General features: G+C 68.6%; 46 protein-coding genes (1 of these 46 running past the window's edge). 24 read left to right on the top strand and 22 right to left on the bottom strand.

Translation table 11 applies throughout. The annotated features are described in order from the left end of the window. Together ACFDS6_RS00990 and ACFDS6_RS00985 are read left to right on the top strand one after the other, a co-directional pair. Positions 1-979: hypothetical protein (locus ACFDS6_RS00990; protein WP_375270236.1), on the top strand; the 979-nt coding region annotated here is incomplete at its 5' end. Between the two features lie 712 nt (positions 980-1,691). Further along, the gene (locus tag ACFDS6_RS00985; protein WP_375270235.1) at positions 1,692-2,120 is read left to right on the top strand and encodes a PA2169 family four-helix-bundle protein; all 429 of its coding nucleotides are present in this window, start codon (positions 1,692-1,694) and stop codon (positions 2,118-2,120) included. A gap of 199 nt (positions 2,121-2,319) precedes the next feature. On the opposite strand, the gene ACFDS6_RS00980 is transcribed toward ACFDS6_RS00985, so the two are convergent. Then, positions 2,320-3,090 carry an enoyl-CoA hydratase/isomerase family protein gene (locus ACFDS6_RS00980; protein ID WP_375270234.1) on the bottom strand — a complete coding sequence of 257 codons (771 nt, stop codon included), beginning with the start codon at positions 3,088-3,090 and terminating at the stop codon, positions 2,320-2,322. A gap of 93 nt (positions 3,091-3,183) precedes the next feature. Then, positions 3,184-4,080 (bottom strand): LysR substrate-binding domain-containing protein, encoded by an 897-nt coding sequence (locus tag ACFDS6_RS00975; RefSeq protein ID WP_375270233.1) that lies wholly within the window; start codon positions 4,078-4,080, stop codon positions 3,184-3,186. A 113-nt stretch (positions 4,081-4,193) separates the two neighbouring features. Here ACFDS6_RS00975 and ACFDS6_RS00970 point away from each other — a divergent pair, with 113 nt between their 5' ends. From ACFDS6_RS00970 to ACFDS6_RS00960, 3 genes are all read left to right on the top strand, one after another. Next, entirely contained in the window at positions 4,194-4,868 is a 675-nt protein-coding gene (locus ACFDS6_RS00970) for a peroxiredoxin-like family protein (protein WP_375270232.1), read from the top strand. Between the two features lie 140 nt (positions 4,869-5,008). After that, on the top strand, positions 5,009-5,641 hold the full coding sequence (locus tag ACFDS6_RS00965) for an SDR family oxidoreductase (protein ID WP_375270231.1): 633 nt from the start codon (positions 5,009-5,011) through the stop codon (positions 5,639-5,641). A 27-nt stretch (positions 5,642-5,668) separates the two neighbouring features. Further along, positions 5,669-6,355, top strand: coding sequence for an SDR family NAD(P)-dependent oxidoreductase (locus ACFDS6_RS00960; protein WP_375270230.1), 687 nt, complete (start codon positions 5,669-5,671; stop codon positions 6,353-6,355). 915 nt (positions 6,356-7,270) lie between these two features. Here ACFDS6_RS00960 and ACFDS6_RS00955 read toward each other — a convergent pair. The 3 genes from ACFDS6_RS00955 to ACFDS6_RS00945 are packed head-to-tail and all read right to left on the bottom strand — an operon-like array spanning position 7,271 to position 8,726. Continuing rightward, positions 7,271-7,702 (bottom strand): DUF1178 family protein, encoded by a 432-nt coding sequence (locus ACFDS6_RS00955; RefSeq protein WP_375270229.1) that lies wholly within the window; start codon positions 7,700-7,702, stop codon positions 7,271-7,273. An 8-nt stretch (positions 7,703-7,710) separates the two neighbouring features. Next, a complete protein-coding gene (grxC, locus tag ACFDS6_RS00950; RefSeq protein ID WP_375270228.1) occupies positions 7,711-7,968 on the bottom strand; it encodes a glutaredoxin 3 in 258 nt (85 codons plus the stop codon). 32 nt (positions 7,969-8,000) lie between these two features. Continuing rightward, positions 8,001-8,726, bottom strand: coding sequence for a ComF family protein (locus ACFDS6_RS00945; protein ID WP_375270227.1), 726 nt, complete (start codon positions 8,724-8,726; stop codon positions 8,001-8,003). A gap of 61 nt (positions 8,727-8,787) precedes the next feature. On the opposite strand from ACFDS6_RS00945, the gene ACFDS6_RS00940 reads away from it, so the two are divergent. Next, on the top strand, positions 8,788-9,636 hold the full coding sequence (locus ACFDS6_RS00940) for a methyltransferase domain-containing protein (RefSeq protein ID WP_375270226.1): 849 nt from the start codon (positions 8,788-8,790) through the stop codon (positions 9,634-9,636). On the opposite strand, the gene ACFDS6_RS00935 is transcribed toward ACFDS6_RS00940, so the two are convergent. The 6 genes from ACFDS6_RS00935 to ACFDS6_RS00910 form a co-directional block, all read right to left on the bottom strand. Next, entirely contained in the window at positions 9,633-10,016 is a 384-nt protein-coding gene (locus tag ACFDS6_RS00935) for a response regulator (protein ID WP_375270225.1), read from the bottom strand. The two genes, ACFDS6_RS00940 and ACFDS6_RS00935, sit on opposite strands and share 4 nt — an antisense overlap. Positions 10,017-10,080: 64 nt before the next feature. Beyond that, positions 10,081-12,480, bottom strand: a complete 2,400-nt coding sequence (locus ACFDS6_RS00930; protein ID WP_375270224.1) for an ATP-binding protein — start codon at positions 12,478-12,480, stop codon at positions 10,081-10,083. After that, a complete protein-coding gene (locus ACFDS6_RS00925; protein WP_375270223.1) occupies positions 12,465-13,748 on the bottom strand; it encodes an EAL domain-containing protein in 1,284 nt (427 codons plus the stop codon). Before ACFDS6_RS00925 ends, ACFDS6_RS00930 begins: the two co-directional genes overlap by 16 nt. A gap of 303 nt (positions 13,749-14,051) precedes the next feature. Beyond that, complete coding sequence (locus tag ACFDS6_RS00920) at positions 14,052-15,524, bottom strand: flavin-containing monooxygenase (protein ID WP_375270222.1); 1,473 nt, start codon at positions 15,522-15,524, stop codon at positions 14,052-14,054. A 62-nt stretch (positions 15,525-15,586) separates the two neighbouring features. Further along, on the bottom strand, positions 15,587-19,807 hold the full coding sequence (locus ACFDS6_RS00915; RefSeq protein ID WP_375270221.1) for a translocation/assembly module TamB domain-containing protein: 4,221 nt from the start codon (positions 19,805-19,807) through the stop codon (positions 15,587-15,589). Beyond that, a complete protein-coding gene (locus ACFDS6_RS00910; RefSeq protein ID WP_375270246.1) occupies positions 19,807-21,933 on the bottom strand; it encodes an autotransporter assembly complex family protein in 2,127 nt (708 codons plus the stop codon). The genes ACFDS6_RS00915 and ACFDS6_RS00910 overlap by 1 nt, the downstream gene beginning before the upstream one ends. A 249-nt stretch (positions 21,934-22,182) precedes the next feature. Here ACFDS6_RS00910 and ACFDS6_RS00905 point away from each other — a divergent pair, with 249 nt between their 5' ends. The 5 genes from ACFDS6_RS00905 (at position 22,183) to ACFDS6_RS00885 (ending at position 30,417) form a co-directional block, all read left to right on the top strand. Continuing rightward, complete coding sequence (locus ACFDS6_RS00905; protein WP_375270220.1) at positions 22,183-23,349, top strand: acyl-CoA dehydrogenase family protein; 1,167 nt, start codon at positions 22,183-22,185, stop codon at positions 23,347-23,349. After that, positions 23,346-24,119 (top strand): enoyl-CoA hydratase/isomerase family protein, encoded by a 774-nt coding sequence (locus ACFDS6_RS00900; protein WP_375270219.1) that lies wholly within the window; start codon positions 23,346-23,348, stop codon positions 24,117-24,119. The genes ACFDS6_RS00905 and ACFDS6_RS00900 overlap by 4 nt, the downstream gene beginning before the upstream one ends. Before the next feature lie 200 nt (positions 24,120-24,319). After that, positions 24,320-25,540 (top strand): efflux RND transporter periplasmic adaptor subunit, encoded by a 1,221-nt coding sequence (locus ACFDS6_RS00895; protein WP_375270245.1) that lies wholly within the window; start codon positions 24,320-24,322, stop codon positions 25,538-25,540. Next, positions 25,541-28,822 (top strand): efflux RND transporter permease subunit, encoded by a 3,282-nt coding sequence (locus ACFDS6_RS00890; protein ID WP_375270218.1) that lies wholly within the window; start codon positions 25,541-25,543, stop codon positions 28,820-28,822. Continuing rightward, a complete protein-coding gene (locus ACFDS6_RS00885) occupies positions 28,822-30,417 on the top strand; it encodes an efflux transporter outer membrane subunit (RefSeq protein WP_375270217.1) in 1,596 nt (531 codons plus the stop codon). Before ACFDS6_RS00890 ends, ACFDS6_RS00885 begins: the two co-directional genes overlap by 1 nt. A gap of 168 nt (positions 30,418-30,585) precedes the next feature. Here the strand turns inward: ACFDS6_RS00885 and ACFDS6_RS00880 are convergent, their stop codons facing one another. Together ACFDS6_RS00880 and ACFDS6_RS00875 are read right to left on the bottom strand one after the other, a co-directional pair. Further along, complete coding sequence (locus tag ACFDS6_RS00880; RefSeq protein WP_375270216.1) at positions 30,586-30,924, bottom strand: phasin family protein; 339 nt, start codon at positions 30,922-30,924, stop codon at positions 30,586-30,588. Between the two features lie 61 nt (positions 30,925-30,985). After that, on the bottom strand, positions 30,986-34,204 hold the full coding sequence (locus ACFDS6_RS00875; RefSeq protein WP_375270215.1) for a cytochrome P450: 3,219 nt from the start codon (positions 34,202-34,204) through the stop codon (positions 30,986-30,988). Positions 34,205-34,316: 112 nt separating this feature from the next. Here ACFDS6_RS00875 and ACFDS6_RS00870 point away from each other — a divergent pair, with 112 nt between their 5' ends. The 10 genes from ACFDS6_RS00870 to ACFDS6_RS00825 all read left to right on the top strand — a co-directional run bounded on the left by ACFDS6_RS00870 (position 34,317) and on the right by ACFDS6_RS00825 (position 45,157). Next, positions 34,317-34,865 carry a homogentisate 1,2-dioxygenase gene (locus tag ACFDS6_RS00870; RefSeq protein WP_375270214.1) on the top strand — a complete coding sequence of 183 codons (549 nt, stop codon included), beginning with the start codon at positions 34,317-34,319 and terminating at the stop codon, positions 34,863-34,865. Position 34,866: 1 nt separating this feature from the next. Further along, on the top strand, positions 34,867-35,484 hold the full coding sequence (locus ACFDS6_RS00865) for a peptidylprolyl isomerase (RefSeq protein WP_375270213.1): 618 nt from the start codon (positions 34,867-34,869) through the stop codon (positions 35,482-35,484). An 86-nt stretch (positions 35,485-35,570) separates the two neighbouring features. After that, on the top strand, positions 35,571-37,466 hold the full coding sequence (dnaG, locus tag ACFDS6_RS00860) for a DNA primase (RefSeq protein ID WP_375270212.1): 1,896 nt from the start codon (positions 35,571-35,573) through the stop codon (positions 37,464-37,466). Beyond that, positions 37,466-39,496 carry an RNA polymerase sigma factor RpoD gene (rpoD, locus tag ACFDS6_RS00855; RefSeq protein ID WP_375270211.1) on the top strand — a complete coding sequence of 677 codons (2,031 nt, stop codon included), beginning with the start codon at positions 37,466-37,468 and terminating at the stop codon, positions 39,494-39,496. Before dnaG ends, rpoD begins: the two co-directional genes overlap by 1 nt. Positions 39,497-39,638: 142 nt before the next feature. Beyond that, entirely contained in the window at positions 39,639-40,529 is an 891-nt protein-coding gene (locus tag ACFDS6_RS00850; RefSeq protein WP_375270210.1) for a hypothetical protein, read from the top strand. Between the two features lie 180 nt (positions 40,530-40,709). Beyond that, entirely contained in the window at positions 40,710-41,339 is a 630-nt protein-coding gene (locus tag ACFDS6_RS00845; RefSeq protein ID WP_375270209.1) for a hypothetical protein, read from the top strand. A 95-nt stretch (positions 41,340-41,434) separates the two neighbouring features. Next, positions 41,435-42,289: an AAA family ATPase gene (locus ACFDS6_RS00840; protein ID WP_375270208.1), complete on the top strand. Its 855-nt coding sequence runs from the start codon at positions 41,435-41,437 to the stop codon at positions 42,287-42,289. A gap of 71 nt (positions 42,290-42,360) precedes the next feature. Then, complete coding sequence (locus ACFDS6_RS00835; RefSeq protein WP_375270207.1) at positions 42,361-43,293, top strand: hypothetical protein; 933 nt, start codon at positions 42,361-42,363, stop codon at positions 43,291-43,293. A gap of 59 nt (positions 43,294-43,352) precedes the next feature. Then, positions 43,353-43,916, top strand: a complete 564-nt coding sequence (locus ACFDS6_RS00830; RefSeq protein ID WP_375270206.1) for a CHAP domain-containing protein — start codon at positions 43,353-43,355, stop codon at positions 43,914-43,916. A 62-nt stretch (positions 43,917-43,978) separates the two neighbouring features. Continuing rightward, the gene (locus ACFDS6_RS00825; protein WP_375270244.1) at positions 43,979-45,157 is read left to right on the top strand and encodes a VWA domain-containing protein; all 1,179 of its coding nucleotides are present in this window, start codon (positions 43,979-43,981) and stop codon (positions 45,155-45,157) included. A gap of 297 nt (positions 45,158-45,454) precedes the next feature. On the opposite strand, the gene ACFDS6_RS00820 is transcribed toward ACFDS6_RS00825, so the two are convergent. The 4 genes from ACFDS6_RS00820 to ACFDS6_RS00805 are packed head-to-tail and all read right to left on the bottom strand — an operon-like array spanning position 45,455 to position 47,835. Further along, complete coding sequence (locus ACFDS6_RS00820) at positions 45,455-46,180, bottom strand: ribonuclease T (protein WP_375270205.1); 726 nt, start codon at positions 46,178-46,180, stop codon at positions 45,455-45,457. Further along, the gene (locus ACFDS6_RS00815; RefSeq protein ID WP_375270204.1) at positions 46,177-46,611 is read right to left on the bottom strand and encodes a hypothetical protein; all 435 of its coding nucleotides are present in this window, start codon (positions 46,609-46,611) and stop codon (positions 46,177-46,179) included. Before ACFDS6_RS00815 ends, ACFDS6_RS00820 begins: the two co-directional genes overlap by 4 nt. 19 nt (positions 46,612-46,630) lie before the next feature. Next, positions 46,631-47,476, bottom strand: coding sequence for a carboxylating nicotinate-nucleotide diphosphorylase (gene nadC / locus ACFDS6_RS00810; RefSeq protein WP_375270203.1), 846 nt, complete (start codon positions 47,474-47,476; stop codon positions 46,631-46,633). Beyond that, on the bottom strand, positions 47,473-47,835 hold the full coding sequence (locus ACFDS6_RS00805; protein ID WP_375270202.1) for an SH3 domain-containing protein: 363 nt from the start codon (positions 47,833-47,835) through the stop codon (positions 47,473-47,475). The genes nadC and ACFDS6_RS00805 overlap by 4 nt, the downstream gene beginning before the upstream one ends. Before the next feature lie 256 nt (positions 47,836-48,091). Between ACFDS6_RS00805 and ACFDS6_RS00800 the strand changes: the two genes are divergently transcribed. Both ACFDS6_RS00800 and ACFDS6_RS00795 read left to right on the top strand, forming a co-directional pair. Further along, positions 48,092-49,108, top strand: a complete 1,017-nt coding sequence (locus ACFDS6_RS00800) for a 2-hydroxyacid dehydrogenase (RefSeq protein ID WP_375270201.1) — start codon at positions 48,092-48,094, stop codon at positions 49,106-49,108. A 104-nt stretch (positions 49,109-49,212) separates the two neighbouring features. Further along, positions 49,213-49,404 carry a hypothetical protein gene (locus ACFDS6_RS00795; RefSeq protein WP_375270200.1) on the top strand — a complete coding sequence of 64 codons (192 nt, stop codon included), beginning with the start codon at positions 49,213-49,215 and terminating at the stop codon, positions 49,402-49,404. Between the two features lie 41 nt (positions 49,405-49,445). On the opposite strand, the gene ACFDS6_RS00790 is transcribed toward ACFDS6_RS00795, so the two are convergent. The 5 genes from ACFDS6_RS00790 to ACFDS6_RS00770 all read right to left on the bottom strand — a co-directional run bounded on the left by ACFDS6_RS00790 (position 49,446) and on the right by ACFDS6_RS00770 (position 54,946). Further along, the gene (locus ACFDS6_RS00790; RefSeq protein WP_375270199.1) at positions 49,446-50,849 is read right to left on the bottom strand and encodes an NAD(P)H-dependent flavin oxidoreductase; all 1,404 of its coding nucleotides are present in this window, start codon (positions 50,847-50,849) and stop codon (positions 49,446-49,448) included. Between the two features lie 73 nt (positions 50,850-50,922). Next, positions 50,923-52,059: a glycosyltransferase gene (locus ACFDS6_RS00785; RefSeq protein ID WP_375270198.1), complete on the bottom strand. Its 1,137-nt coding sequence runs from the start codon at positions 52,057-52,059 to the stop codon at positions 50,923-50,925. Positions 52,060-52,108: 49 nt separating this feature from the next. After that, positions 52,109-53,266, bottom strand: coding sequence for a glycosidase (locus ACFDS6_RS00780; RefSeq protein ID WP_375270197.1), 1,158 nt, complete (start codon positions 53,264-53,266; stop codon positions 52,109-52,111). Continuing rightward, positions 53,263-54,027 carry an SDR family oxidoreductase gene (locus ACFDS6_RS00775; RefSeq protein WP_375270196.1) on the bottom strand — a complete coding sequence of 255 codons (765 nt, stop codon included), beginning with the start codon at positions 54,025-54,027 and terminating at the stop codon, positions 53,263-53,265. The genes ACFDS6_RS00780 and ACFDS6_RS00775 overlap by 4 nt, the downstream gene beginning before the upstream one ends. Positions 54,028-54,067: 40 nt before the next feature. Beyond that, entirely contained in the window at positions 54,068-54,946 is an 879-nt protein-coding gene (locus ACFDS6_RS00770) for an alpha/beta fold hydrolase (protein ID WP_375270195.1), read from the bottom strand. 37 nt (positions 54,947-54,983) lie between these two features. On the opposite strand from ACFDS6_RS00770, the gene ACFDS6_RS00765 reads away from it, so the two are divergent. Beyond that, positions 54,984-55,564 carry the start of a protein adenylyltransferase SelO family protein gene (locus ACFDS6_RS00765; protein ID WP_375270194.1) on the top strand. The gene runs 781 nt beyond the window's last position, so the window shows 581 of its 1,362 coding nt (coding positions 1-581); it begins with the start codon at positions 54,984-54,986; the stop codon falls past the right edge of the window.

Here is a 55,564-nt window from a genome sequence, read left to right as displayed (position 1 = left end):
CATGGCCCCTTCCTCTCAGGAGTTGGGGCCTCCCACAAACCCGGGGCGGTTCATTGCAGGGGTCAACGGGGAAAGATTGCGCGCGGAAACGATGACCTCCGTCGAGGTGGCTAAGGCGATCGGCCGCGGCACCAAGCCAACAGTAGAACTCCGGCGAAAAGGTGCCTTCCAAACGATCGGCGTAGCACGCGGCTCTGTCCTAGTTCCCGTCTTCGAGCGCAATGAGGTCTTGCAGGTAATCGCAAACATTCACAACCGATTAGACCTCAATCAGGTCAGCGCGCCATTCGGCTTGCCCTACTACGCCGTCGAGCAGCTTAGCGCTATCGGACGACTTCCCCTCCTTGGTCACCCATATTTTGCGTTGCGCTATAGTGTGCCTCAGACCACCACGTCCGCGCGCGCAGACCTCGTCTCCAAGATCATTGGCGGGCGGACGATAGATTTGCCGCGCGCCATGATCCTTGTGGACCTCATGCACATGGTCGGCGGTCGGCTCAAACCGTGGGACACCGTCGTTGAGGCGATGCTCGCGGGCGATCTTCCTTATGACGTCGTTGATGGCTGCCAGCCGCTCTTCCACCGAGTCAGAGTCCGTCGCGTCGACCTGCTTTCTTTGATCGGACCCTCACTCGCCCGGGATGGTGCGAAAACTTCCTCTTCCTCCCGAGCGGCTGACTTCCCGTTTTCGACGTTGATGACGAAACGCGACGCGGCCGAGGTGCTAAACCTCTCGGCTCGGCAGGGGACCGAAGTGCTGCGAGGCTACCCAACAGGCAACCTGCCTGTGGTGCCGATCGCCGATGTCGAGGTGCTCGCACGACGCTTCGTCACGAACATCGAACTCGCGGTCAGGATGGGCGTGCCGCACCAGCGGGTCCGGATGGCTGCGCGCATCTTAGGTGCCAAGCGCACCTCCGAGGCTGGCTATGAACGAGACCTCGAAGCCGCGCTGGTCGAAGTTCTAGCCGAAATCTGAAAATCAGCACGCGTCCGATACTAGAGACGCTGGTCCAGTTCCGCGCTTGGGTGAATTGAGCACTGAAGCTAGCTGCGAGGCTTCGTGCTCGGAATGAGATGGTCTGCTGACCGTAGCCCCATTTATCGCCGTTATCCCATCAGACTATAACGAATACACCTGCGAAAAGGTTTTTCACCCGGGGCGCCGGCTCCTCCTCGCGCGCTCGGAAATTCGGCAAGGCTGGGAAACAGCGCGAAACTAAACTGTCGGCACAGCTGGAGCGAACCATCACCTTCATTTTGCCAGATCCGAGCCCCATACCACGCTGCCTTAGGCTCAGAAGCCGGTAAACAGGCGAACAGCCGTGGTCAGCATTAGGTCCGTTGCTGTGTGGACGGACAGAGTTGTTCCAACCTACCCGAGCGACCGTCCGTGGTGGCATTTCACCGACTAATCGCCATGCTCATCGGGATCGGTGCAGGCTTGCGAAAAGGGTACTAATTTGAAAATCGCTGCTCCTCAGGCGGAACGGTGCAGGTTTGCCGCCGAAGGACATTGGTTGTCCCCCGCTTCGACTACGCGGACGACGGCGAGCATGGCGAAGATCAGATGGACACGAGACCGGACGACGGCAGGCTGCCGAAATCCTCGCCCTTCTTGGGGCCATTCCTGACTCGGCTGCGTTGAGCGGCTTTCCACGAGGAGATATCGAGTGAGCAACGACAACGACGTGTCCGTGCTGAACGGGCTGATCAAGACCACCCTGGACAGCATGAAGGGTTATGAGGACGCCGCGAAGGATGCGGAGAGCACGAAGTTCGCGACCATGTTCGCGGACTTCGCTCGTGATCGCGCGCAGGTCGCCACCAAGCTGCAGGAGCAGGTCCGATCGCTCGGCGGCGAACCCGAACTCGACTCCAGCATGCTGGCAGCCGCCCACCGCACCTTCATGGACCTGAAGCAGGCCATGACGGGCAAGGACGACGCGGCGATCATCAACGAAGTCGAGCGCGGCGAGGACCATATCAAGGCGAAGTACGAGGATGCGATGAAGGAAGACGGTCTTCAGCCGGCGACCGTCGCCGCCATCAAGGAAGCCTATGCGTCGGTCCGTGAGGGTCACGACAAGATGAGCGCGCTGAAGCACGCGCAGAGCTGATCGAATAGGAGGCGGTCATCCAGGCCGCCTCTCCAACCTGCCGTCGTCTGCCGCTGCGCCGACGACGTGAAACCAACAGTGAAGTCACAACCGGTCGCTCGTTCATGTAGTGAGAGCGTGATACGTGTTGGCTCCAGCCGCGAAAAAACCGTTTTTATTGAGAGCGCCGCCCTGCGTCGCGACCGGCCGGCGACTCGGTTCAGCCCGGCGCGGCCATGGAGCGCGCCACGTCGGCGGCGCTGATACCTTCGAGCGCGAGACCGTAGCCGGTGCCCTCGTCGATGAGGCGGCGCAGCGGCTGCGTGATCGCCATGCGCGTGTAGCGGCCGGTGAGCGGCGGCAGCGCGGCGATGCCGTCGGCGATTTCGTGCGCGCGGGCGAGCAGGCGGTCGGCAGGCACGATCTCGTTGACGACGCCGTAATCCTTTGCCGTTTCGGCATCGAGCACCTGCCGCGTGAGCAGGAAATAGCGCCCGCGCACCGACCCGATCACGTGCGGCCAGAGCAGGTGCACACCGTCGCCGGGGACGATGCCGAAGTCGAAATGCGGCTTGTCCTGGAACACCGTCTCGGGCGTGGCAAGGATGATGTCGGTCAGCAGCGCGTATTCGCTGTGCAGCAGCACCGGGCCGTTAAGCGCGGCGATCATCGGCACCTCGATGTCGAGGATGTTCGACAGCACCTTGCGGCCCTCGCGCAGGATCTTGTCGTAGCCGCGCGGGGTGAAGAAGTCGAAGCCGTCGGGATCGATCGCGTCCATGAAGGCGTCGCCGGTGCCGGTCAGGATCACGGCGCGATTGTCGCGATCCTCGCCGACCTGATGGAACAGCTCGACGAACTGCTCGTGCGTGTGACCGTTGAAGACGAGCTTGCCGCCGTCGGTGTGGAGCGCAACCTCCAGCACGCCGTTTTCCTTGCGAGTCAGGCGCGCGTTGGGGAAGGCGTCGCGATAGGTGTCGAACGTGGCCATGATGCTGATCTCCTGTGCGGCCCTAATCGGCAGCGGTGAGGATCAGCTAGGCGCTCGAGCGGCGGCGCGGACGACAGCCCGTGGCAATAAGCCTTATGCCGGCGCGGAATAAATGCCGGGCATCGCCGCCTCGACGAAGCTGGCGAACGCGCGCGCCTTGGCGCTGGTCATCTGCCCGGCCGGGAACACCGCCCACAGGTCGATCGGCGGCAGCGACCAGTCCGGCAGCACGCGCATGACTGCGCCGCTGGCGAGCTCGGGACCGAACATCCAGTCCGACCCGATCGTCAGCCCCATGTCGGCGAGCACCGCCGCGCGCAGTCCCTCAGCGGCGTTCACCCGAACGCGGCCGCGCACGGTGACCGAGGCTTCGGTGCCCGCGCGCGTGAACGACCAGCTGTCGGTCAATTGGCTGTATATGATCGTCTCGTGCCCGGCGAGGTCGGCGGGGCTCTGCGGTGCGCCGGCGCGCGCGAGATAGGCGGGCGTCGCGAAGACCGAGCGGCCGCCCGCCGCCAGCTTGCGCGCAACCGCGGATGAGTCCGGCAGCGCCCCCATCCGCAGCGACACGTCGATCTCCTCGGCGATCAGGTCGATCACGCGGTCGTCCAGGATGACGTCGATCTCGAGCCCGGGATGCTCGCCCAGGAACCGCGGTAGAAGCGGGATGATGTAGAGCCGCGCGAAGGTCGTCGCCGCCGACACGCGCAGGCATCCCGACAATCCCGCCCCCGCACCGCGCGCGGCAAGCTCCGCCTCGTCGGCCTCCTGGATGGCCGCTCTCGCGCGTTCGTAGAAGCGCATGCCAGCCTCGGTCGGCGTGAGGCGATGCGTCGAGCGCGTCAGCAGACTGACCTGGAGACGGTCCTCCAGCTGCGCGACCGTCTTGGAAACCGCGGGCTGTCCGACGTTCAGCTGACGCGCGGCCGCGGAGAACGAGCCCGTCTCGACCACGCGCACGAAGGTCGCCATCGCCTGATATCGGTCCACGTCATTCCTCCTGGGAATGAGCGTTATCGCTCCGAGCCGACTGCCCTGTCGAGCGGCAACGTCGCATCTCCTCCTCACCACGCGGCGATCGTCGCCCGGCAAGGAGAAGACCCATGACACTGCAAGCCAAGCTCGACGCGTTCAAGGCCGATTTCGAGGCGGGCAAGCCGCCCTACAACGTGCCGCCCTCCGTCATCGAGACGATGCACCGCGCCACCGCCGAACTGATCGAGAGCGGCGCCGCGGCCCGCGCGCTTAAGGCCGGCGACAAGGCGCCGTCGTTCACGCTGAACAACCCCGATGGCGAGGCCGTCTCGTCCGCCGACCTGCTTGCTAAGGGGCCGCTGGTCGTCAGCTTCTATCGCGGCGTCTGGTGCCCATATTGCAACATGGAGCTGCAGGCGCTCCAGGCCGCGCTGCCCGCGTTCGAGAGGCTGGGCGCGAGCCTGGTCGCGATCTCGCCGCAGACGGCGGTGAACAGCCGCAAGTCGGTGCGGCAGAACGACCTCGGCTTCCCGATCCTGTCGGACACGCACAATGACGTGGCTGCCGCGTTCGGCCTGCGCTTCGCAATGCCCGATTACCTCGTCGACCTCTACAAGGGACTGAAGAACGACCTGCCGGCGTTCAACGGCGATCCGAGCTGGACGCTGCCGATGCCCGGGCGCTTCGTGATCGGTCAGGACGGCACGATTCTCTACGCCGAGGTTAACCCGGACTACACTCGCCGCCCGGAGCCCGAGGACATGCTGCCGGCGCTCCGCCGCGCCGCGGTTGTCGCCGCCTGACGTGCCCGGTCCCCGGCCGCATCGTGCGGCCGGGACACTCCAATCGTGAGGTCTTCCATGCCACGTACATTCCTCATCACCGGCGCCAGCAGGGCATCGGCCTCGCACTCGCCCACCGGCTCACTCGACACGGGCATCGGGTGGTCGGCCTCGCGCGGGGCGATGCTAGCGACTTTCCGGGCACGCTGGTTCCGGTCGACCTCGCCGACGGGCGCGCAACGGACGAGACGCTCACCGACCTGGTCGATCGTTTCAACGTCGACGGCGTCATCAACAATATCGGGCTCGTCCGGCCGCAGCGTCTCGGGGCGGTGGAAATCCCGGCGCTCGAAGAGGTGATGCGTGTCAACCTTCACCCCGCGCTCCAGTCGGTGCAGGCGCTGCTGCCCGGCATGACGGCGCGCGGCTGGGGCCGCATCGTCAACGTCACCAGCCTGACCGTGCTCGGCGCGGTCGAGCGCACCGCCTACGCCGCCGCCAAGGCCGCACTGGTGAGCTTTACCCGCAGTTGGGCGCTCGAGCTCGCGACCACCGGCGTCACCGTCAACGCCGTGTCGCCCGGCCCGACCGAGACCGAGCTGTTCCGCGCCAACAACGCGCCCGGCAGCGACGGCGAGCGCCGCTATCTCGCGGGCGTGCCGATGCAACGCTTCGGCCGACCCGACGAGATCGCCGCCGCGATCGCCTTCCTCATGTCCGACGACGCGGGCTTCATCACCGGGCAGACCGTCCATGTCGATGGCGGCGCCTCGATTGGCAAGGCCGCGTTCTGACCACGTTACTTGAACAAGGAGAACAACATGACCGATCAGACTGCCCTTGTCGTTGGCGCATCGCGCGGACTGGGCTTCGCCCTCGCCGAGGAATGGCTCGGCCGCGGCTGGCACGTCATCGCGACGGTTCGTGACCGATCGGACGACCTGACGGCACTCGCCGAGCGTCATCCCGGCAAGCTCGAGATCGAGACGATCGACATCAACGAGGCCGAGGGCGTGCAGGCCTTGCGTGATCGGCTGGCAGGCCGACGCCTCGATATCCTCTTCATCAACGCCGGCATCGCGCGCGCGATCGAGGCGAGCCCCGCCACCGCGAGCGAGCGCGACTTCCTCGACATGATGCTGACCAACGCCTTCTCGCCGGTGCGCGCAGCCGAGATGCTGCGCGACCTCGTGCCTGCGGGCGGCACGATCGCGATCATGACCTCCGAACTCGGCAGCATCGCGAACGCGAACGGCGGCTGGCAGCTCTACTCGTCGAGCAAGGCCGCGCTCAACATGCTGATGAAGGGCTATGCCGCCAAAAACGCCGGCGACCGGCACATGCTGCTGCTCGTGGCCCCGGGCTGGGTCCGCACCGACATGGGCGGCAGCGGAGCGACGCTGTCGATCGAAGAAAGCATACCCTTGGTTGTGGACATGATCGAGGCGAACCGGGGCAAGTCCGGACTGCGCTACGTCGACCGGTTCGACAAGGACCTCCCGTGGTGATTTACAATCGGCCGCTCACGGCTGCCTCTTGGCTCACCGGTCATAGCCGGTCGGCGAGCGCGCCGGCCCTTTCGCGTTAGCAGCCTCGCTGGCCCTATCGACCAAGGCTCTGGTGGGCTTGCTATCCGTGCCAGAAGCATGACCGAGATCACTCATGGCTCACAACTTATCGATTGATCCAGAAGAGGATGTCTGCGGTGAGAGCGATGGCGGACATGAAGACGTACGCGGATTGTTCGTACCGAGTGTGGATGCGCCCCCACTGCTTGAGGTGGCCGAACATCTTCGAGCGCGTGGTTTCGTCGATAGAGGCTGGGACCGCCTCGCACATGAGGGCAGGTCTCTCAATCGCCGCCCGCTGAGCAGCATGACCCGCGGGCGTCCGATCATCGCAGACGGCGTGCAGCTTGCACTCCAGGAATTCCCCCAAACACGCCCGACATGCCGGGCAAGAACTGTATCGCGAGCGGGCTGGCGTCCGCTGCGTGGCGCCGATCATCGCCCGGTCCGGCGACCTGCCTTCGGCTGACGATCATCCACGCGTGGCGAACCATGCTCCCTCGCGGATACGGCTTCATACGGATCATCTGTCTCTTCAGCGGGCAGAACAGGTGACCTGCCGACGGCTCGACCGCCGCTGATGACCTAGCCGCCACCGCTCCGAAACGCCATACGACAGGTCCTGAGCCTAGACCTGTTCGGCTTCAAAAGCTCGAAGGCGCTCCGTTCCGCTTCTATCGACCGTGAACCGCGCCGAATCCGTGACAGCCGCCTCGTGCCTGTTGGTTCAAGGCCGACGAAAGCAAGCATCGCGCATGTGTGCGGAAGAGAGGAGCAATCTCATGCGTGCTCCGCGGTGCTTACACCCAGCTCCCGTCTCAGCCGCCACGGATGTGAATTCCTCTCTGACGCCGGTCAGTTGAGCGTCTCGGGCGGCACGATCGGCACCAGCAGCGGCGCGATCGGCACGCCCTCCTCGGCGAGCGCGCGCGCCTCCTCGCGCGTCGCCTGCCCGTGAATGAGCGTGTCGGGCTTCTCGCCCTCGTGGATCGCGCGCGCTTCCGCGGCGAAGCCGGCACCGACCCAGCGCGAGTTCTTGAGCGCCGCGGCCTGCGCGCTCGCGACCGCGTGGAACAGCGCCTTGATGTCGGGCTTGGCAGGTGCCGCGGGCAGGCTGTTGCCCTTGGCGCTGACGCGCGGTGCCATCACCGCCTTCTCGACCTGGCTTCCGCCGCAGATCGGGCAGGAGATCAGCCCGCGCTCGCGCTGCGACTCGTACGCGCCGCTTGAACTGAACCACGCCTCGAACACGTGGTCGCCCGCGCATCGCAGGTCGAAGACGATCACGCGCGCGCCTAGACCGCCAGCATCGCGTCCAGCTTGCCCGCACGCTCCAGCGCGGCGAGGTCGTCCGATCCGCCGACGTGCTGCCCGTCGATGAAGATCTGCGGCACGGTGGTGCGCCCGTTGGCGCGCCCGAGCATCTCCTCGCGCTTAGCACGGTCCAGCGTGATGTCGAACTCGGTCGGCTCGACGCCCTTGTCGGCGAGCAGCCGCATCGCGCGCGAGCAGTAAGGGCAGAACGCCTTGGTGTAGATTTCAACCTGTGCCATGCCATCCGAGTTGTGGTCGCGCGCCCGGCTTGTCAATCCGCCGTCTCGTCGCCGATCACGCGCGTCCAAGTCAGGATCGTGACGCTGGCCGCCCCCGCGCGCAGGAGAACCGCGGTGCACGCGTCCGTCGTCGCGCCGCTGGTATAGACGTCGTCGACCAGCACGACATGATGACCCGCGATCGCATCGCTACCAACACGAAACGCCGCGCGCACCGCCAGCCGCCGCGCTCGCGCCGAATGCCCGCGCAGCGGCGCGGTGGCACGGTGCCGCTGCAACGCGTCGCGGATCTCGGGCACGCCGCTCAGCGCCGACAGGTGGTCGGCGATCAACGCGGCTTGGTTGTACCCGCGCCGCCACAACCGCCCGCGATGCAGCGGAACGGGAATCAGCAGCGACGCCTCCGCGGGCAAGTGACGCAGCATCAACCGCGCGGCCGTCTCCGCGTAGGCGGTGCGTCTGGCATATTTCAGCCGCAGGGCGAGCGTCCGCGCGACGTCGCCGTACGCCACCGCCGCGCGTACGCCGGCGTGCCTCGGCGGATCGGCCAGGCACCGCGCGCAGCGCACGTCGGGTCCGCGATCGTGCGAGAACGGCACGTTGCACCCGGCGCACCACGGCGGTCCCAGGAAGTGCAGGCTTGACCAGCAATCGGCGCAGAACCGATGCGCCGCGCCGACGATCTCGCCGCATCCCGGACAGCGCGGCGGCAGCGCGAGATCGCGCACCAGCCCCAGCACCTCGCCCAGCACGCGCATCGCCTCACCCCGCCTCCGCTGCCCCCTTGTCGCGCCACGCCGCCGCCCCCACAAGCACCGCGTGACATCGCCTCCCGAAATCTTCGATCGATCCGCACGCCGCCGCCGCCGCGATCGCGCGGCGCCGAGCTGGCAGGGACACGACTTCCTTCGCGCGGTCATGCTCGACGGCATCGAGGAGCGCTGGTCGTCGGTGCTGCGGACCTTCGAAGACGTGCTCGACCTGGGCTGCTTCGACGCCAGCCTGACGCCGCCGGCCGGTGCCCGCGTCGCCCGTTTCGACCCCGGCTTCGCGTTCGCGCGCGCCGCCGGTGGCGTGCAGGGCGACGAGGACCGCCTGCCGTTCGCCGACGCGAACTTCGACCTGGTGATCGCCGCCGGGACGCTCGACACGGTAAACGATCTGCCCGGCGCGCTCGCGCTGATCCGGCGGGTGCTGCGTCCCGGCGGGCTGTTCCTGGGCGCCTTCATCGGCGCCGGATCGCTCGCGACGCTGCGCGCGGTACTGCGCGAGGCCGAGCAGGAGCGCCCCGCCGTTCGCGTTCATCCGCAGGTCGAGGTCCGCTCGGGCGGCGACCTGCTGCTGCGCGCCGGGTTCAAGCTGCCAGTGGCCGATGCCGAGACGCTGACGGTGCGCTACGCGACGCTCGGCCGCCTGCTCGACGACCTGCGCGGGATGGGCGCGACCAACGTGCTCAAGGACCGTTCGCCGCTCGGGCGCGACGCGCTTGCGCGCGCCGCCGCCGCCTTCGCCGCGCGCGCGGACGCCGACGGGCGCACGCCCGAGCGGTTCGAGATCGTCTTCCTGACTGGCTGGGCGCCCTCGCCGGAACAGGACGCGGGCCGGCGCGCCCCGCCGCGCGAGGCGAGCGAATCGGTCCTACCCCGCCCGGCCGGCCGCTTCGGCTAGATCAGGTCGTCGCCGTCGCTGGCGAGCAGGCGCCCCATCGCCTCGAACAGCGCGTCCATCGCGACAGGCTTGAAGATCACGTCGTCCGCGCCGGCCGCGAGACAGCGCTCGCGCAGGTCGACCGCGCGGTCGGCGGTGACGACGATGATCGGCACCTTACCCTTGGCATCGCCGCGCGCGCGGATGTGGCCGATGGCGGTCAGACCATCCATGCCCGGCATGCGCAGGTCGACCAGGATCATGTCGAAGTCCTCGGCATTAATCCGGGCCAGCCCGATCTCCGCGCTCTCGGCTTCCTCCATCCGGGCGCCGGCCACGTCGAGCATGTCGCGCACCACGCGGCGGTTCATGCGATCGTCTTCGATAAACAGGACGTTCATGACCGGTGACGCTTACGCGGCGGTACCGCGCCTCCTGTGTTATCCATGACCAGCACAGCTTACGCTAAGCCGCGCCACGCACAAGCACGACGTCGAGGTTCAGCACCCGATCGACCAGCGTCTTCTTGCCAATCGGCTTCTCGATCAGCGCGGCGATGCCACTGCTTAGCACGCGCGCGCGCTGCTCGGCGGCGAGCGGCGGCGTCAGCAGCGCCACCGGCGCGGGGCCGGCCGACGCGACCAGTGCGCTCAGCCCGCTCGCACCATCCAGAACGGTCCCGTCCGCGTCGACCATGACACGGTCGATCGGCCGCGCTCGCGCGAGATCGATCGCGGCCGGCAGATCAGCCGCGACGACCACCTCCCGCTCCGCCTCGAACAGCGCCTTCAGCATCGCGCGCGTGATCGGGTTGCCGACCACCAGCATCATCGGCGGCGCCGCATCGAAGTCGATGGGTGCCTCCGCCGCGATCAGCGGCAGGTGGAGCGTGAAGGTGGCGCCCTCCCCCAGCGCGCTCTCGACCCTCACGTCGCCACCCATTGCGCGCGACAGGCTGCGGCAGATCGACAGCCCCAGCCCGGTTCCGCCGAACCGTCGCGAGATGCCCTCTTCGCCCTGCCGGAACGAATCGAAGATGAGCTCGTGCGCGTCGGGCGCGATCCCGATCCCGGTGTCGGTGACGCGGATCGACAGGCGATCGACGCTGCACGTCGTCGCGACGCTGACGTAACCCGCCGAGGTGAACTTCACCGCGTTGGACAACAGGTTGAAGACGATCTGGCGAACCCGCGTCACGTCGCCGACGATCCAATTGGGGCATGAATCGATGTCGAGCAGGAAGCCGAGATGCTTGGCCTCCGCCTGTTCGCGCCACAGCCTGCACGCCTCGTCGACCGTTCGGCGCAGATCGAATGGCGTCGCCTCGATCGTCATCTTGCCCGTCTCGATCTTCGCCACGTCGAGGATATCGTCGACCAGCGCGCGCATCGTCATGCCCGCGCCGTGGACGACCGATAGCCGGTCGCGCATCGTCGGTTCGAGCGTGCGATCCGCGATCATCACCTCGGTCATGCCGAGGATGCCATTCAACGGCGTCCGGATCTCGTGGCTGGTCGCGGCCAGGAACTCGGTCTTGGCGGCGAGCGCGCGCTCCAGCTTGTCGCGCGCGACCTGCAACCGGTCGCGGCTGCGCCTCAGCGTCAGCATCGCGATGCCGAGCAGCAGCAAGATCACCGCGCCGGTCACGCCCGCCCCGACGAAGATCAGCCGCTCCAACCGAGCACGATCGCGCTCGTGTGCCACCGTCGCCTGCAACTCGCCCGCCTTCAACTTGGCGATGCGCAGTTCCTGGTTGGCGTAGTCGAAGCGCGCGGCGGCGAGCGCCGCACTGTTCGAGCGCGCGACCTCGGTCGCCTGATCGTCGAGTCGCTTGAGCGCTTTCAGGTGCGCGAGCGCCGCGGCAGGTTCGTTCAATGCGGTATAGATCGCGTAAGCGGTCTGGTGGTCGTCCCGCTCGGTCAGGATCGTCTGCGACAGATCGACGCCGGCGAAGCGCTCCTCGATCAGCCGACGCGCGCGCGGCAGATTGCCGTGCTGCAACGCCGATTGTGCGGCGAGGCGAACGAACATCGAATGGGCGAATGCGCTGTCCCGCCTCTGCGACAAGGCAAGCCCGCGCGCGATCGTCGCGTCGGCGGCGTTAAGTCGTTGCTGCAATAGATAGACGTTGGCCAGATTGCCCAGAATGATCGGCAGCGAGCCCGCGCCACCCATCTTCAGCGCGGCCCGCTGCGCGCCGGCGAAATCTCGCTCGGCCTGCGGATAGCGGCCGAGCGCGGTCAACGTCATGCCTCGGCCGTTAAGAATCGCGATGGCGAGACCAAGGTCCATGTCGTACGCGTTTATGGCCTGGCTGAAGTAACGAAGCGCGGCCGAGCGATCGCGCGCGCTATCGTACAGAAGTGCCAGCAGGATCAGCGCCTTGGCCCGGCTACGGTCCTCCTTCAGCTCCGCGAACAGCTCGTGCGCTTCCTGCACGGCGCGCAATGCCTGGGTGACTTGGCCAGTCTCGATCAGGAGACCGCCCTCGGAAAGCAGGATATCGCCGTAGAGCTTCGAGCGTGGAGCGATCGGCCGCGCTTTACGCCGAGCGAGATCGAGCAATCGCAACGCGGTGCGCGTGTCGTTCGCGCGTCCGGTAGCTTCACCGCGCAGCCAGAGTGCGGTCGCCTGCGATCGGTCTCGTGTGTCCGCCAGCGGAAACGAAGCCGCGATGGCTTGTGCGCGTCTGGCGGCAGTCTCGGCGGCGGCGGGTGATGTCAGCATCACCGCCTTCGCCTGATCGATTGCTTGGTCGAAGGCCTGCCGCTGCGGGCTAGTTCCAAGCGGTGCGGCAGCCAGCAACGTTGGCGCGGCGAGCACCATTGCCAGGCCGCGCAGGCGACGCGTCAGGCGCGCTTCCACGTCGCCGCCAGCCGGTTGAAGCTGCTGCGCGTGACTTCCGGCGTTCGGCGATGGCGGTCTTCGCGCATGAAGGTAATGAAGGCATCTAGCGCGACCGGCCGGCTGATCAGGAAACCCTGGATCATGTCGCACCCCATGACGGTCAGCAGCGCGAGCGCGGCATGCGTCTCGACACCCTCGGCGACCACCTCCATGTCGAGCGCGTGCGCCAGGTCGATCGTCGAACGCACGATCAACGGATCGCGGTTCGAGCTGGTCAGCTGGGTGACGAACAGCTTGTCGATCTTCAGTTCGCGCGCGGGCAATTGCTTCAGATAGGCCAGACTCGACAGGCCCGCGCCGTAATCGTCGATCGCGACCCGAATGCCGATGTCGGCGAAGCGTTGCAGGTTGGCGATCGCGCTTTCGGGATCGCGGATGACCGATGTCTCGGTGACCTCGAAGCCCAGGTCGACACCGCTCGCGCCGGCCATCCGGCACGCGCCGGCGACGAACGCGTCGTCGGACAACAGCTGGCCTGAGATGTTGACGAACAGACGCAGGTCGTAGCCGTGCGAGCGCATGACCTCGGCATCGCGGATCGCCTGCTCGATCGTCCACAACGTCAGCCGGTGGATCAGCCCCGCCTGTTCGGCGAGCGGGATGAAATCGCCCGGCAGGATCAGCCCGCGCGTCGGGTGCTGCCAGCGGATCAGCGCCTCGGCGCTGGTGATTTCCTGGCGCCGCGCGTGGACCTTGGGCTGGTAGAACAGCACCAGTTCGCCGCGATCGATCGCGACGCTGAGTTCCTCCGCCAGCTTCATCGCGTCGCGCGGCAACGCCCGTATAGCCTGGGTGACCGGCCGGTCCTGTTCGCGCGCGCTGGCGAGCGCCTGCTCGGCCTCTTCGGCCAGCAGCACCTCGTCCGCGTTCCACGCGCCGACCGCGCCGCCGATCACGATCTTGACCAAGTGGCGCTCGCCGTCGAGATCGAGCGGCGCCTTGAACGCGTCGCACGCGGCCAGCATCGTCGCAACCAGCCGATCGGGCGAGTCGTCCTCGACATCCAGCTCGATCAGGTTGCGACCGACCGCGCGAACCCGCGCCTCCGGCAGCGTCTGGCGCAGCCGCTCGGCCATGTCGTCGACCAGCACGTCCGCACGCGCGCAGCCCAGGTATCGACGCAAGTCGGCGAAATTGGCGGCTTCCACGAGTACGTGGAACCGCCAGGCCGACCGCGTCCGCGCGACCGCGCGGACCAGATGTGAACTGTCGAGGAGCGCGTCCATGTCCCCACGCTAGGGGGAAGAGTTGAACAATGACTTAACCACCGGAAAGATGGTTAACGGCGGCTCAGCGATATTGTGCGAAGCGTTAACTTCGCTTAACCAAGTCTCGCTCTCCGACGGGAGAGTTTTTCTGGGAGACTATCATGCTCGCATTCATTTTCGCGCTGATCACCGGGCCGCTCCTGAAGCCCTGGTAATAACAGCAGGTTCGAGCGTGTCCCTGGCTCTTCACCGAGCCACGGTTCGCTCGAACCACTTACTGTGACGCCGCCGATCACCTTGGCGGCGCATCTCTCTGTACAGTTACGCCGCGTCGCGCACCTTCGCGGATGCCGGGTTCGAGAACTCCATCGAGTCGCTGACCGATCCGAACCGAAGCGCCATGACGTCGAGCGCGTAATTCTGATTGAGCCGCCACGGTCTGCGATCACCCTGCTGCGGCAAATGCGCCAGCGCGCGCTGGATATAGCCGGACGAGAAATCGGCGAACGGTTGCGGCGTGATCTCGTCGTCGCCGATGCGCGGGGTCGCCTGCCGGACCTGCTTGCGACGCATCGCATTGAGCAACCGGCAGACGTAGCGCGCGACCAAATCGGCTTTCAACGTCCACGACGCGTTGGTGTAGCCGAACGTGAACGCGAGGTTGGGCACGTCGGAGAACATCATCCCCTTGTACTGCAGCGAATCGGCCAGCCGCACCGGCCGACCATCGATGCTGAACGAGGCGCCGCCCATCAACGCCAACTCGAGCCCCGTCGCGGTCACGACCACGTCGGCGGCGATCTCCTGACCGGAACGCAATCTGATCCCATGCTCGGTGAAGGTGTCGATCGTGTCGGTCACCACCGAGGCGTCGCCCCGCTTAATTGACGCGAATAGATCGGCGTCGGGGACGAGGCATAGCCGCTGATCCCACGGATTGTAGCGCGGCGTGAAATGCGTCGCGACGTCGTAGTCGGGGCCCAGGTGCTCGCGCACCATGCCGAGCAGCCGCTCCTTCGTCTTCTCCGGCCGCTTGCGCGCCAGGTTGAAGAACAGCATGCCGAACAGCACGTTCTTCCACCGCGTAATCCCGTACGCCACCTTCGACGGCAGCAGCGCGCGGATGCGATTGGCGATCGCATCCTCCGCGGGGCGCGACACGACGTAGGTGGGCGAGCGTTGCAGCATGGTCACGTGCGCTGCCTGCTTCGCCATCTCGGGCACCAGCGTCACCGCCGTCGCCCCGCTGCCGATCACAATCACCTTCTTGCCGCGATAGTCGAGGTCCTCGGGCCAGAGCTGCGGATGAACGATCTGTCCCTGGAAGTCTTCGGTGCCCGCGAAGGTCGGACTGTGTCCCTTGGCGTAATCGTAATAGCCCGAGCACATGTAGAGGAAGTTGCAGCGCAGCTGCCGCTGCTCGCCGCCGTGCTCGATCTCGAGCGTCCACGCCGCGTCGTCGGTCGACCAGGCGGCGCTCGTGACACGGTGATCGAACCGGATGTGGCGATCGACGCCGCTCTCCCGCGCGGTGTCCTCGATATACTCGCGGATCGACGGCCCGTCGGCGATCGCCTTCGCTTTGGTCCACGGCCTGAAATCGTAGCCGAGCGTGTGCATGTCGGAGTCGGAGCGGATGCCGGGATAGCGGAACAGGTCCCACGTCCCGCCGATCGCCCCACGCGCCTCAAGTATCGCGAACGTCCGGTCCGAGCAGTTCTTCTGCAGGTGATAGGCGGCGCCGATCCCTGACAGGCCGGCACCTACGATGATCACGTCGAACTGCTCGGTCATTGCCGGCTCCTCTTCCTCCCGCCGGCTTACACCTATGTCAGTAGCAAGGAAAGACCGATCGCTCAAAAGTCGCGCGAATACCGTAGCTGCACGTTCGATCCGCCGAACGACCCGGCCTGCGACAGCACGCTGATCGCCTTGGTCAGCGCGATCGTCAGCTGCGTCGCGGTGAAGCCGCGGGCGTCGGTGACGATCTCGATGTAGATGTCGTCGGTCAGATACTTGCCCGCCGCCAGCGACGTGCCGCGTCCGGTCGCCTCGTCGGCGCCCAGCACGCGCAACCGGTCGAACCCGGTCGCCGAGCGGAGCTTGCCGAGCGGGTTGAGCCCGCCGCCGCCCGATCCGCGCAGCGAGTTGAGCGCCGACGCCAGCTGGATTGCCTCCGTCGCCGACAGGTTCGCCGGGTTCGTGCCGAACAGTAGCCGGCTGAGCACCTCGTCCTGCGGCAGCGCGGGAGTGGAGGTGAAGGCGATCTGCGGTTGCTGGCCGGTGCCGGTGATCGCGATGTTGAACGTGACGCCGTTCTTGGTCGTGGTCGCCAGGATGTCGATGTCGGGATCGGTCAGCGCACCGCCGCGGAAGCGGATGCGTCCGCGCGACACCTCGAACCGGTTGCCCGCGAACGAGTAGGTCCCGCGCACGATGTCGAGTCCGCCCGCGATCGTCGGCGCCGCCGAGGTGCCGCCGATCCGCATGTCGGCCTCCCACTCGCTCTCCAGCCCCATGCCGGAGACGAACAGCTGGTTGTCGGCGTGGACGCGCAGGTCGAGCTTGAACAGCCCCACCGCGGGCGGGGTCGGACGGTCGGTCGGCCGCCCCTCGCGGATGTCGCTCTTGCGCCGCACGCCGGTCAGTTCCGGGACCTCCGCCGCGCCCTGGCGGATGATCTGGTAGCGCGCCTCTGGGATCGCGATGTCGCCGCTGATCAGCCCGCCGTTCGGGCCGTTCTGCACGCGCACCGTGCCCGTCGCGGTCGCGCCCAGCGCGTCCGACTTGGCGAGCCGCGCATTGTCGAGCCGCGCGGTTATGTCGATCGGGAAGCCCTGCGCCGCCGCGAGCCCGACCCGTCCCTGCGCCTGCACCGTCCCGTCGCCCGCGCGCGCGGACAGGTTGGTGAGCTCGAGCCGGTCGTTGTTGAACCGCGCCGCGATACGCATCTGCGATAGCCGCGTGCCGTACGTTTCGTTGTCGTAGGTCAGATTGTCGGCGCGGATCAGCCCGTTGATCCGCGGCGCGGACACGGTGCCACCGAAATCGGCCGCGATCGCGATCGGCCCCGACAATTGCTGCTCGGCGAGGCCGGCGAAGCTGAACAGCACGCCCGACGGTCCGTTGTAGCGGATCCCGCCCGACAGCGGCCCCTGCATCAGCCGCGTCGACCAGCTACCGCTGCCCGCGGGTGTGAGGCGCGTCACCAGCCTGCCGACCGTGGTGCCGCTGCGCTTGATCAGCGCGCGCCCCTCGCCCGCCGCCGCGTCGAGCCGACCCTGGAACACCACGTCGACCGGTTCCGACACCGCCGCCAGGCTGGATCGCGTGAAGTTGCTGACGTTGATCCGAACGTCCGCCTCCGGCACCGCATTCGCCGAGCGCTGGACGAAGTTGAGGCTGCCGGTCGCCTGCCCGCCGAGCCCGATGTCGGGCACGAAGGCGTTGGCGATCGCGAGATCTAGCCGGTCGAGCCGCACCTGCGCACTGGTCGCACCCCCGCCGTAGCGACCGGCGAGGCGGATGCTGCCCTGCGTGAAGTTGATGCGCGTCGGCTGGAGTTCGTAGCCGCCGCGGTTCGCGACCACGCGCGCCGGGTTGGCGGTGCGGAACGCGATGCCGTTGGCCTCGCCCTGCAAGGCGGCGAGATACTCGTCCGGCGAGAGCTTGGCATTGATCGCGACGCGGAACGGCACGCTGTTCGATCCGGTCAGCAACGCCTGCGCGCTGCCGCGCCCGCCGGTGTAGTTCACCTTGACGCGACCGGACTGGATCACAGTCGGACCGTAGCGCAGGTCGGCGACCTGCGCGTCGGCGACGACCGACGGCGTGTCGTAGAGCACGACCGTACCGTTGATGATCGCGCGACCGATGGTGAAATCGGTCATGCCCGGGATCTTCGCGGCATAGGCGCGCGCGTTGACGCTGGCGCGTTGATACTTGCCCTGCGCGCCCAGGTCGGCCGTGCCGGTGAGCCCCGATCCGGCGAAGCGCACCTGCCCCGCGAACGGACCGGCCGCGGTCTGCACGACGCGACCCGCGAAGTTGATGCCCGCGAACACGACGCGGCGCAGGTCGACGGCCAATTGGTTGCCGGGGGTCACCAGCACGTCCGCGGTGAACGGGCCGTAGTTCGTCCCGCCGGTCGCGTTGACCTGATAGGCGCCGCCCCGCCCGACGACGCGCGCGTCCAGGTTGGCCAGCCCGATGCCGACGCCCGGACGCGGCGCACGCAGACGCACGACCGGCGCATCGGTGGTGCCGGTCACGCGTGCGTAGAGCGGACCATATTGGGTCGAATAGGCGTCGGCGTCGACCAGCAACCCACCGCGTGGATCATAACGCCCCTGGCCCCGCGTGACACGGAACTGCGGCGCGTTCAGCCGCAGGTCGCTGAACGTCACGATCCCCTCGGGCGAGTAGCCGAAGCGCATGCTCGCGGTCGCGTTACCGCCCAGGAAGTTGCGCACGCCCTCGTTGAACAACTGCTTGGTGCGCAGCGCCACCCGGCCGTTGATCCCGAAGCCGCCGTTCGGCCCTGGCACCAGATTGGCATCGGTGGTCAGGTCGATGATCCCGACGCTCTCGACCCGAAAGTTGTTGACGCGCCCCTTCAACCCGCCGGTGTAGCGGCCCGTCGCGACGTTGGCGGCGATCACCGCGGTGGCGTCGATCGTGTCGGAGCGGATGCGCAGATTGTCCGACAGGACGTTCGGCATCGCGATCGCGAGGTCGCCGTCGATCCTGACGTTGGTGGTCAACCCGCCGAGCGCGGGATTGAGCCCGGTGATGCGGCGCGCACGCGCGTGGACCGGCACCAGGATGCGGTCGGCGTTCACCCGCGCCAGACCCTCGGCGTAGACGTTCTCGACGTTCGTCTCCGCGAAGCCGATCGAGGCCGCGCGTAGCTTGTAGTCGACGGTCGGCGTCGCGAATGGGCCGTTCAGCACGACGCGCGCGCGAACGTCGCGCCCGCGCAGGTTGGGCGCGATCGCGCCGGGCGTCAGCAGCGCGGCGTCGACCGCAAAATTGCCGAGTCGTGAGTTGGCGAGGTCGACCAGGCCGCCCGCGTCGACCGACAGGGCGTTCGACTTGAGCTTGATCCGCGTGTCGGCGCGACGCTCGCTCAGCCGCGTGTCGATCGCGACCTGCAACCCCGGCGCGGTCAGCCGCTCGACCGGCCCCTTCAGGTAGAGGCCCGGACGGGTCAGACCGTTGACCTGGAACCGTCCGTCGTTCGCCTGCACCGTCAGGTCGGCGAGCGTACCCGCGCCCAGCGTCGCGACGAGCTTGCCGCGCCAATCCTTCCAGCTGCCGCGACCGTCGATCGCCGCGGTCAGCGGCGCCTTCAGCCCCGCGACCTGCGCGATTGCACCGTTCGCGGGTGCTGCGATCCGCGCGCGGATATCGAGCTTGTTGTCGTCGGGCACCGCGTCGATCTTGACCCGCGCGGTGTCCCCGCCAGCGACGCCGGGACCGCGCAGCGCGACCGCGTCCACCGTCAGCTGCGCGCGGCGATCGGCGATGTGCGCCTGACCGTCGAAGCGCGCGATGTGCCGCTGCCCCGCGACCGGCGGCTCCATGACGAAGCGCGCGACCTGCAACCGCCCGATGTCGATGTCGAGATCCGGCAGGATTGGCGCGTTGGCGTCCTCGGGCTTGGGCGGCACCTCCTTCAGCTCGGGGTTGCGCCGCAGCGTGATCAACTGGCTCGTCGCGCTGCGCACGTCGACGTGGTTGTTGAGGTAATCGAACGGCCGCCAGTCGACGTCGATCCTGGGTGACGACAGGAAGGTGCCCTTGGGATCGTTCACGCGCACGTCGATCAGTGACATTTGCCCGTAGAGAGATCCCTCGATCCGCCCGACGCGGATGTTCAGTCCCGACTCGGTCGTGTAATCGCCGATCCGGTCGGCGACGAAGCGGCGACCCGGATCGGTGTTGATGCCCAGCACGATCGCGACCAGCAGCACCAGGATCGCGACCACCGCGATGCCGATCCACTTGAGCACGCGCTGCCACAACGGGCGCTTGGTGGTGATCACCTCTTCGGTCGGGAGCGTATCGTCAGTCATCAGAACGCCTGCCCGATCGAAATATAGAGCGCGATCTTCCCGTCGCCCTCGCGCGGGTTCAGCGGCGTCGCGACATCGACGCGCATCGGCCCGAAATTGGTGTAGAAGCGCCCGCCGATGCCGGCGCCGTAGCGCAGGTTCCCGCCCTTGGGGAACGTGCCCTCATACGCGTTGCCCGCGTCGAAGAACGGCACGATGCCGAAATCGCCGAAGCGATAGCGCGCCTCGATCGCGAACTCGTTGATGCTGCGCCCGCCGACCGGATTGCCTTCTGGATCGAACGGCCCGAGCCGCTGGTAGCCGTAGCCGCGCACCGACCCGCCGCCGCCGCCGTAGTAGCGCCGGGACGGCGCCAGGTCGTCGCGGTCGATGCCGAAGATCGCGCCTGCGCGCGTGCGCCCCGCGATCACCAGGCTGTCGTTGACGGGATAATAGCCCGTCGCCTCCACCATCGTGCGCGCGTACGGCCTCACACCGTCCGACACAGCACCTTCGGGGCTGACGTTCAGCTTCAGGCGATAACCCTTGGTCGGGTTGAGCAGGCTGTCAGACTGGTCGAACAGCACCTGGCCCGGCAGCGCGACGATCCCGTAATTGCGCCGACGTCGCCCGCCCGCCTCGAAATCATAGGTCTGCTCGTTGGTGCCGATCAGCTCGAACCCGAACGCGTAGGTCAGCGGCTTCTGCCAGATCGGCGTCGAATCGTAGCTGATCCGACCCGAGATCGTCGCGGTCACCGCGTTGAACGCGTCGTAATCCTGCCTGAGCACGCTGCCGAGCAGGTTGACCGTGCGGTCGCGCTTGCCCGCGTTCGAGCGGCGGAAGGTGACGGACGCGCCCTGCTGCTGCGTGCCGCCGACGCCGGTCACGATCAACGCGCCCTCCGGCGGGAACAGGTTGCGGTGCGTGAACGCCGCCTCGACCTTGACGCCCTCGCCGGTGCCGTAGCCGGCGCTGCCCGACAATGATCGGAACGGTCCCTTCGCCTGCCGTACCAGCAGGTCGACCTGCTCCGTCCCGTCGGGCCCAGGCTGGCCGGTGCGGACCGGCTCGACCGAGACGTTGGAGAACAGGCCCGTCGCGACCAGCGCCTGCCGCAGGTCGTCGGTCAGGCGGATGTCGTACAGCTGCCCCTGGTCGAAGCGCGGAAAGACGTTCAGATGCTCGACCGAGAACACCGGGTCGCCCTCCGTGCGGAGCTGACCGAACGACGCGCGCGGCCCGGTGTCGACCGGCAGCGTGTACGCGCCCTTCCACGTCTCGCCATCGAGCAGGATGTCGCGCTGGCCGACCTTGACGAAGGGATAGCCCTGCTGCGGCAGCTTCAGGCTGACGTTCGCTTCCGCACCCTGGATGCGCGCCGCCTCGATCGGGTCGCCGACCTTGAGCGGCAATTCGCGCTGCACCAGCCCCGCCGGCACCGTCTCGCCCGCCTTGATCTCGATCGAGCCGAGCGTGTAGATCTTGCCCGGCGTCGCGCTGACGATCGCGCGCAGCTTGTTATTCGTGCCCACCGCCGGCTGCTCCAGCGTCGATGCCGCCGTGCCGTCGTAATAGCCGATCGACTTCATCAGCCGCACGGCCAGGCTCTCGTCCTCGCGCGCACGCGCCGCGACCTGCGTGGCGTTGACGGCCTTGCCGTCGCCTTCCTTGAGCGCCGACAATGCGTTGAACTCGTCGGTCAGGTCGAGCGGATCGAGCCCGCGCACCACGGTCTCGTACGCGATCTCGGGCGCGTCGCGGTCGGTCGTATCGGCGGCGGTCTGCAACGGCACGGTGTTGAACGTCGACAACGGCTCGAGTGGCGCCGCCAGTTGCGGGTCGATCGGCGCGGGCGGCGGCAGCGTGCCGGGCGTGATCGGCTCCTGCGCCGCGGCCTGCGCGACCGGCGCGGCGGGTGTCGAGGTTGCGGTTGCGACGGGGCGCTGCGTCGACGTGGCGTCGAGCGGCATCGGCTCCAGCGGCGCGTTGATGTCGTTGCTGAGCGGCGGCAGCGCGCTGTTGAACTCGGCGTCGGGGATGATCGCGCCGTCGCCCTGACCGTCAGCCGCCGTCGCGCCGTCGGTCTGCGTCGCCGACCTCGGCGCATCGGGGCCGCGCGCGGGCGCGGTGCCGGGCTGGTTCATCTGGGCGAGCGCGGGCACCGCCGTCAGCGCGAGCGCGGACGTGGCGACCAGCAGTGTGATACGAAACGATGAACTCAACACACTCGCCCCTTTACGCGAGGCGTCGGTTGTACCGTTACACCCCCGTTTCATCAGCAACGCTTCTAGCCTCAATGGGTTGCCCGATCCTTTACCTACTTTTCAAGCGCGAAGGTTGGCATCCTCCGCCCGGCGAGCCTAAAGGCTGACGAAACGCGCTTGGGAGAGCACATGAACTTCGAGCTGGACGAAGACCATCGCATGATCGCCGACCTCGTGCGGCGGTTCGTCGAGGACGAGCTGGTGCCGCTCGAGGCAGGCGTGCTCGACCGCGCGATCGCGGGCGAGGAGGTGCAGCTCACGCCCGAGGAAACCGAGCGCGTCAACGCTGTCTCGCGCGAACTCGGGCTGTGGGGCCTCGACGCGCCGGAGGACGTTGGCGGACACGATCTGCCCGCGGTCGCGATGGTCGGCGTCAACGAGGCGATGGGCCGCACGATCGTGCCCTACACGCTGCCGCCCGACTCGCCCAACCTGCGCATGCTCGCCGCCACCGTCGACGATCGCCAGCGCGAGGCGTACCTCGCCCCCTACGTGCGCGGCGAGACCATCAGCGCGATCGGCATATCCGAACCCGGAGCAGGCGCCGATCCGGCGGGCATGAAGACCTACGCGGTCCGGGACGGCGACGACTGGATCATCAACGGTCGCAAGATCTGGATCACCAAGGCGAACCGCGCCGATTTCACCATCCTGATGGCGGTCACCGATCGCGAGAAGGGCGCGCGCGGCGGCATCAGCGCGTTCCTGGTCGACGGCGACGCACCCGGCTTCGAGGTCGTGCGCCCCATTCCCGTCATCGGCGGCGAGACGCTGTACGAGGTCGTGCTGGAGGACTGCCGCGTCCCTTCGTGGAAACTGCTCGGCACCGAGGGGCAGGGCTTCGCGCCGATGCAGCTGCGGCTCGCCACGCGCCGCGCGGAGATGGCGGCGAACGCGATCGGCATGGCGCAGCGCGCGCTCGACATGATGATCGACTACGCGCCGCAGCGCACCACCTTCGGAAAGCCCCTGTCCGAGCGGCAGACGGTGCAGAACTGGGTCTCCGACGCCGCGATCAAGCTCCACGCCGCGCGGCTGATGACCTACGATTGCGCGTGGAAGCTCGATCAGGGTCGCGACACCCGCACCGAGGTGTCGATGATCAAGAGCTTCGCGCTGGAAACCGCCTGGGAGGTGCTCGACCACGTTATGCAATGCTTCGGCGCGATGGGCATGACGCGCGAGATGCCGCTACAGCAGATGGCCGCGCGCATTCGGTTGATGCGTATCTACGACGGCCCGACCGAGATCCACAATTGGGTCGTCGCGCGCAACCTGTTGGGAACACGAGCATGAGAGAGCATATCTCGGTCGCCACGAGTGGTAACGTCGCGACCGTCGTGATCGATCGCCCGCCGCACAATCACGTCAACGCGGTGCTGGTCAACGCGCTCGCCGACGTGTTCGAGGAACTCGGCCACGACGACGAGGTCCGCGCGATCGTGCTTGCGACCGCCGGCAAGGTCTTCTGCGGCGGCGCCGACCTGACCGGCGACAAGCCGCTGGCGGACGAGAGCGGCGAGAGCGAGACGCCCGCGCTCTACCGCGGCGCCTATCGCCTGTTCGCCGCTAAGAAGCCGGTCGTGGTCGCCGTTCAGGGCGCGGCGGTCGGTGCCGGGCTCGGCTTGGCGCTCGTCGGCGACTTCCGCGTCGCCGCGCCGGAGGCACGCTTCTCCGCCAATTTCGTGACCCTCGGCTTCCACGCCGGCTTCGGCATCACCGCCACCCTGCCCCGCGTCGTCGGCGAGCAGCATGCCTCGCTGATGCTGCTGACCGGCCGCCGCGTGAAGGCGGAGGAGGCGCTCCGCTACGGCCTGGTCGACGAGATCGCGCCGCTCGAAGACCTGCGCGCGGCAGCCGAGCGGCTGGCGGGCGAGATCGCGCGCAACGCGCCATTAGCGGTAGAGGCGACGCGCGCGACGATGCGCGGCGACCTGGCCGAGGCGGTACGCACCCGCACCGAGCATGAGCGCGCCGAGCAGGACCGGCTGATGCAGACCGCCGACTTCCGCGAGGGCATCAAGTCGGTGGGGGAGCGCCGCGCGGGCGTGTTCGTGCGCGGCTGACGGTCGCGTCGCGCGTGCGATCGCTGGCCTGGGGGGAAAATAACCGCAGCCGCTGCGAAACATTTGCGACAAACGCCCGATAAGCGCATCTGGGACAGACAAGCTGCCATGGGCGACGCGCCCGTGAGCGTCATCACAGGCTGGCGGGTGAAAGATTGATCAAGCGTGACCAAGGGCGGCAGCGTCGCCTCCTGCTCGGCATGGCCGTGGCTCCCGCCGTTCTGGCGCTCGCCGCGTGCGGCGGCGGGGATGAGAAAGGCAAGGGCGGCGGCGGACGTGGCGGTCGCGGCGCCGGCGGCCCGGCGCAGGTCGGCTACGTGGTGGTGCAACCGACCGCCGTGCCGATGACGACCGAACTCGCCGGTCGCGTCGTCGCGTTCCAGAGCTCGGAAGTACGCCCGCAGGTATCGGGCGTGATCCAGCGCCGCTTCTTCACCGAAGGCTCGATCGTCCAGAAGGGCCAGCCGCTGTACCAGATCGACCCCTCGCTCTACCGCGCGTCCGCCAACGAGGCGCAGGCGAGCGTCGCCAACGCGCAGGCGACCGCGGAGGCCGCGCGCATCCGTGCCGAGCGCTACCGCCCGCTCGCCGAGATCGAGGCGATCAGCAAGCAGGATTACACCGACGCGGTCGCGACCCAGCGTCAGGCGCAGGCGCAGATCGCGCTCAACAAGGCGCAGCTCGACACCGCGCGCATCAACCTGCGGTTCACCACCGTGCCCGCGCCGATCACCGGACGGATCGGCCGCTCGCTGTTCACGGTGGGCGCGCTGGTCAGCGCGACGCAGACCGATCCGCTGACCACGATCCAGCAGCTCGATCCGATCTTCGTCGACATCCAGCAGTCCGCCGCCGAGCTCCTGTCGCTGCGCCGCGCGCTCGCCAGCGGCGGCTCGGTGCCCGCGCGCGCCGACGTGCGGCTGAAGCTGGAGGACGGCAGCGACTATGGCCTGGTCGGCAGCGTCGAGTTCGCCGAGGTCGTGGTCGACCAGTCGACCGGCACGGTGACGCTGCGCGCGCGCTTCCCGAACCCCAAGGGGCTGCTGCTGCCCGGCATGTTCGTGCGCGCGCAGTTCAGCCAGTCAATCGACCAGAACGCCTTCCTCGTGCCGCAGCAGGCAGTGTCGCGCGATCCCAAGGGCAACGCGACCGTGTGGCTCGTCGGCCCGGGCAGCAAGGCGATTCAGCGCGAGGTCGCGGCCGAGCGGACGCAGGGCGTCTATTGGGTCGTGACCGGCGGGCTGAAGAACGGCGACCGCATCATCACGCAGGGCACCGGCACATTGAAGCCCAACGCCCCGATCCGCCCCGTTCCCGCCAACACGCCGCAGCGCGTCGCCCCGCCGCCCTCCAAGGACGGCGACCCCGCCGCCGGTGGCTCGGGTAGCCGCGGTTCGGGTGGCCAGAGCAAGGCCGGCTGAGTGCTGTCACGCATCTTCATCGACCGCCCGATCTTCGCCTGGGTGCTCGCCATCATCGTGATGATGGGCGGCGTCGGCGCGATCCTGGGCCTGCCGATCGCGCAATATCCCGACGTCGCGCCGCCGCAGGTGTCGATCCGCGCGAGTTATCCCGGCGCCAACGCGCAGACGATCCAGAACTCGGTCACCCAGGTGATCGAGCAGCAGCTGACCGGCATCGACGGGCTGCTGTATTTCAGCTCGTCGTCCTCGTCGCGCGGGTCGGTGTCGATCAGCGTGACGTTCGAGAAGGGCACCGATCCCGACATCGCGCAGGTCCAGGTGCAGAACCAGATCCAGCAGGCGATCTCGCGCCTGCCGCAGCAGGTGCAGCAGCAGGGATTGACCGTCCGCAAATCGAACCCGGACAACCTGCTGATCGCGGGCGTCTACGACGTCAGCGACAAGATGACGAACCAGGACGTGTCCGATTACCTGGTGTCCAACCTCCAGGACCCGCTCGGCCGCGTGCAGGGCGTCGGCGACACCAACGTGTTCGGCGCGCAATATGCGATGCGCATCTGGCTCGATCCCGCGCGGCTGGCGAGCTACCAGCTGATGCCGAGCGACGTCATCACCGCGATCACCAACCAGAACACCGAGGTCGCCGCGGGTGAGGTCGGTGGCCAGCCGATGCCGTCGTCGCAGATGCTCAACGCCACCGTCACCGCGCAGTCGCGGCTCCAGACGCCCGCGCAGTTTCGCGAGATCATCCTGAAGACCACCGCCAGCGGCGCGACCGTGCGGCTGGCGGACGTCGGCCGCATCGAGCTCGGCGGAGAGAGCTACGCCGCGTTCAGCCGCGTCAACCGCCACCCGGGCGCGGGCATCGCGGTGCTGCTGGCGCCGGGCGCCGACGCGCTGGAGACCGCCGAACTGGTCAAGGCCGAGATCGCGCGCGTCGCCAAGACGTTCCCGCCGACGCTGCGGATCGCCTACGCCAACGACACCACCGACTTCATCAAGCTGTCGATCGAGGAAGTGGTCAAGACGCTGGTCGAGGCGATCATCCTCGTTGTCATCGTCATGTTCGTGTTCCTGCAGAGCTGGCGCGCGACGCTGATCCCGACGATCGCGGTGCCGGTCGTGCTGCTCGGCACCTTCGCGGTCTTCTATCTAGCGGGTTTCTCCATCAACACGCTGACGCTGTTCGGGCTCGTGCTCGCGATCGGCCTGCTGGTCGACGACGCAATCGTGGTGGTCGAGAACGTCGAGCGCCTGATGGAAGAGAACCCGGACATGAGTCCGCGCGACGCCACGATCGAGTCGATGAACGAGATCACCGTCGCGCTGGTCGCGATCGCGCTGGTGCTCTCCGCGGTGTTCCTGCCGATGGCGTTCTTCGGCGGGTCGACGGGCGTCATCTATCGCCAGTTCTCGCTCACCGTCATCTCGGCGATGATCCTGTCGGTGCTGGTCGCGGTGGTGCTCAGCCCCGCGCTTACCTCGACGCTGCTCAAGGCCAGGCACGACGAGGACGGCAACGTCCGCGAAACGTGGCTCGGCCGCCGCGCGCCCTGGGTCGCGGACAAGTTGGAGCAGGGCAAGAACTGGTTCAATGACACGTTCGATCGCGGCGTGAAACGCTACACCAACGCGGTCGAGCACGTGATCGATCACCGCTGGATCTTCGTGCTAATCTACTGCGCGCTGCTGGCGCTGCTCGCCTTCCTGTTCCTGCGCCTGCCCACCGGCTTCCTGCCGACCGAGGATCAGGGCGGCGCGATCGTGCAGTTCCGCCTGCCCGCCGGTGCGACGCGCGGGCGTACCGAGGAGGTGCAGCGTCAGGTCGAGCAGTATTTCGCGCGCAACGAGGGCTCGAAGATCCGCACGTTGTTCAGCGTCGCGGGCGGCGGCGGCGGTGGCACCAGCGGGCAGAACACCGGACAGGCGTTCATCTCCTTCGTCGACTGGGCGAAGCGCACCGACAAGGCCGACAGCGCCGACGCGATCGTCGCGCGCGCGTCCGCCGCGTTCCGCGGCCTGCGCGACGCGCAGGTGTTCGCGCTCGTGCCGCCGGCAATCCGCGGCCTCGGCCAGTCCGAGGGCTTCACCATGGAGCTTCAGAACGCCAGCGGGATGAGCCAGGAGAAGTTCAACGAGGCGCGCGACGAGCTGCTGGCGAAGGCGAACGCCGATCCGCAGTTGTCGGGCGTCCGCCTGACCGAGCTCCCCGACATCGGCACGCTTCAGGTCAACGCCGACGCGCAACGGCTCGCCGCGCTAGGGCTGAGCCAGGCCGACGTCAACACCACGCTGTCGACCGCCTGGGGCGGACGCTACGTCAACGACTTCATCGACCGCGGCCGCGTCAAGCGCGTGTACGTCCAGGGCGACGCGCCGTACCGCGCCGAGCCGGAGGACCTGTACCAGTGGTTCGTGCGCAACAGCGCGGGCACGATGGTCCCCTTCTCCTCCTTCGCCACGCTCAGCTGGTCGCAGGCGCCGACGACGCTGTCGCGCTTCAACGGCATCCCGAGCTACGAATTCCAGGGCCAGGGCGCCGACGGCGTCAGCTCGGGCGACGCGATGGAGCGGATCGCGGCGCTCGCGCGCGAGATACCGGGGACCAGCATCGCCTGGGCCGGCATCTCCTATCAGGAACGACTGTCCTCGGGTCAGGCGCCGCTGCTCTACGGCCTGTCGATCGTCGTCGTTTTCCTCTGCCTCGCCGCCTTGTACGAGAGTTGGACGATCCCGATCGCGGTGCTGCTGGTCATCCCGCTCGGGCTGATCGGCGCGGTGGTCGCGGTGACGCTGCGCGGCCTGACCAACGACGTCTATCTCCAGATCGGGTTGCTGACGACGATGGGGCTGGCGGCGAAGAACGCGATCCTGATGATCGAGTTCGCCGAGCAGGCGGAGAAGAAGGGCGCGCGCGTCATCGACGCGGCGCTTGAATCGGCGCGGCTGCGTCTGCGCCCGATCCTGATGACCAGCCTCGCCTTCATCTTCGGCGTGCTGCCGCTCGCGATCTCGACCGGTGCGGGCGCCAACAGCCGCATCGCGATCGGCACCGCGGTGATCGGCGGCATGTTGACCGCGACCGTGCTGGCGATCTTCTACATCCCGCTATTCTTCGTGCTGGTGCGCCGCGGCACGCGCGACGGGATCAAGGGCCTGCGCCGCGGTGCCGACCCGAGCGATCCCGATGGCGGCGACGATCCCAAGGATCAGCCGCCCGCGCCGCAGCTTCCCGCCCCCGCGGGCCACCCCGCTTTGCCCGCACCGGACCACGCCTGATGCGCCCGACGTTCCGCCTGTCCGTTACCCTGCTGGCTGCCAGCACGCTCACCGCCTGCTCGCTCGCGCCGACCTACGTTCGCCCAGTGCCGCCGGTGCCGGCGTCCTGGCCGGTCGGCGACGCCTATCTGCGCCAGACGGAGGCGCCGCTGCCCAGCGTCACCTACCGCGACGTCTTCCGCGACGTGCGGCTGCAGCAGATTATCGATCAGGCGCTGGTCAACAATCGCGACCTGCGCGTCGCGGTCGCCAACATCGAGGCGACGCGCGCACAATATCGCATCCAGCGTGCAGACCTGCTGCCGCAACTCGATGCGACCGGCTCGTACAGCTTTCGCCGGAGCAGCAACTCGGGCGTCACCACCGGCGTGCCGATCGGTCCGGGCAACACCGGCGGCAACGGAACCGGGACGGGAGGCACGGGCGCGGGAGGCGTCGGACCCGGCGGCGCCGGCACGGGCACCGGCGGCACGGGGGTTGGCGGCACCACCAATTTCTCGAACAACCGCAGCAACTTCAACGTACAGCTCGGCGTAACCGCGTTCGAGATCGACCTGTTCGGGCGCGTCCGCTCGCTCACCAGCGCGGCGCTCAACCGTTACTTCGGGCAGGAAGCGACCGCGCGCGCGACGCGGCTGACGCTGGTCGGCGACATCGCCACCGCCTGGGTCACCTACGGCTCCGACGCCAGCCTGCTCAAGATCGCGGAGGACACCGCGACCAGCGCGCAGCGCAGCGTGCAACTGACGCGCGCGCGGCTCGCCGGCGGCGTGTCACCGCGCAGCGACGTGCGCCAGGCCGAGCAGGTGCTCGAAACCGCGCAGGCCGACCTAGCGCAGCAGCGCACGCTGCTGGCGCAGGACGTCAACGCGCTCCAGCGCCTCGTCGGTGCGCCGGTCGACCCCACGCTTCTGCCCGCGTCGATCGACGACGCGACGACCAAACTCGGCGAACTGCCGGCCGGACTGGACTCGGGCATCCTGCTGCGTCGTCCCGACGTCGTCCAGGCCGAGTACGAGCTGCGCGCCACCAACGCAGAGATCGGCGCTGCGCGGGCCGAGCTGTTCCCGCGCGTCGCGCTGACTGCGGTGGTGGGCTTCGCCAGCACCGCGCTGCGCACCCTGTTCTCGGGCGGCGCGTTCAACTATTCGGTCGCGCCCAACGTCAGCTACCCGATCTTCCGCGCCGGTGCGGGCCGCGCGGGCGTCGACTTCTCTCAGGCGCAGCGCGACGCGGCGCTCGCCACCTACGAGGGCACGATCCAGACCGCGTTCCGCGAGGTGTCCGACGCGCTTGCGCGGCGCGGCACCATCACCGATCAGCTCTCCGCCAATCGCCGCTTCCTCGACGCAGCCAGCGACACGCTGCAACTCGCCAACGCGCGCTACCGGGGCGGAATCGACACCTACCTCACCAGCCTGGACGCGCAGCGCTCCTTCTACACCGCGCAGCGCACCGTGGTGCAGACGCAGCTGGTGCGCGCGTCCAACCTCGTCACGCTCTACCAGACGCTCGGCGGCGATTCGCAGCTCGAAGCCACGGAGCGCGGACCGGTCACCCCAACCGAGCCGGCAGGCGCTGTCACTCAGCCGTAATCGGTGCGGGCAGTACACACCCGGCCGACCTCCCTTCCGGATGTTTGCTCGGCCAGATGACAGCGGCGCAAGGCGACCCGCCACCTGGCCGAGCAATCCGAACGTCAGGCAGAGGCGTCGGTCAGCACGGCCGGGCCGACCGGTTTTGCCCGGCCGAACCGCGTCCGCTCAGCCCGACTTGCCGCTTTGCATCGGCGACACCGCGTCGCGACCGAACTTCATGATCAGCTCGCCGATCTCGCGCGCCTGGTTCATCGAACGCTGCGACTGCTCGCGCAGGTAGTCGCCCTGGATGCGCATGACGTCGCTCAGGTCCTTCGCCTGCGCCGCCGCGCGCATCGCCGCGAAGGCTTCCTGCGCGTTCGCCTGCGCCTGGTCGATCATCGCGACACCCAGGCTCGACGTATTGTCCGCCATCTTCTGCCCCGACGCGCGCATCGTCTCGCCCGCATTCTTCACCTGATCGCCGAAAGCCGCCCCCGATGCCGCCTGCTGATCGTTCGCCATCATCCACTCCTTCGCGTTGCCTGCAGCGTCAACGGCGCGCGCGGGCGCGGGTTGCAGGTCGTCACTTGCCGAACCCGAACACGTCCTGGTGGAAGCGTCCCTCGGCAATCAGCTGCTCGAGCCACGCCGAGCCCTGCGCGTGCTCGCCGCCGACCTGTTGCATCCAGATGCGCACCAATGTGTCGCGCACCGCGGGCGCCATGTAGCGCCCATCGCCGCACAGGAACACGCTCGCCCCCGCCTCCAGCGCGCGCCATACGCGCTCCTGCTCGGCCCACAGCGCGTCCTGCACGAACCGCCACGGATGCGACGGCACCGCGGAGAAGGCGAGGTGCAGCTCGACCAGCCCCTGCGCCGCCCAAGCCTCCATCTCGTCGCGGCAGAACCAGTCGTGTTCGGGGTGACGGCAGCCGAAGAACAGCAGGCTGGTCGCAACCTGCTCGCCAGCGGCCGCCTGCGCCGCACGCTCCTGCAGGAACCCGCGCAAGGGCGCGAAGCCGGTGCCCGGTCCGATCAGGATCATCGGCTGCGCGGGGTCGGCGGGCGGCGCGAACGGCGGGTTGGGCCGCCGCACGTAGCCGAAGACGTGCTCGCCAGGCTCCAGCGCCTTCATGTAGTCCGAGGCGAATCCGCGATGCTCGCCCAGCCCCGACCAGGCGGGCGCCGCGATCGTGCCGACGATCAGGTCGGCGACTTCCGGCGAGACGAGCGGCGACGACGCGATCGAGTAGAATCGCGGCTGAATCGCCGACGACCAGTCGATCAACTGGTCGAGCGTCACCACCGCTGCCGGGTTTCGCTCGACAACGTCGAGCAGCGAAACGCGCTTCTCGGCGACCTGCGCGTCGTAATCGGCCTCCAGCGCCGCCAGCGCCGCAACCGTGTGCGGGCACCGCGTCGCGCCGCGCAGCGCCGCGAGCGCGCGCCGCGACACGGCTTCCGACAACTCGACGAAGTCGGTCAGCAGTTGCGCGACCGTCACCGTTTCCTTGAGCGGCAGGTGCTTGAACCGCCCGCCCTGCGCGTCGACGCGCACCTGGCTCGCACCGTTCACGCCCAGCAGGTCGAGCGCACGCGCGACCAGTTCGGACCGGTTGCGCGCGTAGATGGCGACGTGATCGCCCGCGGCGTACTGCTGCCCCTCCGGCAGGCGAACGCGGATCAGCCGGGTCGATGGCCGTGGCGGCTCCTGCGCGAAGTCCCATAGCCCGTCCGCCGGCCGCACCAGCTCGTCGTTGGCGACGATCTCCAGCCGCTGCGCGTGCTCGGGCAGCGCGCGCGCGCGCGTCTCGGCCGCGTCGACCGGCATCAGCGACAGCGTCGCGCTGCTCGCCGCCGGCTCGGCGGTCGCACCGAGCGCCTGCCACAGGTCGCGCACGAACGCGGCCACCGCGCCGTCGAAGTCGCCCTGCCCGTCCGCTTCGCCGCGCGGTACCAGTCGATCGCCGCCCGCGCGCGCGATCGCCGCATCGACGCGGCTCGGGAATGCTTGGAAGTTCGGCCACTGGCTGTTGCCGATTCCGAGCACCGCGTAGCGCGCACCCGACCAGTCCGCGTCGTCGAAGGCGCCCGCATCGAGCGCGCGCTCAACCTCCACCGCGCTATCGGGCGCGCGCCCGTTGTAGGTCGCGGTGACGATCACGATCACCTTGTCGGCGGGCGCCGCGCCGCCCTTGAAGCCCTCGTCGATCGAGCGCACGACGACGTCGAACCCGTCGGTGCGCGCGCGCTCGGCGATCTCCTCCGCCACGTCGCGCGCGGTGCCGAGCGAGGTGCCGTAGAGCAGCACGAACCGCTGCCCCGACCCCGCCACCGCGCCGACCTCGGCCACCTCATGGGGCGACGCCGCCTCACCCAGCTGCAACCGCTCGTGGGGCCCGCGCAGCCGCACGCGCATCGTGAACTCGTCGGGCTTGATCGACAGCGTTTCCTTGACCCGCAATTTGTAGCTGTGCGGGTCGCTGATCGCGAAGCGGCGCAGCAGCATGGCGAGCGCGATCTTCGCCTCGACCATTGCGAACTGCCGCCCGATGCAGGCGCGCTCGCCGTTGCCGAACGGCTTGTAGGCGTGCGGGTGGCGCGCCGCCTCCGCCTCGGGCAGCCAGCGGTCGATATCGAACTCTTCCGGATCGTCCCACGCGCCCGCCGCGCGGTGCAGGCCGGGCGTGAAGACGTTGACCGGCCGATCCTTGCGCATCCGCCAGCCCGGCTCGCCATCGCCCACGCCGATCACCTGATCCTCGAACGGCGCGACGCTGAACGCCGGCGCGGTCGGCCACAACCGCAGCGCTTCCTTCAGGATGCGCTCGATCACCTCCAGCTTGGCGACGTGGGTGTAATCGGGCGGCGTGTCACCCGGCAGCACCCGGTCGACCTCTGCATAGGCCTGCGCCAGCACCGCGGGGTTGCGCAGCAGGTAGGTGAAGGCGAACGTCAGCATCCCCGACGTCGTCTCGTGCCCCGCGATCAGGAAGGTCAGCACCTGATAACGGATGTTGAGGTCGTCCAGCCCCTCGCCCGTCTCCGGATCGACCGCGGTCAGCATCAGGTTGAGCAGATCGCGGCCATCGTTGGGGTTCACCCGCCGATCCGCGATGATCCCGTCGACCAGCGCGTTCATCTCCGCGATGTCGGCCTCGTACTGCGCCGCCGCGCGCCTGGCGAAGCGCCGCTGGATCGGCAGCCGCGTGATGACGTTGAGCGCCTCCGACAAGGCGCGCCCCAGCGCGACGAGAAAGCTGTCGAGCTCGTCGCGCTCGAACGAGTTGAAGCGGTGGCCGAACCCCGCGATCGCGATCGAATCGAGCGTGAGGCGCGTCATGTCGTCGGCGACGTGGACGTCCGTACCCGCCGCGCGCGTCCACTTGGCGACCAGCTGGTCGCACACCTCGACGATCATGTCGAAATAGCCGCGCATCGCGCGGTGCGAGAAGGCGGGCAGCAGGATGCGGTGCGCCTTGCCCCAGTTCGGCTCCTCGCTGAACGCGGTGAACAGCCCATCGCCCGCGAATTTACGCACCACGCGCAGCGCCGGCCCCGGCATCTTGCGGAAGCGCGTCTCGTCCGACAGCTCGGCGACCAGATCGGGATCGGTGACGAAGATCGACACCCGGCTGCCGAAGCGCAGCTTGAAGATTCCCTGCGGCATGTCGCGGCTGACGCGCAGCAGGTGACCGATCAGCCCGACGCGCGCGATCTGGTGCAGGTGGCCGATCACCGGCAGCGCGGCCGGCATCGGCACGGCTGCGGCGGCGGGTATGTCGTTGGCTTTGCTCGCCATGTCTGCGAATGCTCCGTTGCGCTGCGCTGCTCCTCAACACAGCGCTCGCGCCCGCGCAAGTTGCCGCGACGGCAGGCTGGCGGCGCGCGCGGCCCGGTATTAGAGAGGGCGCATGGTCCGCTTCCTGCCCACGTTGCTCGAACCTCTGGTCGCCGGCATCGCCGCCGCCGTCGGCGTGTCGCACCCGGCCGCCGCCGCGATGCAGGACCCGGCGCCCGACCCCGCGTGCGCCACCGTCCGCGTCGCCTTCCCCGCGGAGCTGTCGCACTGGAGCACGCGTGCGCCGCTGACGGCGGGCAACGCGCCGCGCAACGCCCCCGTGCTCGGCATCGGCCGCGCCGCCGACCTGCGGCTCGCGCCACTGGGCGAGGTGCAGCCGCGGATCGCGCCGGGCAAGGCGCCGCCCGCGGGCAGCTACGCCGGTCTGGTGATGTTCCAGGTGCCCCGCACCGGCACCTACCGCGTCGCGCTGGGGCAGAAGGCGTGGGTCGACGTGATCCGCGGCCGCGCCGGCGTCGCGTCGAGCGCGCACGCGACGGGGCCGCGCTGCACCGGTGTCGCCAAACTGGTCGACTTTCCGCTGCGTCCGGGCCGCTACGTGATGCAATTGACCGGCGCGCCGACGCAGCTCCTCCCTGCCACCATTGTTCGGGTGAAGTGACATGATGCTGCCTCTTCTCGCGCTGCTCGCCCAGGTAGCGGCGCCGGCTCCCGCGCCCGCGCCGACGCCAGCCCCCACGGTGGCGCCCGCCGCCGATCCCGCGCTCGCGCCGGTCAACGTCCGGCTCGACACCGCCGCCGGCCCGATCGTGATCGCGGTCGACCGCGCGCACGCGCCGCTCACCGCCGCCAATTTCCTCCGCTACGTCGATGGCAAGAAGCTCGACGGCGTCGCCTTCTACCGCGCGGTCAAGGTCGGCGACGGCTACGGCCTGGCGCAGTTCGGCACGCGCAACGATCCCAAGCGCACGCTGCCGCCGGTCGCGTTCGAGCCGACCAGCAAGACGGGCTTGAGCCACGTCGACGGCGCGGTGTCGATGGCGATGGCCAAGCCCGGCACTGCCGCGGGCGACTTCTTCGTCGTCGTCGGCGACCTCAAGTCGATGGACGCGCACGACGATGATCCCGGCTTCGCGGTATTCGGCCGCGTGGTCGAGGGGATGGATGTGATCCGCCGCATCCTCGCCGCCCCCACTTCGCCGACGGAAGGGCAAGGCGTGATGAAGGGACAAATGCTCGCCCCGACGATCCGCATCACCACCGCACGACGCCAGCCGTAAGCGTTAGCTGGCTGGCAAGCCGTAAACCGTTACCTTTTCGCCACATTGTCGCGCACGCGCCGATCCGGCATAGGTAGAATCGCGCGATGTCGCTCTCGCCCGCCTTCCTCGACGAGCTGCGTGGCCGCACGCACCTCTCCGCGCTGGTGGGGAAAACCGTCAAGCTGACCCGCGCCGGTCGCGAGATGCGCGGCTGCTGCCCGTTCCACAACGAGAAGACGCCCTCCTTCTACGTCAACGACGAGAAGGGCTTCTATCACTGTTTCGGCTGCTCGGCGCACGGCGACGCGATCCGCTGGATGACCGATCACCAGGGCCTGCCCTTCATCGACGCGGTCAAGGAACTCGCCGCCGCCGCCGGGCTCGAGATGCCGCAGGCCGATCCGCGCGCCGCGCAGAAGGCCGAGCGCGCCAGGTCGCTCCACGACGTGATGCAGGCCGCCGCCGACTGGTTCGCCGCGCAGCTCGGCGGGCTCGACGGCGCGGACGCGCGCGCGCTGCTCGACCGCCGGGGGGTGAGCACCGCGACGCAGCGCACCTTCGGCTTCGGCTACGCCCCCGACAGCCGCGGCAAGCTGCGCGCCGCGCTCAAGGATTTCGGCGACGCGATGCTGGTCGAGGCGGGTCTGCTGATCCAAGTCGACAACAAGGAGCCGTACGACCGTTTCCGCGGCCGGCTGATGATCCCGATCCGCGACCAGCGCGGGCGCGTGATCGCGTTCGGCGGGCGCATCATCGGCGAGGGCGAGCCCAAGTACCTGAACTCCCCCGACACCCCGCTGTTCGACAAAGGTCGCACGCTCTACAACCTCGACCGCGCCTCCGCAGCCGCGCGCAAGGCCGACCGCGTGTTCGTGGTCGAGGGCTACATGGACGCGGTCGCGCTCGCGCAAGGGAACGTGGGCGAGGTCGTCGCCCCGCTCGGCACCGCGCTGACCGAGGCGCAGCTGGAGCGGCTGTGGCGGATGGTCGACGTCCCCACCGTCTGCCTCGACGGCGACAGCGCGGGGCAGAAGGCCGCGATCCGCGCCGCGCACCGCGCGCTGCCGATGCTCGCACCAGGGCGAAGCCTCAGCTTCGTCACCCTGCCCGACGGACAGGATCCCGACGACCTGATGCGCCAGCGCGGCGCGCGCGCGTTCGAGGCGCTGGTGCGCGAGGCCGAGCCTCTCGTCGAGCGGCTGTGGAAGCACGAGCTCGGTCTCGAACCGCTCGACACGCCCGAGCAGCGCGCCGGCCTGAAGCGCCGCTTGTCCGACCTCGCCGACACGATCGGCGATCCGAGCGTGAAGTCGGAGTACGTCGCCGAGTTCCGCCACCGCTTCGACCAGCAGTTCGCGCGCGGGCGCCAGTCCGCGGGCGGGCTCCAGCCCCGCACACCCTTCTTCCCCTATCAGCAGCGCCGCGCCGGCCAGAAATGGTCGCCGCCCCCCGCCCCCGTCACCGACGACGCGAAGGCGGTGCGTGCCGCGGGCGGGATCGACCGCGTGCTCGCCAAGGCCGTGCTGGCCGGGCTGATCCGTCACCCGGCCGAGATCGCGACGCACATGGAGGTGCTCGGCAGCCTCAAACTCGCCGACGGCGCGCTCGGCCGACTGTTCGAGGCGGTGGTCGACGTGGCGCTGGAGGATCGGGCGCTTGATAGCCAGCGGCTCGTCACCATATTGGCGCGGTCCGGTTTCGAACAGGTCGCGTCCGACCTGCTGAGGGCCGATACGATGCCCTATTCGTTTACGCGCAAGTCGGCGGACGAGAGCAAGGCGCGCGAGGACCTCGACGAGGCAATCGCGATCCTCGTCTCGCGCCCGGAAGTGGATGCGGCACTGGCGGATGCAACATCCGCGATGCAGGCCAATTTCACCGACGAAGCGTTTGAACGGCAAGTGGCGTTGGTGAACGAACAACGGGCGCTGGACGTGCGGCTTGCAAATCTCGTGCAGGCGAACGAAGACGCCCGCGCGCTAGGTACCGAGGACAATTGATGGCGAAGGCGAATATGGCGGAAGCACCCGAGGCTCAGGACAATGGGGATGCGCCGCTGATCGACTTGAACGACGCGAACATCAAGAAGGTGATCGCGCGCGCCAAGAAGCGCGGCTACATTACCTACGACCAGTTGAACGACGCGCTGCCGCAGGGCGAGATGTCGTCCGATCAGATCGAGGACATCACCTCGGCGCTGAACGAGATGGGCATCAACATCGTCGAGAACGACGAGCAGGGCGAGGAAGGCGAGACCGAGGAGCGCCAGGAGGACGACGAGGTCGAGGCGACCGACGCCGACGCCGACAGCAGCGCCCCCGTCGTCGAGAAGAAGAAGGAAACCGTTGATCGCACTGACGATCCGGTCCGCATGTACCTGCGCGAGATGGGTGCGGTCGAGCTCCTGTCGCGCGAAGGCGAGATCGCCATCGCCAAGCGGATCGAGGCCGGTCGCGACACGATGATCCTGGGGCTGTGCGAGAGCCCAATCACCTTCAACGCCATCATCGACTGGTCCACCGCGCTCAACGAAGGGCAGATGCAGCTGCGCGAGATTCTCGATCTCGACGCGATGCTGTCCAAGGGTCCGTCGGCCGAGCAGGTCGAGGGCGCCGAGGAGGACGACGGCGAGATCAGCGAGAAGAACGCTGGCACCACCTTCAAGGAGGAGGAAGACGTCGCCGAGGAGCCCTCGGCCGACGAGGACGACGAGTCCGGCGAGCCGCGCACCCCGCGTCCCAGCGACGACGAGGACGAGGACAACACGCTCAGCCTCGCGCAGATGGAGGAAACGCTCAAGCCGCAGGCGCTGGAGAAGTTCGCCAACATCACCGCGCTCTACAAGAAATTCTCCAAGATGCAGGAGAACCGGCTGGGCGCGATGGGCGGCGGCAACGAATTGTCGGCGGCCGACGAGCGCAAGTACCAGAAGCTGCGCGAGGAGCTGACCGCCGAGGTCGAGAGCGTCCAGTTCCACCAGGCGAAGATCGAGTTCCTGGTCGACCAGCTCTATTCGTACAACCGCCGCCTGACCGCGCTCGGCGGGCAGATGCTGCGCCTGGCCGAGCGCCACAAGGTCAGCCGCGCCGACTTCCTCAAGCGCTACATGGGCCACGAACTCGACGACACGTTCCTGTCGACCGTGTCGGGGCTCGACAAGAAGTGGACCGCCTTCGCGACCAACGAGGCGGCCGCGGTCGAGCGCATCCGCAGCGAGATCGCCGAAATCTCGCAGCAGACCGGCATGGGGCTCGCCGAGTTCCGCCGCATCGTCAACATGGTGCAGAAGGCGGAGCGCGAGGCGCGCATCGCCAAGAAGGAGATGGTCGAGGCGAACCTGCGCCTCGTGATCTCGATCGCAAAGAAGTACACCAACCGCGGGCTGCAGTTCCTCGACCTGATCCAGGAAGGCAACATCGGCCTGATGAAGGCGGTGGACAAGTTCGAGTATCGCCGCGGTTACAAGTTCTCGACTTACGCGACCTGGTGGATCAGGCAGGCGATCACCCGCTCGATCGCCGACCAGGCGCGCACGATCCGCATCCCGGTCCACATGATCGAGACGATCAACAAGCTGGTCCGCACCAGCCGCCAGTTCCTCCACGAGCAGGGCCGCGAGCCCACGCCCGAGGAGATGGCGGAGCGCCTGAGCATGCCGCTCGAGAAGGTGCGCAAGGTGATGAAGATCGCCAAGGAGCCGATCTCGCTCGAAACGCCGATCGGCGACGAGGAGGACAGCCACCTGGGCGACTTCATCGAGGACAAGAACGCGGTCATCCCGGTCGACGCCGCGATCCAGGCGAACCTCAAGGAAACGGTCACCCGCGTCCTCGCCAGCCTCACCCCGCGCGAGGAGCGCGTGCTGCGCATGCGCTTCGGCATCGGCATGAACACCGACCACACGCTGGAGGAGGTCGGGCAACAATTCTCGGTCACGCGCGAGCGCATCCGTCAGATCGAGGCCAAGGCGCTTCGCAAGCTCAAGCACCCTAGCCGCAGCCGCAAGATGCGCAGCTTCCTCGACCAGTAAGCGACACCGGGCCGGCGGGGTCTGACCCCGCCGGCTTCACCCACTTGGGTCCATTCCGGAGCATCATCGCGCGGTAACGCTACCGTTCTGGACATGCTCCGCGTATCAACAACCATCGACGGCGCGCTAGATTGCGCAAGTCATGGAAAACAGCGCACTTCCTCAGCTCGGACCGGACCAGCAGGTCACCGCCTCCGACCTCGTCCGCCACTTTGGCCTGTGGCAGGACCGCGCCACGCGCGCGCCGATCTACATCCACCATCGCGTGCGCCTGCGGCTGGTGCTGCTCTCGCTCGAGCTGATGGATTCGCTCTGCGCCCCGCACGTCGGCCACGGCCTCGCGGGCGGCGGGCTGATCGCGCCGGTGATCGACGCGATCGAGGACGTCGTCGTGCTGTTCGGCGCCGACGCCCGCGTGTCCCACGCCAACGCCGCCGCGCGGATCAAGCTGGGTGACGGCGCGCAGCCGACGCGGCACGCGCGCACGCTGTCGCAGGCGAGCGGCATTTTCCTGGAGGACGCGGTCGCGCGCGTCCTCGACAGCGGCACCGGCGAGACGCTCGACCTCATCCCCGACCGCTTCACGCACCGTCGCCTCCACGCCCGGATCGACCCACTGCCCGATGGCTGCGTCCTCGTCGCGCACGACGCCACCGCGCACGAGCAGGCGCGGCTGCGCGCCGCCGAACTGCGCGCGCTCGAACGCGCGATCGAGGTGTCGAACGTCGCGAGCCGCGCGCGCGTCAACCCGCGCGGCTACCTGATCGACCCCGACGCGGCGCTGGCGCGCATGACCGGCGCGACGATCGACCAGCTCGCCACCGCGCGCTTCCTGACGCTGATCGCGGTCGGCGACCGCGCGCGCGTCGGCGACATGATCGAGTACGTGTCCGCCAACAGCGCCGCGGTCGGCACCCGCGCCAACCTGCTCGTCCACGGCGCCACCGCGCTGCCCGTCGCGCTCGGCCTGGCGCCGGTGGAACGCGGCGGACGCGTCGAGGAGGTCAGCGTCCTCATCACCCCCGCAGCCTGAACGCTCCCCGCCCGCAGTCGGCCGAGCGGGGCAGCGCCGGGACGAACCGCCACACCGCAACACCCTAAGACACCCGCGTAAACGCCGCCTTCACACCTCCGCGCTATCCGGAAACCTGCCGAGGGGAACTGGCTGGTGATGGAGGTTGAGGCGCGCGTGATTAGGGTATCTGGCGAAGCGTTGGCGATCAGAACGCGGACGATCGCGTCGCTCGTCGCGGCCGACGGCACCACCGCCGCGCCGCACGCGGCGCTGCTCGCGCGCGCTGCCGCCTCTACGCGCGACCTCGCCGATGCCGTCCACGCCTTGTGCACCGTTCACGGCTCGCCCGAGCGCCGCCCACCCCAGCTCGCCGCCGCCGACCCCGCGTGGCAGCACTGGATCGCGCGGGTCGCACTCGTCCGCGCCGACGAGCGTGCGCTGCTCGCGCGCCTCGCCGCCGCGGTCGGCCCGATCCCCTCCACCCCCGGCCACGCCGCGGCCGAAGCCGCACTCCTTACCCAGCGCCAGGTGCTCGACCGCCTCTCCGCCTCCGACCGCGCCGGTTGCTCGCTCGGTGCCGCGATCGCGCTGACGCTCGACTGGGTCGCGGTTCGCGCGGTGCTCGACAATGCCGCCGACCGGCTGTTCGGCGCCTCGTCCGGCCAGATCGCCGACGTCGCGCGCCAGGTCGAGGCGCTGCTCGCGCAATCCACCCTGCCCGTCGGCGTCGAGCGTGCGATGCTGTTCGGCGCGGAGCAGATGCTCGCGCAGCACCGCGGGCTGTGGAACCTGCTCGACGCGCGCGCCTCCGCGCGCGACCGCGACTGACCTCCCCGGCTCGTCCGCGACTAAGTCACACGCTTGCATCCGCCCTCGCGGCTCCGCTATCCCGAACGCCTTACCCAAACAGGACGGGATCGTTCATGCAGCGCTTTCAGGGAACGCAGAACTACGTCGCGACCGACGATCTGAAGGTCGCGGTCAACGCCGCGGTCACGCTGCGCCGCCCGCTGCTGGTCAAGGGCGAGCCCGGCACCGGCAAGACCGTCCTCGCGCACGAGATCGCCAAGGCGGCCGACGCCGAGCTGATCGAGTGGAACGTCAAGTCCACCACCAAGGCGCAGCAGGGCCTGTACGAATATGACGCGGTCGCGCGCCTGCGCGACGGCCAGTTGGGCGACGAGCGCGTCCACGACATCGCCAACTACATCCGCCGCGGCAAATTGTGGGAAGCGTTCACCCGTCCCTCGCCGCCCGTCCTGCTGATCGACGAGATCGACAAGGCCGACATCGAGTTCCCGAACGACCTGCTCCAGGAACTCGATCGCATGGAGTTCCACGTCTACGAGACGAAGGAAACGGTGCGCGCGGTCGAGCGCCCGATCGTTGTCATCACGTCGAATAATGAAAAGGAACTGCCCGACGCCTTCCTGCGCCGCTGCTTCTTCCACTACATCAAATTTCCCGACCGCGACACGATGCAGGCGATCGTCGACGTCCACTTCCCCGGCATCCAGAAGATGCTGGTCAGCCGCGCGATGGACATCTTCTACGACGTGCGCGAGGTGCCGGGGCTGAAGAAGAAGCCGTCGACCAGCGAACTGCTCGATTGGCTCCGCCTGCTGCTGCACGAGGACATGCCGCTCGAGGTGCTGCAGAACCGCGATCCGACCAAGGCGATCCCGCCGCTCCACGGCGCCTTGCTCAAGAACGAGCAGGACGTGATGCTGTTCGAACGCCTCGCCTTCATGGCGCGGCGACAGTCGAACAAGGGATAGACCGCCCGCGTCTTTTCTCGCGCACCCGCCTTTGCTAGCGCCTCCCGTGCAACGTTCGGGCGGGGGCTTGGATGATCGAGAGCGGAACAGGGGTGGCGGGCGTCGACCCGCGCGAGTGGGCGCTGCCGCCGGGCATCGCGTTGCGCGTCGAACGGCCCGCGGCCGACCTACAGCCGTTGTTCACCGATTACGTCGTCAGTGCGCCGGCCGGAGCGGAAGCGGTCGACGCGCGCACGCTGATCATGCCGGGCTGGCCTACCGTCCGCCTCGCGGTGACGCAGGACACGACATCGATCAGGATCGGTCCGCGCCGCTACGACACGCCGCCGCGTGCCGCGCTGATGGGCACCAGCAGCCGCACCGCGGAGATCGCGACCAACGGCGGCATCTTCGTGACGATCGGCATCACCCCGCTGGGCTGGTCGCGCTTGTCCCGCCTGTCCGGCGACTCCGTGCGCGACCGCCTGCTGCCGCTGTCGGACGTGATCGCGTCCAGCGCGGTCACCCGCTTGTGCCAGGACGTCGGCAACAGCGATCTCGCGCGCGACCTGCCCGGGCTGCTCGACGATTTCTGGCGCACGCACCTCCTCGCACCGTGCGACAAGGAAGACATGATCCGCGGGCTCACGCGGATCATCGTGGAGGGCGCGACCGAGGATATCGCCACCGCGAGCGAGATGCTCGACATCGCACCCATCACCCTGCGCCGGCTCTCGACCCGCTTCTTCGGCTTCCCGCCCAAGCTGCTGCTGGTCCGCGCGCGCTTCACCCAGTCGATGATCCGGATGATGCTGTCGGAGGGTCAATCCGACTATTCGACGATCGCCGCCTCCTATTTCGACAAGTCGCATTTCCTGCGCGACGCGCACCGCTTCCTCGGCACGACCCCGCGGCGCTTCCTGCGTCACGATCACCGCCTGATGGCCGCGTATTTTCGTGCGCAGCGCGCGGTGTTCGGGCGACACCCGCTGGCCGGCGGATTGTTGCCGGCGGCTCATGCATAACGATGCGCTAACCATTGCCGTCAAACGCATCCTTACAATGACCCCGATACCAAAGGGTCATGGTTCGCGTTCCCCCCACGTGCATCGCTCTGGCTACCGCGCTAGCCGCCCTCGTGACCGCGACGCCGGCCGCTGCCAACCTGCTCAACTACGTCGGTCAGTGCGTGCCCTTCGCGCGCCAGGCCTCGGGTATCCAGATCTACGGCGATGCCTGGACGTGGTGGGATCAGGCCGACGGCCGTTACAAGCGCGGCCATTCACCCAAGATCGGCGCGGTGATCGTCTTCGCCAAGACCAACCAGCTGCGCCTGGGCCATGTCGCGGTGGTCAGCCGCGTGGTCGAGGACCGCGTGCTGATGCTGACCCACGCCAACTGGTCGCGCCAGAACGGCGAGCGCGGCCACGCGGAGCAGGACGTGACGCTCTATGACGTGTCCGACGACAACGACTGGAGCCAGGTCAAGGTGTGGTACCGCGACTCGAACGGATTGGGCGGCAGCATCTATCCGGTGAAGGGCTTCATCTACGGCACCGGCGACACCGCGCGCGAGCTGACCGGGCGCAATCCCGACTACGTCGGCGCGCTGATCGACGCCTACGTGCCGGGCAGCGGCGCTCACTGAGCTGACCCGGACGACCTAGACCGCGCTCGACACCGCGGCGCGTGCGCGGCATCATCGCGCGCATGTTCCTCCACTTCCTCGACGAGCTCCGCGCCGCCGGCATCCCGGCCAGCATGAAGGAGCATCTCCTCCTGCTCGAAGCGCTCGACGCCGAGGTGATCGAGCGCGAGCCCGAGCAATTCTACTATCTCTCGCGCGCGGTCTACGTGAAGGACGAGGGGCTGCTCGACAAGTTCGACCAGGTCTTCGCCAAGGTGTTCAAGGGGCTGGAAACGAGCTTCGCCACCAACGGCGCCGAGGTCCCCGCCGAGTGGCTGAAAGCCGTCGCCGAGAAGTATCTCACGCCCGAGGAGATGGAGGCGATCAAGTCGCTCGGCTCCTGGGACGAGATCATGGAAACGCTCAAGAAGCGGCTGGAGGAGCAGGAGAAACGCCACCAGGGCGGCAACAAGTGGATCGGCACCGGCGGCACCAGCCCGTACGGTAACTCCGGCTACAATCCCGAGGGCGTTCGCATCGGCGGCGAGAGCCGGCACAAGCGCGCGCTGAAGGTCTGGGACCAGCGCGAGTTCAAGAATCTGGACAGCACGCGCGAGCTCGGCACCCGCAACATCAAGGTGGCGCTCAGGCGGCTGCGCAAGTTCGCGCGCGAGGGCGCGGCGGACGAGCTCGACATCGACGCGACGATCGCCGGCACCGCGCGGCAGGGCTGGCTCGACGTCCACATGCGGCCGGAGCGCCGCAACGCGGTCAAGCTGCTGCTGTTCCTCGACGTCGGCGGCTCGATGGACCCGTTCATCAAGCTGTGCGAGGAGCTGTTCTCCGCCGCCACGACCGAGTTCAAGAACCTCGAATTCTTCTACTTTCACAATTGCCCGTACGAGGGCGTGTGGAAGGACAATCGCCGCCGCTTCGCCGAGCGAACGCCGATGTGGGACGTGCTCCACAAATTCCCGCACGACTACAAGCTGATCTTCGTCGGCGATGCCGCGATGAGCCCATACGAGATCACGCATCCCGGCGGCTCGGTCGAACATTTCAACGAGGAAGCGGGCGCTGCCTGGATGCAGCGCCTCACCAACACCTACCCCGCCGCCGTCTGGCTCAACCCGACGCCGAAGGCGCAATGGGGCTATTCGCAGTCGACCAGGATCGTCCGCGATCTGATGACCGACCGCATGTACCCGCTGACGCTCGACGGCCTAGACGAGGCGATGCGCGAACTGACCCGCAAGCGGTGATGGGCACCGCAGCAAAGGAAGGCTGCCCCCTCCTCCCGTCACCCTGAACTCGTTTCAGGGCCCATCCCTCCCGGTCACGACTCCGTCAAACCGGACACAAGCGCTCACCAAGAGGCACGATCACCCGCCAGGTCGCACACCGCTGTCCTACAGCCGCGAACGCAGCCATACCCCATGCGCTCTTTCTCACCCGCGCCTGAACGACTCGCGTACCGCGCCCTCCGCGAGGCCCCGCTCCCTCCCGCACCCGGTCGCCGCGTCCCGTCTTGGCCTCACCTTAGCCTCACCTTCCGCGGCTCAGCGGTATCCGCGCCAGATGCGCAGCCGCTGCCCCGCCGCCGCACCGCCGCCCTGCTCGGCGTCGCACGCCACGTAGCGGAAGCGCTTGTCGGTGCAGAGCCACAGCTCGTCGAGCCACCCGGCCTTCTTGGTCGTCACCCGCACCGCACCCGCGGGTATCCGGTTTACCGCCGCGAACGCTTGCGCGAACGCCTGGACCGTCAGCGGACGCCGCGACAGCGCATCCATGTCGGGAAAGCGAAGCCGCTCGAACATCGCGGTCGAGCGCGCGAAATACGCCGGCGCGGACGTGCCGGGCATGCACGTCCCGTGCTTCGCCCACTCGTGCTGCATCAGCTGCGGCGACGGCGTCGCGCACAGGTGTCGGCGGATCAGCGCGCTCGGCAGGATCGGCGTCGCCTGGCAATATTGCGGCCACTGCTTGCCCGTCCCGTCCGGCCAGAGGCCGTGCAGCACGAAGCCGAAGTCACTGTCGCCACCGCACTGCATGTCGCTGCGCCCGCCGCGGTCGCTGCTGCGAGAGCGGCAATATTCCGGGCTCCAGCTGATCGCCAGCGTGTAGCTGCCGATCGGCAGGCGCCGCACCGGCTGGCTCGCCGACGGCAGGTCGGGCCGCGGCCGCTCGATCCGCGACGGGATGCGGCACGCATTCGCCTGCGCGCTCGCCGCGGCGGGCAACAGCGACGCCAAACCCGCCGCCAGCGCGACCAGTGAACGCGTCATTCGACCTCTCCCGTCACATCCTCGCCGAACCACGCCCGCGCGTCGGCCCGGAACAGCAGCACCGCCGCCACGACGTTGACCAGCGTCGTCGCCGCGCCGACCGCGAAGGAGACCACGCTCATCGCCCCCTCCAGCAACGCGGGCAGGTCGACCAGCAACCGCGCGACCGACAGCCCTGCCAGCACGACCACGATCCACTTGGCGACCACGCTTCCCCGCCGGGCGGTCAGGAACCACAGCAGCAGCGACACCGCGACGTTCAGCACCAGCATGACGCCCAGCATCCACCCGAAACCAGCGGTGCGCGGATCGGCGGCGAGCCGTTCCTGCATCCACGTCCAGTCGATCGCCCAGCCGATCAGCGACAGGGCGATGCCGGCCAGATACCATTGCTCGAACCTGCGGATCGACGCCGGTCGCTCCATGCTCATGCGTCCCATCTTCCCCTGCTCAGACAAGCGCGAAGTCGAGCCCGATGTCGGCGGCGGGCGCCGACTGCGTGATGCGTCCGACGCTGACGAAGTCGACGCCCGTCTCCGCGATCGCGCGGATCGTCTCCAGCGTGACCCCGCCCGACGCCTCCGTCGGCACGCGCCCGCCGACCAGCGTCACCGCACCGCGCAAGATCGCCGGCGCCATGTTGTCGAGCAGCAGGTGCGTCGCACCCGCCGCGAGCGCGGGCTCGATCTGATCGACGCGGTCGACCTCGACGATGATCCGCGCGACGCCCGCCGCCTTCGCGCGCGCCGCGGCCTCCGCCACCCCGCCCGCGACCGCGACGTGATTGTCCTTGATCATCGCCGCGTCCCACAGCCCCATGCGGTGGTTGGTCGCGCCACCCATGCGCGTCGCGTATTTCTCCAGCCGCCGCAGTCCCGGGATCGTCTTGCGCGTATCGAGCAGCGTCGCGCCCGTACCTGCGATCCGGTCGACATAGGCCCGCGTCAGTGTCGCGATCCCCGACAGATGCTGTACGGTGTTGAGCGCCGATCGCTCCGCGGTCAGCAGCGCGCGCGCACTCCCCTCCACGCGCATCAGCTTGGCACCCCGCTCGACCCGCTCGCCGTCCCGGACGAGCAGTTCCACCGTCGCGGCGGGATCGAGCCTGCGAAAGAACGCCGCCGCAATCTCCAGCCCCGCGACCGTGATCGCGTCGCGGCTGTCCATCACCGCGGCGAAGCGCGCGTCGGCCGGGATCACCGCGGCCGAGGTCACGTCGCCGCCCTCGCCCAGGTCCTCCGCCAGCGTCGCCGACACGAACGCGTCCAGGTCGAAGCCGTCGAGCACGAACGTCACGGCAGTACCTCGCCCTGCTCCACGCCCCACAAGCGGCTGGTCTCAACCCAGCCCGCCTGCCCGTGCACGTCGAAGCGGCACCAGCCCGACTGGCATTGGCTCAACCGCCCGACGACGCCCGGTGCCGCGCGCCACAGCAGCTTGCCGCCACCGGCCCGCTCGTGCATCGGCGCGGGCACGTCGCCCTGCACGATCGCGGTGCGCGTGGAGCTCACCAGCGTGCCGAGGAACCACCCTTGAGTCCCGCTCGGGTCCTCGACCTTGCGCCATTCCTTGAACGTGTCGACCACCCGCACCGGTAGGTCCGCGCGAACGTACAGCCAGGTCGCGGGGTACGTCCGCCCGGGGCCGCTGCGCATCCGCGCCTTCGCCGGCGATATCGAGGCGTAATAAGGCGGCTTTTGCCTGGACGGAGCGGCGCCGGCGCCCGTGACGAGGCCGAGGGCGGTCGTTGCCGCGACGATGCAGAACCTTAAACGCATGCGCACTCACTCCACCCCCGCCCGCGGCGCGCCCTGTCGCACCGGTTCGATCGTGCCTCACCTTGCCCGCAGGCGGCGCCGCCTTCAACCCGAAGACATTGACGATAGGGCGTTGCTGCGCCAATCCAAGCCCATGTCCGGCGCGGCCCCTTCACCCAGCACGAGGCGCGTGGCGAAGCCGAAGGTCGTCGTCACGCGCGAACTGCCCGACGCGGTGATGACGCGGCTGGAGGCGTTGTTCGACACCGTCAACAACCGCGGCGACGTCGCGATGACGCGCGACCAGCTCGCCGCCGCGATGGCCGACTGCGACGTGCTTGTCCCCGCGGTCACCGACACGATTGACGCGGATCTGATCGCGGGCGCGGGCGAGCGGCTGCGCCTGATCGCGAACTTCGGTGCGGGCGTGAACCACATCGACCTGAAGGCGGCGCGCGCGCGGCGCATCATCGTCACCAACACGCCCGGCGTCCTGACCGAGGACACCGCCGACATGACCATGGCGCTGATCGTCTCGGTCCCGCGCCGGCTGGCGGAGGGCGAGAAGCTGGTCCGCTCGGGCGAGTGGAACGGGTGGAGTCCGGGCGGGATGCTCGGGCGTCGGATCGGCGGCAAGGCGCTCGGCATCGTCGGGATGGGGCGGATCGGGCAGGCGGTGGCGCGGCGCGCGCGCGCGTTCGGGCTGTCGATCCACTACCACAACCGCCACCGCCTGCCCAAGGTGCTGGAGGGCGAGCTCGGGGCGGAATGGCACCCGAACCTCGACGAGATGCTGGGCGCGATCGACATCCTGACGCTGCACACCCCGCTCAACGCCGACAGCCGCGACCTGATCGACGCGCGCCGCGTCGCGCTGCTGCGTCCGCACGTGTTCGTCATCAACGCCAGCCGCGGCGGCATCCTGGACGAGGACGCGCTGGTCGACGCGCTGGAGAACGGGCGCCTCGCCGGGGCCGGGCTCGACGTGTGGCAGCACGAGCCGCGCATCGACCCGCGGCTGCTTGCGCTGCCCAACGTCGTCATGACGCCGCACATGGGCTCGGCTACCTACGAGGGGCGGGTCGCGAGCGGCGACAAGGTGATCGCCAACATCCGGATGTGGGCCGATGGTCACCGCCCACCCGACCAGGTGCTCGAAGGCTGGGCCTGAGCAGCGCGACTGGAGCACTCGCTTGTAACAAAGATTATCGCGACGGAACCCGTGCGCGGTCGCGTCATTAAACCGGCTCACCACTTCAACAGGAGCCAAACCCCATGCGCAACGCCGCTCTTATCGCCGTTATCGGCCTCGCCGCCCTGTCCACGTCCGCCTGCTCGACCTTGAAGGGTGCCGCGATCGGCGGCGCGGGCGGCGCCGGCGTGGCTGCCGCGACCGGCGGCAATGTCGAGAAGGGCGCGGCGGTCGGCGGCGTCGGTGGCGCGGTGGTTGGCGCCGTCGTCGACTGATCCGACAGGGGCCGCGCCCGCCAGCGCGGCCCCGACGAATCTCAGTCGCCGGTCAGGATACGGTCGACCAGTTCCTTGACGCTCGGCACGTACCCGTTCGAGTAGAACGGATCGCGCTTGAAATTATACGCGGCGTGCCCCGCGAACATCAGATTCTGATCGACGTCGCCGCCGTGCGCGATCTCTTGCAGCGTCTTTTGTATACAGAAGCTGCGCGGATCGGCGAGCCGGCCGGTCGAGTTGGTCTCGGTATCCGCCCAGCTTGAGAACAGGCACTGCGACAGGCAACCCATGCAGTCGGCCTGGTCCTTGCGAATCTCGTTCTTCTCCGGTGGCGACACGAACACCAATGTATTATCCGGCGTCTTAAGCGCGTCGGTGAAGCCTTCGCCGAACCACTGCCGCGCGCGCAGCAGGTCGTTGCGCGTCACCCAGAAGTTCTTGCCCTTCACCCCGACGTCGAGCTGGAAGACGTGGTCGCCCGCTTCCTGCGTCGAGAAGGCAATCTGCCGCTCCGACCGCGCCTCTAGGCTGCGCAGGAACGGATTGCGCACCGCCGAGGAGTAGAAACCCGTCGGCGAGAAGCGGTGGAGCAGCACGTCGCCCTCCTCCACGCTCATCAGCCGCTGCTTCCAGTCGTCGGGGATCGGGCTCTCGCGCGTCAGCAGCGGGCGCGTGCCGTATTGGAACGCGATCTGCCCGAGCTCGGGATTGTCGATCCACTCATTCCAGTCGCGCAGGAACCACACGCCGCCCGCCATCACGATCGGCGTCGTGTCGGGTATGCCGCCCTCGCGCATCGTCTCGCGCAGCGCCTTGACGCGCGGGTACGGATCCTCGGGACGCAGCGGGTCCTCCGCGTTCGACAGGCCGTTGTGCCCGCCCGCCAGCCACGGATCCTCGTACACCACCGCGCCGAGCAGTTCCGACACCTTCGAATAGGCACGCTTCCACAATGCGCGGAACGCGCGCCCGGAGCTGACGATCGGCAGGTAGTTGACGTTGTACGACGCCGCGATCTCCGACAGCTTGTACGGCATGCCCGCGCCGCAGGTGACGCCCGCGACCATGCCCTTGGTGCGTTCCAGCACGCCTTGCAGCACGCGCTGCGCGCCGCCCATCTCCCACAGCACGTTGATGTTGATCGCGCCCTTGCCGCCCGCGATCTCCCACGCGCGCTGGACCTGCTGCACCGCGCCCTCGATCGCGTAGGCGATCAGTTCCTCGTGCCGCTCGCGCCGGGTCAGTGCGCGGTACACCTGTGGGATGATCTTGCCCTCGGGATCGTAGCTGTCGGCGTTGACCGCCGATACCGTGCCGATGCCCCCGGCCGCGGCCCAGGCGCCGGCGGAGGCGTGGTTGGTCGCAGCGACGCCTTTTCCGCCCTCCACCAACGGCCAGACTTCACGACCGGCATAGACGATGGGGTTCAGGCCCTTGAACACGCTGCTGTCACTTCCCGAGGTTTATAATTGGGTCCGCTATAAACCAAAGTCGCGACAAGGCGATAGCGTTGCGTCAGCGCAGGCAGCCCGGCCTGCCCATCGCGTCGTTGTACAGGTCGGCGTAGCGCGCGATCATCGTTTCCTCGTCGTAGGACGCGCGTGCCTTGGCCTGGTTCGCCTGACCGACGCGACGGCGTAGGTCTGGGTCGGCGGCGAGCGCCTGGATCGCGTCGCGCAACCGCACCTCGCCGTGATGCTCGGTGATGAAGGGCGCGTTCTCCGCCGCCACCATCACGCGCACGTCGCCGACCGGCGGCGCGACGATCGGCAGCCCCGCCGCCATCGCCTCCACCACGCTGATCGGGAACTGCTCCGACTTGGACGACAGCGCGAGCAGGTCGAAATGGCGCATGAACCGATACGGCCGATCGAGGAAGCCCGGCATCACCACGCGGTCGTCGATCCCCATCGCCAGCGCCGCCTGCTCGATCGCCGCCTTCTCCGGTCCCTCGCCGACGATCACCAGCCGGAACCGCGCCGACACGCCGCCGACCGCGCGGACGAGCTGCGGCAGGTCCTTGACCGCGCGCAGACCGGCGACGGTGCCGATCACCACCTCGTTCGCGCGGCGCACGAAGCTGGGGATCGCCTTGGGCTCCGGCTTCCGCGCGTACAACGCGGTCGCGATGCCGTTCGCGATGCGGTGGACGCGCGCGCGCGGCTGCTTCCACGTCTCCAGCGCGATCGTCTCCAGGCTCTCGGACGGCACCACCAGCGCGTGCGCCGCGCCGAGTGCCAGCCGGCGGTAGACGTTGCGCTCGCGCTTCAACCCGCCCGCCTCATCGGCGTTGAAACCGTCCTCGTGGTGGACGAGAGGCGGCGCGCCGCGGCTGAAGACGCGCCGCGCCATGACGCCGTCGATCGCGCCCCAATTGTACGTCAGCACCAGGTCGAAGCCGCGCATGTAGCGCGCGATAGCCTCGTAGCGCGCCACCGAGGGACGCCCGGTGAGCGGCGGCGCGTGCTGCGCGATCTCGTAGCTGACGCCGCGGTCGATCCGCGCGCGCGCGCCGAGCGCGTTGGGCATCGACGACACGATCGTGTGCCGCGCGCGATCGCCGAAGGCGTTCATCAACCTGACCGCGCGCGCCTCCTTGCCGCCCAGGTCGAAGGTGGAATGGAGGTGCAGGATCGAGATCAGCCGCGTCATGCGCGGGGGCATAGCCCGCGACACGCTAACGCGCACCTACTCGCGTTACCTACTCCTGCGGCGCGGCGCGCAAGGCATGCTTGGGAATGTGCGTGATCCGGCACGCGAGATCGGCCTCCCCGCTCGCCACGATCCAGTGATCACCGCCGTCGACGATGCCGGTCGTGAACACGACGTCGTCGAGATACATCCGGTCGCGCAGCGGCTCGGTCAGCGCCGGTGCTGGTTCGAGCAGCGGCGTGTGGCAGGTCGCGATCGCGCGCGACGGATCGTCGAGGTCGAGCAAAGTCCAATAAGTACGGTAGATGCCAACCACACCGCTCGGCTCGACGCCGTGCCACAAGGTCAGCCAGCCCTCCTTGTCCTCGACGCGCGCCCGCACCGGCTGCGCGCCGCCGCCCATCCGCGCGGTCGCGACCGTGGCGGCGTGCGGGCGGATGCCGGGCTCGTCGTACGGCTTCCAGTGCAGCGCGTCGGGCGAGGTGGCGAGATTGATCGACGGCCCCGCGCGCCACGGCGACTCGGGCGGATAGGCGAAATACAGGTCGCCGAGCGGCCGCGTCTGCGCCCAGAACTTGTCGCCGATCTTGCCCTCGAAGATTAGCATGTCCTTGTTCTGGTGATCGAGCACGATGCCCTCAAGTTGCCAGTCGAGCGCGTCGTCGCTGGTGTACAGCGTGGTCGAATGCCGCTCCGGGCTGACCGAGCAGGTGGTCATGTAGTAGCGCCCGTCGACCCGGCTGATCCGCGCATCCTCGACGCCGTAGCATTGGTACGATTGCCGCGGCGCGACCGCGCGGTCGTAGTGGATCGCCTCGACGCGCGTGCCGTCCGCGTTCAGCTCGACCGGCAGCAGCCACGACAGCGAGGTGAGCGCCATCACCCGCCAGCCCCCACCGCGCATCATGAACTTGCGCGGGTCCTTCGTGTCGACCAGCTGGAGCGGCCACGCGTCCAGCCGGTACGCGCCCTCGTCCCAGCGAATCGCGCGGACGTGGCCGTCCACTATCGGGTGGCGCAGCGCCTCCGCGACGCGCACCATCATCAGCAGATTGCCGTTCGGCAACCGCGTCAGCCCCGGGTTGAACGCCCCCAGCACGTAGGTCTCGGCGTCGATCTTGCCGCCCAGCGGCGAGCGCGACAGGTCGATGTCGCGCGGATCGAGGATCAACGCGTCATGCGCGAACGCGGGCGCCGCCTGCGTCACTCGCCGTCCTGCACGCGCGGGCTGATCGTCAGCCGCTGGATCACCGTGCGGCGCGGCTGGGTGAGCAGGTAATGGACCCCGACCGCGATGTCCTCGGCGCGCAGCATCTTCTCCTCGCCGATCTGCGCGCGCTGCTCCTCGGGCGTGATATCCGGCTCCTGCATGTCGGAGCCGGTCATCCCTGGCTCGACCAGCGCGACACGGATGCCCTTGGGGCCGAGTTCGCGGCGCAACGCGACCGAGAAGCCCTGGATGCCTGCCTTGATCCCGGCGTAGACGGTGGAGTGCGGCCCGAGCACGTAGGCGCTCATCGACCCGACCAGCACGATGTCGCCCTCGTCGCCCATTGCCGCCGCGGCCTGATGCGCGAGCAGCAGATAGTGCGTGAAGTTGAGCGAGATGGCGTGGCGCAGCGTCGGCTCGTCGACCTCGGTCAATCCGCCCGCGCCGACCGCGGCGTTGGCAACGACGATGTCATAGCTCCCCATCGCCTCGCGTGCGGCATCGAGGAAGCGTCCCACATTGTCCGGCTCGGCGAGGTCGAGCACCACGCCGTCGCCCTCGCCCACCTCGCGGATGCGGGCGAGCGCGTCGTCCAGATGCTCTGGCGTGTTCGCGCCGATGAACACGCGCGCGCCCTCCGCGGCGAGCAGCACCGCGATCGCGCGACCAATCCCGGTCGAGCCGCCGCTGATCACGGCGCGGCGGCCGGTGAGCGGCAGCGTGGCGGTATGCGCGTCGGCGGTGTTGGTGTCTGGCATGGCACGTCCCGATTGTTCAGCCGCCGAGACGCCCGAGCGATCAGCCCGGTTCCGCCACCCGCGCGAGCAGTTGCTCCACCGCCGCCAGCGCCTCCGGCTCGGCGAGCGTCGGCACGTGCCCGACGCGCGGCACCGTCACCAGCGTCGCGCCTGGCTGCTCGGCGATCATCCGGTCGGCCGTGGCGGTCGACAGCATGTCGGATCGCTCGCCGCGCACCACCAGCACGAGGACGTCGCGCAGCGCAGCGAAGGCGCGCCACATGTCCGGCCCGGCCTCGTTGCCCGGCAGCCGGAACGGCTCGGCAATGCGCGCGTCATAGTCGAGCACGATCCGCCCCGCGCTGCTCAGGCGATAGACGCGCTTCGCCATCGCCAGCCAGTCCTCGATCCGCCAGTCGGGATAGACTGCGCCGCTCGACTCCTGCAGCGCGCGCGCGGCGTGCATCCACGTCGGGTGATTGCTCGATTTCCCGACGTAGCCGCGCACCCGCGCGAGTCCGGCGGGCTCGATGTCCGGGCCGATGTCGTTCAGCACCGCGCCCGCGACCCGGCCCGGCATCATGCCCGCGAGCAGCATCGCGACGATCCCGCCGAGCGAGGTGCCGATCGCGACGAACCGGTCGATCCCCGCCGCCACCACCAGCGCCGCCATATCCTGCGCGTAGGTCAGCGGAACGTAGCTCATCGGGTCCTTGGCATGCGCACTCTCGCCGCGGCCGCGGAACTCGACCGCCAGCACGCGCCACGCGGGCGACAGGTGTTCGGCCAGGTCGGCGAAGTCGCGCGCGTTGCGCGTCAGCCCCGGCATGCACAGGATCGCGGGCCTGCTCGGATCACCAGCGTAGTCGCGCGCGTAAAGCCGCAGCCCGTCGCCCGACCACCAGTAGAAGTCCTCGAATCCTGCCCCAGAACCTGTCACGCTTGTACCCCGGTCGCCTGCGCCCCCATATCGACGCATGCCGATCGACCCGCAAGCGTACCGCCCCGAAACCGCGATCCTTGATCTGGGCGACGGCTTCTACGATCCCGTCGCGGCTGCCGACTTTCCACAGACGCGGCTGCGCTTCCGCAACGATTCCGCCGCGGCCGAGGTCGGCCTCGCGACGCTGAGCGACGACGAGTGGGTCGCGCATTTCGGTCGTTTCATACCGCTGCCCGGCACGCTGCCGCAGCCGCTCGCGCTGCGCTACCACGGCCATCAGTTCCGCCAGTACAATCCCGAGCTCGGCGACGGGCGCGGCTTCACCTTCGCGCAGCTGCGCGACCGGAACCGCCGGTTGATGGACCTGGGCACCAAGGGTTCGGGGCAGACGCCGTGGAGCCGCTTCGGCGACGGCCGCCTGACGCTCAAGGGCGGCGTGCGCGAGGTGCTGGCGAGCGAGATGCTCGAGGCGCTGGGCGTGCCGACCTCGCGCAGCTTCTCGCTGATCGAGACGGGCGAGGCGTTGGAACGCGGCGACGAACCCTCGCCCACGCGCTCGGCCGTGCTGGTGCGCCTCAGCCACGGGCACATTCGTGTCGGCACGTTCCAGCGGCT

Source organism: Sphingomonas sp. (genome assembly GCF_042095875.1).
In the GTDB taxonomy this organism is placed as follows: domain Bacteria; phylum Pseudomonadota; class Alphaproteobacteria; order Sphingomonadales; family Sphingomonadaceae; genus Sphingomonas.
Note: the sequence above shows the minus strand (reverse complement) of the source record. Positions and strands in the feature narration are given on the sequence as shown.

Excerpts from the sequence above, each read along its gene's own strand:
- ACFDS6_RS00805 (WP_375270202.1), bottom strand. The coding sequence starts at position 47,835 with ATGCGCAGCGGCCCCGGGCGGACGTACCCCGCGACCTGGCTGTACGTT.
- ACFDS6_RS00815 (WP_375270204.1), bottom strand. The coding sequence starts at position 46,611 with ATGAGCATGGAGCGACCGGCGTCGATCCGCAGGTTCGAGCAATGGTAT.
- ACFDS6_RS00960 (WP_375270230.1), top strand. The coding sequence starts at position 5,669 with ATGACCGATCAGACTGCCCTTGTCGTTGGCGCATCGCGCGGACTGGGC.
- ACFDS6_RS00945 (WP_375270227.1), bottom strand. The coding sequence starts at position 8,726 with ATGCGCGTGCTGGGCGAGGTGCTGGGGCTGGTGCGCGATCTCGCGCTG.
- ACFDS6_RS00840 (WP_375270208.1), top strand. The coding sequence starts at position 41,435 with ATGCAGCGCTTTCAGGGAACGCAGAACTACGTCGCGACCGACGATCTG.
- ACFDS6_RS00870 (WP_375270214.1), top strand. The coding sequence starts at position 34,317 with ATGGTCCGCTTCCTGCCCACGTTGCTCGAACCTCTGGTCGCCGGCATC.
- ACFDS6_RS00775 (WP_375270196.1), bottom strand. The coding sequence starts at position 54,027 with ATGCCAGACACCAACACCGCCGACGCGCATACCGCCACGCTGCCGCTC.
- dnaG (WP_375270212.1), top strand. The coding sequence starts at position 35,571 with ATGTCGCTCTCGCCCGCCTTCCTCGACGAGCTGCGTGGCCGCACGCAC.
- ACFDS6_RS00920 (WP_375270222.1), bottom strand. The coding sequence starts at position 15,524 with ATGACCGAGCAGTTCGACGTGATCATCGTAGGTGCCGGCCTGTCAGGG.
- ACFDS6_RS00925 (WP_375270223.1), bottom strand. The coding sequence starts at position 13,748 with ATGGACGCGCTCCTCGACAGTTCACATCTGGTCCGCGCGGTCGCGCGG.
- ACFDS6_RS00800 (WP_375270201.1), top strand. The coding sequence starts at position 48,092 with ATGTCCGGCGCGGCCCCTTCACCCAGCACGAGGCGCGTGGCGAAGCCG.
- ACFDS6_RS00785 (WP_375270198.1), bottom strand. The coding sequence starts at position 52,059 with ATGACGCGGCTGATCTCGATCCTGCACCTCCATTCCACCTTCGACCTG.
- rpoD (WP_375270211.1), top strand. The coding sequence starts at position 37,466 with ATGGCGAAGGCGAATATGGCGGAAGCACCCGAGGCTCAGGACAATGGG.
- ACFDS6_RS00820 (WP_375270205.1), bottom strand. The coding sequence starts at position 46,180 with ATGACGCGTTCACTGGTCGCGCTGGCGGCGGGTTTGGCGTCGCTGTTG.
- ACFDS6_RS00830 (WP_375270206.1), top strand. The coding sequence starts at position 43,353 with ATGGTTCGCGTTCCCCCCACGTGCATCGCTCTGGCTACCGCGCTAGCC.
- ACFDS6_RS00910 (WP_375270246.1), bottom strand. The coding sequence starts at position 21,933 with ATGAACCAGCCCGGCACCGCGCCCGCGCGCGGCCCCGATGCGCCGAGG.
- ACFDS6_RS00885 (WP_375270217.1), top strand. The coding sequence starts at position 28,822 with ATGCGCCCGACGTTCCGCCTGTCCGTTACCCTGCTGGCTGCCAGCACG.
- ACFDS6_RS00970 (WP_375270232.1), top strand. The coding sequence starts at position 4,194 with ATGACACTGCAAGCCAAGCTCGACGCGTTCAAGGCCGATTTCGAGGCG.
- ACFDS6_RS00895 (WP_375270245.1), top strand. The coding sequence starts at position 24,320 with ATGGCCGTGGCTCCCGCCGTTCTGGCGCTCGCCGCGTGCGGCGGCGGG.
- grxC (WP_375270228.1), bottom strand. The coding sequence starts at position 7,968 with ATGGCACAGGTTGAAATCTACACCAAGGCGTTCTGCCCTTACTGCTCG.
- ACFDS6_RS00880 (WP_375270216.1), bottom strand. The coding sequence starts at position 30,924 with ATGGCGAACGATCAGCAGGCGGCATCGGGGGCGGCTTTCGGCGATCAG.
- ACFDS6_RS00905 (WP_375270220.1), top strand. The coding sequence starts at position 22,183 with ATGAACTTCGAGCTGGACGAAGACCATCGCATGATCGCCGACCTCGTG.
- ACFDS6_RS00850 (WP_375270210.1), top strand. The coding sequence starts at position 39,639 with ATGGAAAACAGCGCACTTCCTCAGCTCGGACCGGACCAGCAGGTCACC.
- ACFDS6_RS00795 (WP_375270200.1), top strand. The coding sequence starts at position 49,213 with ATGCGCAACGCCGCTCTTATCGCCGTTATCGGCCTCGCCGCCCTGTCC.
- ACFDS6_RS00900 (WP_375270219.1), top strand. The coding sequence starts at position 23,346 with ATGAGAGAGCATATCTCGGTCGCCACGAGTGGTAACGTCGCGACCGTC.
- ACFDS6_RS00980 (WP_375270234.1), bottom strand. The coding sequence starts at position 3,090 with ATGGCCACGTTCGACACCTATCGCGACGCCTTCCCCAACGCGCGCCTG.
- ACFDS6_RS00935 (WP_375270225.1), bottom strand. The coding sequence starts at position 10,016 with ATGAACGTCCTGTTTATCGAAGACGATCGCATGAACCGCCGCGTGGTG.
- ACFDS6_RS00835 (WP_375270207.1), top strand. The coding sequence starts at position 42,361 with ATGATCGAGAGCGGAACAGGGGTGGCGGGCGTCGACCCGCGCGAGTGG.
- ACFDS6_RS00825 (WP_375270244.1), top strand. The coding sequence starts at position 43,979 with ATGTTCCTCCACTTCCTCGACGAGCTCCGCGCCGCCGGCATCCCGGCC.
- ACFDS6_RS00875 (WP_375270215.1), bottom strand. The coding sequence starts at position 34,204 with ATGGCGAGCAAAGCCAACGACATACCCGCCGCCGCAGCCGTGCCGATG.
- ACFDS6_RS00915 (WP_375270221.1), bottom strand. The coding sequence starts at position 19,807 with ATGACTGACGATACGCTCCCGACCGAAGAGGTGATCACCACCAAGCGC.
- ACFDS6_RS00865 (WP_375270213.1), top strand. The coding sequence starts at position 34,867 with ATGATGCTGCCTCTTCTCGCGCTGCTCGCCCAGGTAGCGGCGCCGGCT.